47 protein-coding genes, 1 pseudogene and 1 riboswitch are annotated in these 49,182 nt (G+C 30.6%); of the genes and pseudogenes, 33 read left to right on the top strand and 15 right to left on the bottom strand.

What is annotated here, in order from left to right; all coding sequences use genetic code 11:
• The 3 genes and pseudogenes from LJD32_RS07885 to LJD32_RS07875 form a co-directional block, all read left to right on the top strand.
• Positions 1-179 (top strand): annotated as a pseudogene (locus LJD32_RS07885) (PTS sugar transporter subunit IIC); the annotation flags it as partial.
• A gap of 148 nt (positions 180-327) precedes the next feature.
• On the top strand, positions 328-864 hold the full coding sequence (locus LJD32_RS07880; protein WP_227392106.1) for a hypothetical protein: 537 nt from the start codon (positions 328-330) through the stop codon (positions 862-864).
• Between the two features lie 145 nt (positions 865-1,009).
• The gene (locus LJD32_RS07875) at positions 1,010-3,088 is read left to right on the top strand and encodes a glutamine synthetase III (protein ID WP_227392105.1); all 2,079 of its coding nucleotides are present in this window, start codon (positions 1,010-1,012) and stop codon (positions 3,086-3,088) included.
• A 19-nt stretch (positions 3,089-3,107) separates the two neighbouring features.
• Here LJD32_RS07875 and LJD32_RS07870 read toward each other — a convergent pair whose 3' ends face one another.
• Complete coding sequence (locus tag LJD32_RS07870; RefSeq protein WP_119362584.1) at positions 3,108-3,527, bottom strand: VanZ family protein; 420 nt, start codon at positions 3,525-3,527, stop codon at positions 3,108-3,110.
• 150 nt (positions 3,528-3,677) lie between these two features.
• Positions 3,678-3,769, top strand: a riboswitch (glycine riboswitch).
• A gap of 49 nt (positions 3,770-3,818) precedes the next feature.
• Between LJD32_RS07870 and LJD32_RS07865 the strand changes: the two genes are divergently transcribed.
• The gene (locus tag LJD32_RS07865) at positions 3,819-5,186 is read left to right on the top strand and encodes an alanine/glycine:cation symporter family protein (RefSeq protein WP_227359807.1); all 1,368 of its coding nucleotides are present in this window, start codon (positions 3,819-3,821) and stop codon (positions 5,184-5,186) included.
• Between the two features lie 6 nt (positions 5,187-5,192).
• Here the strand turns inward: LJD32_RS07865 and LJD32_RS07860 are convergent, their stop codons facing one another.
• Positions 5,193-5,963 carry a LysR family transcriptional regulator gene (locus LJD32_RS07860; RefSeq protein ID WP_227392104.1) on the bottom strand — a complete coding sequence of 257 codons (771 nt, stop codon included), beginning with the start codon at positions 5,961-5,963 and terminating at the stop codon, positions 5,193-5,195.
• A 97-nt stretch (positions 5,964-6,060) separates the two neighbouring features.
• Between LJD32_RS07860 and LJD32_RS07855 the strand changes: the two genes are divergently transcribed.
• Positions 6,061-6,681 (top strand): YczE/YyaS/YitT family protein, encoded by a 621-nt coding sequence (locus LJD32_RS07855; protein ID WP_227392103.1) that lies wholly within the window; start codon positions 6,061-6,063, stop codon positions 6,679-6,681.
• 14 nt (positions 6,682-6,695) lie between these two features.
• On the opposite strand, the gene LJD32_RS07850 is transcribed toward LJD32_RS07855, so the two are convergent.
• From LJD32_RS07850 to LJD32_RS07840, 3 genes are all read right to left on the bottom strand, one after another.
• Positions 6,696-8,114 (bottom strand): glycoside hydrolase family 1 protein, encoded by a 1,419-nt coding sequence (locus LJD32_RS07850; RefSeq protein ID WP_032089607.1) that lies wholly within the window; start codon positions 8,112-8,114, stop codon positions 6,696-6,698.
• Positions 8,115-8,204: 90 nt separating this feature from the next.
• On the bottom strand, positions 8,205-10,055 hold the full coding sequence (locus LJD32_RS07845; protein WP_147580790.1) for an ABC-F family ATP-binding cassette domain-containing protein: 1,851 nt from the start codon (positions 10,053-10,055) through the stop codon (positions 8,205-8,207).
• A gap of 40 nt (positions 10,056-10,095) precedes the next feature.
• Positions 10,096-10,683 carry a TetR/AcrR family transcriptional regulator gene (locus LJD32_RS07840; RefSeq protein ID WP_147580789.1) on the bottom strand — a complete coding sequence of 196 codons (588 nt, stop codon included), beginning with the start codon at positions 10,681-10,683 and terminating at the stop codon, positions 10,096-10,098.
• Between the two features lie 157 nt (positions 10,684-10,840).
• On the opposite strand from LJD32_RS07840, the gene LJD32_RS07835 reads away from it, so the two are divergent.
• Both LJD32_RS07835 and LJD32_RS07830 read left to right on the top strand, forming a co-directional pair.
• Complete coding sequence (locus tag LJD32_RS07835; protein ID WP_227392102.1) at positions 10,841-12,757, top strand: NAD(P)/FAD-dependent oxidoreductase; 1,917 nt, start codon at positions 10,841-10,843, stop codon at positions 12,755-12,757.
• Between the two features lie 12 nt (positions 12,758-12,769).
• Positions 12,770-13,531 (top strand): SDR family NAD(P)-dependent oxidoreductase, encoded by a 762-nt coding sequence (locus tag LJD32_RS07830; protein ID WP_106988313.1) that lies wholly within the window; start codon positions 12,770-12,772, stop codon positions 13,529-13,531.
• A gap of 55 nt (positions 13,532-13,586) precedes the next feature.
• On the opposite strand, the gene LJD32_RS07825 is transcribed toward LJD32_RS07830, so the two are convergent.
• From LJD32_RS07825 to LJD32_RS07815, 3 genes are read right to left on the bottom strand one after another with little or no spacing between them, the layout of a single operon-like run.
• Entirely contained in the window at positions 13,587-14,396 is an 810-nt protein-coding gene (locus LJD32_RS07825) for an SDR family oxidoreductase (protein WP_106988314.1), read from the bottom strand.
• Between the two features lie 4 nt (positions 14,397-14,400).
• Positions 14,401-14,703: a hypothetical protein gene (locus LJD32_RS07820; protein WP_106988315.1), complete on the bottom strand. Its 303-nt coding sequence runs from the start codon at positions 14,701-14,703 to the stop codon at positions 14,401-14,403.
• The gene (locus LJD32_RS07815; protein ID WP_227392101.1) at positions 14,700-16,046 is read right to left on the bottom strand and encodes an MATE family efflux transporter; all 1,347 of its coding nucleotides are present in this window, start codon (positions 16,044-16,046) and stop codon (positions 14,700-14,702) included. The genes LJD32_RS07820 and LJD32_RS07815 overlap by 4 nt, the downstream gene beginning before the upstream one ends.
• 130 nt (positions 16,047-16,176) lie before the next feature.
• Here LJD32_RS07815 and LJD32_RS07810 point away from each other — a divergent pair, with 130 nt between their 5' ends.
• The 13 genes from LJD32_RS07810 (at position 16,177) to LJD32_RS07750 (ending at position 30,355) form a co-directional block, all read left to right on the top strand.
• Positions 16,177-16,815, top strand: a complete 639-nt coding sequence (locus LJD32_RS07810; protein ID WP_162297436.1) for a TetR/AcrR family transcriptional regulator — start codon at positions 16,177-16,179, stop codon at positions 16,813-16,815.
• A 213-nt stretch (positions 16,816-17,028) separates the two neighbouring features.
• Positions 17,029-18,624, top strand: coding sequence for an ABC transporter substrate-binding protein (locus LJD32_RS07805; protein ID WP_227392100.1), 1,596 nt, complete (start codon positions 17,029-17,031; stop codon positions 18,622-18,624).
• 84 nt (positions 18,625-18,708) lie between these two features.
• Positions 18,709-19,641: an ABC transporter permease gene (locus LJD32_RS07800; RefSeq protein WP_117815938.1), complete on the top strand. Its 933-nt coding sequence runs from the start codon at positions 18,709-18,711 to the stop codon at positions 19,639-19,641.
• 1 nt (position 19,642) lies between these two features.
• Positions 19,643-20,512 carry an ABC transporter permease gene (locus LJD32_RS07795; protein WP_048924954.1) on the top strand — a complete coding sequence of 290 codons (870 nt, stop codon included), beginning with the start codon at positions 19,643-19,645 and terminating at the stop codon, positions 20,510-20,512.
• A 14-nt stretch (positions 20,513-20,526) separates the two neighbouring features.
• A complete protein-coding gene (locus tag LJD32_RS07790; protein WP_032089614.1) occupies positions 20,527-21,540 on the top strand; it encodes an ABC transporter ATP-binding protein in 1,014 nt (337 codons plus the stop codon).
• Entirely contained in the window at positions 21,530-22,516 is a 987-nt protein-coding gene (locus LJD32_RS07785) for an ABC transporter ATP-binding protein (protein ID WP_022001687.1), read from the top strand. Before LJD32_RS07790 ends, LJD32_RS07785 begins: the two co-directional genes overlap by 11 nt.
• Positions 22,517-22,531: 15 nt before the next feature.
• Positions 22,532-23,572 carry a M42 family metallopeptidase gene (locus LJD32_RS07780; RefSeq protein WP_227392099.1) on the top strand — a complete coding sequence of 347 codons (1,041 nt, stop codon included), beginning with the start codon at positions 22,532-22,534 and terminating at the stop codon, positions 23,570-23,572.
• A gap of 167 nt (positions 23,573-23,739) precedes the next feature.
• The gene (locus LJD32_RS07775; protein WP_032089616.1) at positions 23,740-25,659 is read left to right on the top strand and encodes an aconitate hydratase; all 1,920 of its coding nucleotides are present in this window, start codon (positions 23,740-23,742) and stop codon (positions 25,657-25,659) included.
• A complete protein-coding gene (locus LJD32_RS07770) occupies positions 25,659-26,651 on the top strand; it encodes an isocitrate/isopropylmalate dehydrogenase family protein (RefSeq protein ID WP_032089617.1) in 993 nt (330 codons plus the stop codon). Before LJD32_RS07775 ends, LJD32_RS07770 begins: the two co-directional genes overlap by 1 nt.
• Position 26,652: 1 nt before the next feature.
• The gene (locus tag LJD32_RS07765; protein ID WP_032089618.1) at positions 26,653-27,339 is read left to right on the top strand and encodes a GntR family transcriptional regulator; all 687 of its coding nucleotides are present in this window, start codon (positions 26,653-26,655) and stop codon (positions 27,337-27,339) included.
• An 88-nt stretch (positions 27,340-27,427) separates the two neighbouring features.
• Complete coding sequence (locus tag LJD32_RS07760) at positions 27,428-28,207, top strand: hypothetical protein (RefSeq protein ID WP_227392098.1); 780 nt, start codon at positions 27,428-27,430, stop codon at positions 28,205-28,207.
• A 76-nt stretch (positions 28,208-28,283) separates the two neighbouring features.
• Positions 28,284-29,849 carry a ClC family H(+)/Cl(-) exchange transporter gene (locus LJD32_RS07755; RefSeq protein WP_227392097.1) on the top strand — a complete coding sequence of 522 codons (1,566 nt, stop codon included), beginning with the start codon at positions 28,284-28,286 and terminating at the stop codon, positions 29,847-29,849.
• Between the two features lie 8 nt (positions 29,850-29,857).
• Positions 29,858-30,355: a pyridoxamine 5'-phosphate oxidase family protein gene (locus tag LJD32_RS07750; protein WP_227392096.1), complete on the top strand. Its 498-nt coding sequence runs from the start codon at positions 29,858-29,860 to the stop codon at positions 30,353-30,355.
• 33 nt (positions 30,356-30,388) lie between these two features.
• Here LJD32_RS07750 and LJD32_RS07745 read toward each other — a convergent pair whose 3' ends face one another.
• From LJD32_RS07745 to LJD32_RS07730, 4 genes are all read right to left on the bottom strand, one after another.
• Entirely contained in the window at positions 30,389-31,156 is a 768-nt protein-coding gene (locus LJD32_RS07745; protein WP_227392095.1) for a histidinol-phosphatase, read from the bottom strand.
• A gap of 65 nt (positions 31,157-31,221) precedes the next feature.
• A complete protein-coding gene (locus LJD32_RS07740) occupies positions 31,222-31,899 on the bottom strand; it encodes a PspA/IM30 family protein (RefSeq protein WP_227392094.1) in 678 nt (225 codons plus the stop codon).
• 2 nt (positions 31,900-31,901) lie between these two features.
• Positions 31,902-32,882 (bottom strand): hypothetical protein, encoded by a 981-nt coding sequence (locus tag LJD32_RS07735; protein WP_227392093.1) that lies wholly within the window; start codon positions 32,880-32,882, stop codon positions 31,902-31,904.
• 421 nt (positions 32,883-33,303) lie between these two features.
• On the bottom strand, positions 33,304-33,669 hold the full coding sequence (locus LJD32_RS07730; RefSeq protein WP_032089624.1) for a metal-dependent transcriptional regulator: 366 nt from the start codon (positions 33,667-33,669) through the stop codon (positions 33,304-33,306).
• 227 nt (positions 33,670-33,896) lie between these two features.
• Between LJD32_RS07730 and LJD32_RS07725 the strand changes: the two genes are divergently transcribed.
• The 5 genes from LJD32_RS07725 (at position 33,897) to LJD32_RS07705 (ending at position 37,244) form a co-directional block, all read left to right on the top strand.
• Positions 33,897-34,106, top strand: a complete 210-nt coding sequence (locus LJD32_RS07725) for a FeoA family protein (RefSeq protein WP_048924941.1) — start codon at positions 33,897-33,899, stop codon at positions 34,104-34,106.
• Between the two features lie 16 nt (positions 34,107-34,122).
• Positions 34,123-34,341 carry a FeoA family protein gene (locus tag LJD32_RS07720; RefSeq protein ID WP_022000741.1) on the top strand — a complete coding sequence of 73 codons (219 nt, stop codon included), beginning with the start codon at positions 34,123-34,125 and terminating at the stop codon, positions 34,339-34,341.
• 18 nt (positions 34,342-34,359) lie between these two features.
• Positions 34,360-36,534, top strand: coding sequence for a ferrous iron transport protein B (gene feoB / locus LJD32_RS07715; protein WP_227392092.1), 2,175 nt, complete (start codon positions 34,360-34,362; stop codon positions 36,532-36,534).
• 49 nt (positions 36,535-36,583) lie between these two features.
• Complete coding sequence (locus tag LJD32_RS07710) at positions 36,584-36,772, top strand: FeoB-associated Cys-rich membrane protein (RefSeq protein ID WP_022002705.1); 189 nt, start codon at positions 36,584-36,586, stop codon at positions 36,770-36,772.
• A 118-nt stretch (positions 36,773-36,890) separates the two neighbouring features.
• Positions 36,891-37,244 carry a heavy-metal-associated domain-containing protein gene (locus LJD32_RS07705; protein WP_227392091.1) on the top strand — a complete coding sequence of 118 codons (354 nt, stop codon included), beginning with the start codon at positions 36,891-36,893 and terminating at the stop codon, positions 37,242-37,244.
• Between the two features lie 204 nt (positions 37,245-37,448).
• Here the strand turns inward: LJD32_RS07705 and LJD32_RS07700 are convergent, their stop codons facing one another.
• Positions 37,449-37,880, bottom strand: coding sequence for a DUF4240 domain-containing protein (locus LJD32_RS07700; protein WP_032089628.1), 432 nt, complete (start codon positions 37,878-37,880; stop codon positions 37,449-37,451).
• 41 nt (positions 37,881-37,921) lie between these two features.
• Positions 37,922-39,796 carry a transglycosylase domain-containing protein gene (locus tag LJD32_RS07695; protein WP_227392090.1) on the bottom strand — a complete coding sequence of 625 codons (1,875 nt, stop codon included), beginning with the start codon at positions 39,794-39,796 and terminating at the stop codon, positions 37,922-37,924.
• 54 nt (positions 39,797-39,850) lie between these two features.
• Here LJD32_RS07695 and LJD32_RS07690 point away from each other — a divergent pair, with 54 nt between their 5' ends.
• The 7 genes from LJD32_RS07690 (at position 39,851) to LJD32_RS15315 (ending at position 45,623) form a co-directional block, all read left to right on the top strand.
• The gene (locus tag LJD32_RS07690) at positions 39,851-40,249 is read left to right on the top strand and encodes a hypothetical protein (RefSeq protein WP_052010804.1); all 399 of its coding nucleotides are present in this window, start codon (positions 39,851-39,853) and stop codon (positions 40,247-40,249) included.
• Positions 40,236-41,744, top strand: a complete 1,509-nt coding sequence (gene cls, locus LJD32_RS07685; protein ID WP_147580774.1) for a cardiolipin synthase — start codon at positions 40,236-40,238, stop codon at positions 41,742-41,744. Before LJD32_RS07690 ends, cls begins: the two co-directional genes overlap by 14 nt.
• 75 nt (positions 41,745-41,819) lie before the next feature.
• A complete protein-coding gene (argS, locus tag LJD32_RS07680) occupies positions 41,820-43,481 on the top strand; it encodes an arginine--tRNA ligase (protein WP_118632607.1) in 1,662 nt (553 codons plus the stop codon).
• Between the two features lie 12 nt (positions 43,482-43,493).
• Positions 43,494-43,826, top strand: a complete 333-nt coding sequence (gene rpoE, locus LJD32_RS07675) for a DNA-directed RNA polymerase subunit delta (protein WP_107030207.1) — start codon at positions 43,494-43,496, stop codon at positions 43,824-43,826.
• 77 nt (positions 43,827-43,903) lie between these two features.
• Positions 43,904-44,650, top strand: a complete 747-nt coding sequence (locus tag LJD32_RS07670; RefSeq protein ID WP_227392089.1) for a DeoR/GlpR family DNA-binding transcription regulator — start codon at positions 43,904-43,906, stop codon at positions 44,648-44,650.
• Between the two features lie 99 nt (positions 44,651-44,749).
• A complete protein-coding gene (locus LJD32_RS07665) occupies positions 44,750-45,412 on the top strand; it encodes a DUF5680 domain-containing protein (RefSeq protein WP_227392088.1) in 663 nt (220 codons plus the stop codon).
• Between the two features lie 76 nt (positions 45,413-45,488).
• Positions 45,489-45,623, top strand: a complete 135-nt coding sequence (locus tag LJD32_RS15315; protein WP_264472086.1) for a hypothetical protein — start codon at positions 45,489-45,491, stop codon at positions 45,621-45,623.
• Positions 45,624-45,659: 36 nt separating this feature from the next.
• Here LJD32_RS15315 and LJD32_RS07660 read toward each other — a convergent pair whose 3' ends face one another.
• Complete coding sequence (locus tag LJD32_RS07660; RefSeq protein WP_227392087.1) at positions 45,660-46,556, bottom strand: glycyl-radical enzyme activating protein; 897 nt, start codon at positions 46,554-46,556, stop codon at positions 45,660-45,662.
• A gap of 163 nt (positions 46,557-46,719) precedes the next feature.
• Between LJD32_RS07660 and LJD32_RS07655 the strand changes: the two genes are divergently transcribed.
• The gene (locus tag LJD32_RS07655; protein ID WP_227392086.1) at positions 46,720-49,131 is read left to right on the top strand and encodes a glycyl radical protein; all 2,412 of its coding nucleotides are present in this window, start codon (positions 46,720-46,722) and stop codon (positions 49,129-49,131) included.
• Positions 49,132-49,182 lie beyond the last annotated feature (51 nt).

The raw sequence follows: 49,182 nt of genomic DNA, 5'->3' as shown, positions 1-49,182 counted from the left end.
TTGCATGTTTAACAGTACCTTGGACAACTCCACCAATCGTATTTGGTTTCTTAGCATGTGGTGCTAACGTAATGGGTGCAGTAACTCAAGCAATCTTAATTGTTGTTTCAACAGTTATTTACACACCATTCTTAATCTCTTACGAAAAATATCAAAACAAACAAGCTGCAGAAGCTTAATATTGATAAATTAAATAAGATAATGAATAAGGGCGGGATTCCCCGTCCCTTATTTTTTAAAAAAATATTTAATGAATATGAGTTGACTTTATTAAAGAAAATTGATATTTATTAAATATTGAAAGTATAGAATTAAAGAGGGGTTTTTATGGAATCAAAAAAAGTCGAATCAAATGCGGAATTAACACCATTTGAAAAAGAATTTAAAGTTCAATTAAATTTACCTGCTGCATACTTTAGTGTATTTTATGTAATCTATGTGGTGTATATGATTGTTTCAGGTAATTTTAGTGATTTACCTGCAATTATTGTATTAGGGGTTGTTGCTATTGGATATTTATTTGGATATAGACCTTATAAATATATTGTAAAAAGAAGAACTTTAGAAATTCATAGAAGAATTGGAAAAACAAAAGAAATAAACTTGATGAACTGTGAAACAATTACTGATCCAATCGCTAAAATGACAAAGATCATTACAAATGCACATTCATATGAAATCTATATGGACGATGGAACTCGTCAAACTGTTGCTCCAAAAGATCAAATGGGATTTGTGGATGCTGTTGTTCATTCAAATAAGAGAATTCACTGTCAAGTTGAAGAATATAACCAAACTCATCGTAAATGGGAAAAGAAAAGAAGAAAAGAAGAAAAGAAAGCTAAAAGAACTGCTGCTCAATAGTATGCAGCTCTTTTTTTGTATAAAATAAATAAAAAATTATTAAAATGATAAAAACTTTGTAATAGCTGTTGACAACCCATATTTTCGTTTGTATAATGACATCATATAAATGATAATTTATATACTAAATAAGGGGGATACAAAGATGGAATTTAACAAGTTAGTTGAAGATTATGGATGCCTAGCTTTTACTGATGATGTTATGAAGGAAAGAATTCCTAAATCAACATATAAAGCATTCCATGAATCGCTTGATAAAGGCGAAGAATTATCAAAAGAATGTGCAACTGTTATTGCGAATGCAATGAAAATTTGGGCAGTTGAACATGGAGCTACACATTTTACTCACTGGTTTACACCAATGACAGGATTAACTGCTGAAAAGCATGATGCTTTCTTAGAACCAGATGGGTCAAAAGCTGTTCTAGAATTTAGTGGGAAAACATTAAGAAAAGGAGAACCTGATGCTTCATCATTTCCATCAGGTGGTTTAAGAGCTACTTTCGAAGCAAGAGGATATACAGCATGGGATTGTACATCACCTGCATTCGTTAAAGATGGAACATTATATATTCCAACGTTATTCTGTTCATATACTGGGGAAGCATTAGATAAGAAAACACCTTTACTTAGATCATGTGATGCTTTAAGTAAAGCAGCTTGTCGTTTGTTACCTTTAATCGGGGTTGAAGGGGTAACTAAAGTTTCTGCTTCAGTAGGGGCTGAACAAGAATATTTCTTAGTTGATGATAAATATTATCAAGAACGTATGGATTTAAAATTAACTGGTAGAACTTTATTTGGAGCTATGGCACCAAAAGGACAAGAATTAGAAGATCATTATTTCGGTTCTTTAAAACGTAAAGTTGCGGCTTTCATGAAAGATTTAGATGCTGAATTATGGAAATATGGAATTCCATCTAAAACAAAACATAATGAAGTTGCACCAGCACAACATGAAGTTGCTTGTGTTTATGCAAAAGTAAATATTACTACAGATAACAACCATTTATTAATGCAAATTGCTCAAGATATCGCTAAAAAACATGGTTTACGTTGTTTATTACATGAAAAACCATTTGCTGGAGTTAATGGTTCTGGTAAACATGATAACTGGTCAGTAATTACTAATACAGGAATCAACTTATTTAATCCAGGAAAAAATCCTGAAGAAAATAAACCATTCTTAGCTGCATTAGCTTGTACAATTAAAGCTGTTGATGAATATGCTGAAATCTTACGTATGTCAATTGCTTCTGCTGGAAACGATCATCGTTTAGGAGCAAACGAAGCACCACCAGCAATCATTTCTATGTTCTTAGGTGAAGAATTAGATAAAGTTGTAGAAGATATTTGTACTGGTAAAAAATCTGATCATGAAGAAATTGGACGTTTTGATACAGGTGTTTCTGTTGTTCCAACATTCTCTAAAGACAATACAGATCGTAACAGAACTTCACCATTTGCCTTTACAGGTAACAAATTTGAATTCCGTGCTGTAGGTTCTGCGCAATCTGTAGCTGGTCCAAATACAATCTTAAATGCAATGTTAGCTGAAGAAATGACTCAAATGGCTGAAGCTATTGAAGGTGGAAAATCATTTGAAGAAGTTGTTAAAGAATTTATTTCTGAACATAAGAGAATTATCTTCAATGGTGATGGATATTCAGCTGAATGGGAAGAAGAAGCAAAAAGACGTGGACTTCCTAACCACAAAAACACTGTTGATGCTTTAAAATGCTTAAAAGATGCAAAATATATTGATATGTTAGATCGTCAAGGTGTTTATACAAAAGTAGAAATCGCTTCACGTTATGAAATCTTATTAGATAACTATATTAAAACAATTCAAGTTGAAGCTTTAACTGCAGTTAAAATGGTTAAAACACAAATTTATCCAGCAGCTTGTGATTATTTAGCTAAAGTATCGTCAGAAGTTGTTGCTGCAAAAGAAGCAGGTATTCCAGCAGCATTCTTAACTGAAGATGCAACAAAACTTGCAACGTTATTACAAGAAACTAAAGATAAATTAACGACATTAGAAAATAATATCGCAAAAGCACAAGCAAGCGAAGAAGAAATCTTCGAAGTAGCTACTATGTGGAGAGATGATGTTTTCGGAATGATGCAATCATTAAGAGAAACAGTTGATACAATTGAAGAATTAGTTGATGATTCTTATTGGCCAATTCCAACTTATGTAGACTTATTATTTGGTATTTAGTATATATTAAAAATCGGTTCTATGAACCGATTTTTTTGTCCTTTCTTTTAAGTATAAAATAAATGATTAAAAGCATGATCAATGCCCCTGTTGAATCAATACACACATCTCTTATTTGTCCAGCTCTGCCAGAAATAAAGAGTTGGTGAAATTCATCACTACAGGCATATAAAGCAGTAAATATAAATGATTTTATCAATGGATTTTGTTTATGTATAAAAGTTTTATAAAGTAAGAATGCAAGAATGGCATATTCTGTCATATGTGCACATTTTCTTACAATGAAGGAAAGGGTATCTCTTGTAATTGGAAGTATGTGAATAATGATATCCACAATAAAATTACTTTGTTTAGAAGAATCATTTCCAGGAGTTTGTGACATCACAAAGATAAAAATCATCCAAAGTATCGTAAGTATTAAATATTTATTTTTTTTCATACGTGCATTATAACAAATAATAATTATAAAATAAATGTTTACAATTGTATACAAGTTGGTATAATGAGAACGTATATCGGATGATAATGGCGAAAGAGATTCTATAAGAACACCGAAGAATTAAAGATTTCAGGTAAAAGGATCGCTATTGGACGAACCATTGGAGAGATTCATTCAATTGAACACCGAAGGAGCAAACCCGTTAGGGTGAAACTCTCAGGTAAAAGGACAGTGGCTAAATAGTATTTTTTCATTATTAATTCCGACTAATTTATTAGGAGGAGTTTTTTTATGCAATTACTAACACAAATATTAAAACAAATTAATGATTATGTATGGGGATTACCACTTATTTGTCTATTATTAGGGACAGGTATTTACTTTACCTTCAAATTAAGATTGATCCAGCTTACAAAATTAAAATTAGCTTTTAAATGCATCTTTAAAAAACAAGAAGGAGATGGAGATGTCAGTAGCTTTCAAGCTTTATGTACTGCACTTTCTTCAACGATAGGGACAGGAAATATTGTCGGTGTCGCTACTGCAATTGCGGCAGGAGGACCCGGTGCTTTATTTTGGATGTGGATTTCAGCCTTTTTTGGGATGGCTACTAAATATGCCGAAGGGTTACTTGCAATTCGTTATCGTCAAAAAGATGAAAATGGTGAGATTGCAGGAGGACCGATGTATTATTTAGAAAAAGGTCTACATAGTCCTTTGCTTGCAAAAATTTTTGCTTTCTTTGGTGTATCTGTAGCGTTACTTGGAATTGGAACATTTACGCAAGTAAAATCAATTTCTGATGGACTTTCAATGTCACTTAATGTTCCACGTTACATAACAGCAATTCTTCTAACAATTGCAGTTGCTTTTATTACTATTGGAGGAATCAAAAGAATTGCTTCCGTGGCAGAAAAAGTTATTCCACTAATGTGTGTGTTATACATTGGAGGGGTCGTTTTAATACTTGTGTCACATATTACCGTATTACCAAGTGCCATTGCTTTAATTATTAAATCAGCTTTTACACCTCAAGCAGTTTTTGGTGGAGGAACTGGAATTACGATGGTTATTGCGATGCAAAAGGGAATTAGTCGAGGTATCTTCTCGAATGAAAGTGGACTTGGAAGTGCACCAATTGCGGCCGCTGCCGCTAAAACAGACTCTTGTGTTGAACAAGGACTTGTTTCCATGACAGGAACATTTATTGATACGATTGTGATTTGTACTATGACAGGTCTTGCTATCGTGTTGACACAATCTTATACAACAGGATTAGATGGTGCAGCGATGACAACACATGCATTTTCAGTGGGACTATTTATTCCATTAATTGGTAAATATATTGTCAATATTGGTCTTGTATTCTTTGCTTTTACAACAATTATTGGATGGAATTATTATGGGGAAAGATGTATGTATTATCTTAAAGGTTTGAAAGCAGTAAAGATTTATAAAATTGTTTATATTATATTTATTGCAATTGGACCATTTATGTCTTTAGAATTTATCTTTGTCTTAGCGGATATTGTCAATGGATGTATGGCAATTCCTAACTTAATTGGATTAATTGGTTTAAGAAAAGAAATTGTTGCAGAAACAGAAAAATATTTTGAATATGAACAACCTGTAGAATTGGTTACAAATATAGAAGGATAGCAAGAGCTATCCTTCTATAAGTTGAAGAATATTTTTTAAAATCTTATTGGTAGAATCTTCATGATAGTATAAAGATATTGGAGAGAGAATATCTAAATCTTGATATTGAAGATATTTAGAATATTGATTAGATTCGATAAAATCATGTAAAATGGCATATCCTTCTTTTAAACATACTTTTAAAAGTGTTTGTTCTATTTCGTACTGTTCCATAGATTCTTGACGTACATCATAAATAAGTTTTAAAGAATCAAGTGAACAAGCTTGATGATAATACTTTCTTAAATGAGATATTTGTAACAAAAGATGTGAATAATCTTTAACCTCTGGGTATTCAAAAGTAATAATGGCATCTAATTGTCTTTCTTTAAATAATGTTAAAAGTTCTTTTCTTGAATACGCTTTATAATGAAGATCAATGTGTGGGAAATGGTCTTTTATTTTTTGTAATAACTTTAAAAGAAGTTCGTCATCTAAAGATTTAACAAAACCAATAAAAATACTTCCTTGATTACCTTTTTGATATTCTTCGATAATTTGATAACTTAAAGCAACATTATCTAAGATTTTTCTGGCATAAGGCAAATAAAGATTGCCTTCGTTTGTTAGTTCTACAGACTTCTTACTTCTTATAAATAAAGGAATTCCTAAATCTTTTTCTAAACATTGGATTTGTTTAGTAATAGCTGTTTGACTAATATAGAAATTTTGTGCAGTTTTAGTGAAATTCAATGTTTGACTTAAATCAACAAAATATTCAAGTTGTTTAATATTCATATTATCACCTCATAACTTATAGTTATTATAATATGAAATAATAATATTGGAAAGTTATTAACAAATTCAATAAAATAGCTTTGAAAAGAGGGATGCTATGAAAAGATATGTTTATTATTTATTAGGAATGAATATTTCAGTATTGGGAATTACATGTAATACGTTATCGAATTTAGGGGTTGGTGCTTTTAGTACCCTTCCTTTTGCGATAAGTTCTTTAAGTGCTTTGACCTTTGGACAGGCAAATATTATTTTCTACTTGCTCTTTGTATTTCTTCAAATCATTATTGAAAGAAAAATAAGTGTAAAATTTGTTTTAGAAATACCATTTTCTTTTATCTTTGGTTTTCTGGTTGATTTCTATCAATATTTAATACCATCTATGGATATAAATATTTATACACAAATTATTGTTTTATTATTTGGAAATACTTGTTGTGCAATAGGCGTTTATTTCATGCTTAAAGGAGATTTAATCATGACACCAGTAGATGGTTTGGTATTAAGTATTTCAGAAGTATCCCATAAACCTTATTCTATCTGTAAGAATTGTTTTGATATTTCAATGATTTTATCAACTGTTGTTGTTTGTCTTGTTTGTCGCAGTCCAATTTATGGTATCGGGGTAGGAACTGTTTTTTCAGCGTTTTATATTGGACGTGTGATTCTTTTTTGTGAAAATTTCAAATTAAATACATATAAAAAAATCGAGTCTTGATGACTCGATTTTCATTAATCAGTTAAATCTTCACCGTTAGATGAGATAACTTTTTTATACCAATAGAATGAATCTTTTCTATAACGATCTAATGTTTTTAAATCAAATTCATCTCGATCTACATAAATAAATCCATAACGTTTAACCATACCTTCATGAGTAGAAATTAAATCAATTGCTGACCATGGGCAATATCCCATCATTTCTGCACCATCAGTAATCGCTAATTGAATTTGTTCAATATGTTTTCTTAGATATTCAATTCTGTATTGATCATGAACTTTTCCATCTTCAGTTAAAGTATCATAAGCACCTAAACCATTTTCAGTAACGACCATAGGTAAACGATATCTTGAATACATTTCACGAATTGTTGCTCTAAATCCCATAGGATCGATTTCCCAACCAAATTCAGTAGTTGGTAAGTTAGGGTTTTTATATCCTCTATAAACACCAGCTTCACCACGAGCAGTTTGTTGATCTGCACCTGGATCTAATTTTTCAGTTCCATCACTAGCTTCTACAGTAGCAGTATTATAATAGTTGAAACCGATGAAATCAGGATGACCGTTCTTTAATGCTTCTGCGTCCCCTTCACCAAATTCAGGACATGCATCATTTTCTTCTAAATAAGCCCATACTAAGTTGTTATAAACACCATAAACAGCCATATCTAAATATAACCAGTTTCTAATAGCATTGTAGTTTTGTGCGGCTAAAACATCTTCTGGTTTACAGCTTGCTGGGTAAACTAAAGAGATATTTGGAGCTGGTCCAATTTTAGCACCTGGTAACATTTCATGACATAAAGCCATCGCTTTTGCTTGTGCTACTAACATATGGTGGTTTTGTTGGTAAGTTTCTTTTAAAACATTTGTACATCCTTCAGGAATCATTAATGTTCCAATAACTGGTCCAACTAAAGTTAACATGTTTTGTTCATTGATTGTTAACCAATATTTAACACGATCACCAAAGTTTTCAAACATAACTTTTGCGAAGTTTAAGAACCAATCGATTGAGTCTCTGTTTCCCCATGATCCACGTTCATCTAATGCTGCAGGCATATCGAAATGGAACATAGTTACTAATGGTTCGATTCCATATTTTAAACATTCATCGATCACATTGTTATAGTATTCAATCCCTTTAGGGTTGATAGCTCCTGTTCCTTCAGGAATAATTCTTGACCAAGAAATTGAGAAACGATAAGTTTTGAATCCCATTTCTGCCATTAAAGCGATATCTTCTTTATATCTGTGATATTGATCTGCACAGACTTTTAAATCAGAAGTTCCTTCTGGCACAACTTTAACATCTTGACATGATGGACCTTTTCCATCTTCTAAACTTGCACCTTCTACTTGATAAGCACTTGTACTTGCCCCCCAAAGGAAATCTTTAGGAAATGGTTTTAAAGTTTTGTGTAACATATTTTAAATATCCTCCTTAAATTCAAGGCTATTATACATAAATAATATTAAAATATTGATTTTTTTTATATTATGAAAAAAATGGGACAGTTAGGCTTGTAACTGTTCCCATTTTTCCATGATTTCCATTAATTCCATTTCTTTTTCTTCAATAGAATCTGTAATTTCATTATATTTTTTATAATTATTCATAACTTCTTCACTTGTGAGTTCTTCTTTTAAAGAATTAATTTCTTTTTCTAAAGAATCAATCGTTCTTTCAAGTTTTTTAATTTCATTCTTAGTTTTTTTATCAATGATCTGTCTTTGTTTAGCTTCTGTAACAATCTTTTGAGTTGTTTCTACAACAGGTGTTTTTTGATTTAAATAATCATCATAATTACCATTATAAGAAAGACATTGATCTTTTTGTACTTCGATTACACGAGTCGCAATTTTATTAATAAAATAACGATCATGACTAATAAATAAAATTGTTCCTTCAAAACTTCTTAAAGCTTCTTCTAAAACTTCTTTGGAAGAAATATCTAAGTGGTTGGTTGGTTCATCTAGAATTAAGAAGTTAGCTTGTTTTAATAAAACTTCGGTTAAAACAACACGTCCTCTTTCTCCACCTGAAAGCATTGCAATATCTTTAAAGACATCATCGCCTCTAAAGTTAAACATAGCAAGAGTACTTCTAATTTCTTGATTGGTCATACGTGGATAACAATCACTGATTTCATCAAAAATCGTTTTATTATAATTTAAAGATTCATGTTCTTGATCGTAGTAGGCCATTTCTACGTGACTACCAAAACGAATTTTACCGTGTTCAATTGGCAATTGACCTACAAGAGCTTTAAATAAAGTGGTTTTACCAACACCATTTTCACCAACAATCGCAACGCGTTCTCCTTTTTTGATATCAAGATTACAGTGTTCAAAAACAATTTGATCATAACGCATCGATAAATCATTAACTTTTAAAACATCGTAACCTGATTCAATAGCTGGTGTAAATTGAACAGTGATGGCACTTGGTAAATTTTCTGGTCGGTCAATACGTTCAATCTTTGCAAGTTGTTTTTCTTTCGATTCTGCACGTTTAATACTTTTTTCACGATTGAATGATTTTAATGTATCAATACTTTCTTGTATTTTTTTTATTTCTTTTTGTTGATTGATATAGTGTTTTAAATCAATCGCACGTTGTGTTCTTTTTTGAATAGAATATTCTTCATAACGACAATTATAACTATGACTTTTTCCATTTTCTATTTCAATGATCTTATTAGAAACAACATCAATAAAATAACGGTCATGGCTAACCACAATCAAAGCATTTTTATATCCTTTTAAATAGTTTTCTAAAAAGGAAATTGCTTGACTATCTAAATGGTTGGTTGGTTCATCTAAAACCAAAAGTTTAGGTTCTTCTAATAAAAGCTTGGCAAGACAAAGTCTGGTTTTTTGACCTCCAGATAATTCATGGACATATTTTTGAAAGTCTTCTTCCACAAAACCCATTCCTTTTAAAACCCCGACAATACGACTTGGATAACTAAAACCATCTTTTTCATTAAATCTTTGAGTCAATGAATCATATTCATTCATGACTTGTTCACTATGATCATAAGACATCATACTTTCTAATTCACGCATACGATTTTCTATTTGAATAAGTGGATCAAAGACTTCTAAAGCACATTCATAAATGGTTTTATTCATATCTAAATCATGATGCTGTTTTAAATAGCCGATATTTAAATCACGGCTTTTAAATAAATCACCACTATCATAACTTTCTTCACCAATTAAGATATTTAAGATGGTTGTTTTACCCGCCCCATTGACACCGATAATCGCAATTTTATCATGGTCATCTACTTTAAAACTAATATCTGTTAATAAATCAATTCCTTGAAATGATTTCTTTATATTTGAACATTCTATAAGCATTTTTCATCACCTCGACTATTCTATCAATAAAATAAGTTGTTTACAAATATTCTTTGTATAAATCTTGATAAGTGGAATCTACTTCTAATAAAGCATTCATGCTTAGATAAAAAGCTTCATCAAAACAAGGCGAATCTTTTTTAATACACCATAAAGCTTCATGTCCTGTAAAGGCATGCGCTAAAGCTTGATATAAAATCTCTGGATTCGATAAATTATGAATTTCTTTTTGTTCTTGGGCTTTTTTTATAATGATGATACAAAGTTTTGTAAGATTATCACGCATATCAAAGCTATGACGATTTTCTTTTAAATTCGCAATAAACATTTGACTAAATAAATCATAACCATATTTTTTAGTATCTTTAATTAATGTAGAAAAGACAATAAGTAATTGTTGATAGTGACTATCACTATCAACTAGTCTATACGTGTCTTTTACAAGATGATCGATGGTTGAATCATAAAGATCTAAAATAAGCTCTTCTTTATTATTGACGTATTTATATAAAGTTGGTTTGGTGATATGTAATTCGTTACAAATATCTTGAATTGTGACATTGTTATATCCTTTATCTAAAAAAAGCTGAACAGCTGTTTGTGATATTTCTTCTTTTGTTATTTTCATAAAATTCTCCTTAGACATAATATACCATAGATTTAATGGAAAGAGGCTTGTTAAAAAATTCACTTTTATTTTATGAAAGCGTTGACATTTATTTTTACAGTTATATAATTTACTTGAGTTAAATAAACGTTTACTATGGTAGAGGAGGAAAAAGAAAATGGCTAAGAGTTTATTTGATAAGACATACATAGGTAAAATGAAATTAAAAAACAGAATTTTCATGTCACCTATGGGAACAACAGGAGAAGCTGATGGAGCTTATTGTAATGAAGGTATTGATTATTTTGAAGAAAGAGCAAAAGGTGGCGCTGGTTTAATTATTACAGGTGCTAACGTTGTTTCGACAAAATATGAACCAAGACCATGTACAGAACTTTCTGATTTCCATCATGTAGAAAGATTAAATATGTTAATTGAAAGATGTCATGCTTATGGAGCAAAAGTCTGTGTACAATTATCACCAGGTTTAGGACGTCAACAATTTACCGATCCTTTTACACCACCTTATAGTGCGGGTAGTGTAGGTGCATTCTGGTTCCCAAATTTAATTTGTAAACCTTTTTCAAAAGAAGATATTCATTATTTAGTAGAAAAAGTAGGGTACAGTGCTTCACTTGCTGTAAATGCTGGTGCAGACTGCGTTGAATTACATGCGTATGGAGGATATTTATTAGATCAATTCCATTCTGTTCAATGGAATAATAGAACAGATGAATATGGTGGAACACTTGAAAATCGTATGCGTTTTACATTGGAATGTATTGAAGCAATTAAAAAGAACGTTCCAGATACAATGCCTGTACTTGTTAAATTTACACCACATCAAAGAGTAGAAGGCTTTAGAACCATTGATGAAGGTATTGAAATGGCTAAAATCTTAGAAAAAGCAGGGGTTGATGCTTTACATGTTGATACAGGATGTTATGAAGAATGGTTCCAAGCGATTACAACTGTTTATAGTAAAGAAGGATATAAACTTGATGTACAAAAAGCAATTAAAGATATTGTAAGCGTTCCAGTATTAGGTGATGGGAACTTAAAAGATCCTGAAGTGGCTAAAAAAGCTGTTGAAGATGGTATTTTAGATTATGTAGGACTTGCTCATCAAATGTTAGCTGATCCATATTGGCCTAAAAAAGTCAAAGCACATCATGAAGAAGATATCGCTCCATGTGTTGGATGTAATGAATGTTTACTCGCTGGATTTAGTGGAAAACACTACTATTGTGCAGTAAACCCATTATGTTATGCAGAAAAAGCTTATGCTTTACCACTTCCAAATGGTCAAAAACGTAATGTATTAGTTATTGGTGGAGGTCCAGCTGGTATGATGGCTGCCATTACTGCAAAACGTCGTGGTTTTGATGTTGATTTATATGAAAAAGAGGATAAATTAGGTGGAACTTTATGGCCTGCAGGTGGTCCTGATTTTAAAGCGGATGTTTTAAAATTAATTAAATACTTAGAAACACAATGTCAAAAATTAGGAGTTAATATTCATTTAAATACAGCAATTACAAAAGATAATCTTGAAGGAGATTATGACAAAGTTATTTTAGCTGCTGGTTCAACTCCTGCTATGCCACCAATTACAGGTATTGATACAACAGTTCTTGCGAGTGATTATTTAACTCATCAAGCAACAGTTGGTAAAAAAGTTGTTGTTATTGGTGCTGGTCTTGCTGGAACAGAAGCTGCTTGTGATATTGCTGGAAAAGATGGAGATGTGACATTAGTAGAAATGTGTCCAGACATCTTATTTACAGCAAACCATTGTTTAAACAACGATCAACATTTAAGAAAAATGGTTAAAGATCGTGGTGTTAAAGTTGAAGCAAACGCTAAAGTAACAAATATTACACCAACAAGTGTTACATTTGAAAGAGATGGACAAACAATGACGCTTGAATGTGATACTGTTTTAAATGCTGTTGGATTTAGACCTAATAATCAATTAGAAGAATTATTAGATGAAAAATATGATGAAGTTGCTGTTATTGGAGATGCTGTTGCACCAAGAAAAATTTTAACTGCAATTCATGAGGGATATCATGCAATCCGTGTGATGGAATAGGAGATAATAAAGATGATTAGTTTTGATTTAACAGGAAAAGTAGCGGTTGTTACAGGAGCTTCAAGTGGACTTGGACAACAATTTGCAAGAGCATTGAGTGAACAAGGATGCGATGTCGCTATCCTTGCACGTAGAAAAGAAAGATTAGAAGAATTTTCTAAAGAATTGAAACAAAATGGACAAGATTGTTTACCTGTTTCATGTGATGTTACAGATGAAGAAAGTATTAAAAATGCGATTAAAGCTGTCGTAGATCATTTTGGAAAAATTGATATTCTTGTCAATAATGCAGGTGTTGTTGAATACTCAAGTGGTCTTCATGATCATACAACAGCACAATGGGATAAAGTTTTAGATACGGATTTAAAAGGTGTTTTCCTCATGGCAAGAGAAGTTTCAACTATTATGATGAAACAAAAATATGGAAGAATTATTAATATTTCATCGGTTGGTGGTATTCAAGCTGGACCTGCTCAAGTAAGTTATTTTGCGGCTAAAGGTGGGGTTGTCAATCTTACAAAAGCCATGGCTGGAGATTTAGCTCCTTATGGTATTCTTGTTAATGCGATTGCCCCAGGTGTCTATGATACAGAAATGACTCATGATGCTTTAGATGCACCGGGTTCTCTTGTTTTAAAAAACAGAGTAGCTCTTAAGAGATTTGGTCGAGAAGGTGAAATGAACGGAGCACTTATTTACTTTGCAAGTGACGCTTGTACTTATACAACAGGACAATTACTTGTTATTGATGGTGGAATGACAAGTATGCTTTAAGATAAAGTAAAGATAATAGAAAAAAGAGATTTCTGATTGTGAAATCTCTTTTTTACTACTTCATATAATTTTTACATGTTGTTTCATACCATTCATCATCGCTCATTGATTGACGGTGTTTAATAAATTCATCACAGGCAACAGTATAACGCCAATGATGTTTTCCATCTGTTGCAGCTTCATAAATGACTTTAGCAACATCTTCAGGTTTTGAACGGTTTGGTGAAACAGGTTGAGTCATTCTCTCTAAATAAGCTTTTGCTTCTTTTTCATAAACACTATTTTCAATACCTTCACTCATTTGATAAGAACGATTCCAAAAATCAGTTTGAATACCACCAGGTTCAATTATTTTACAATCAATATTGAATGGGGAAAGTTCATAGCTTAAAGCTTCCATAAGTCCTTCTACAGCATATTTGGCAGCATGATAAGTTGGTGTTAAAGGAAGTGTTAAAACACCACCGACAGATGAAACAGAGATAATAGTTCCTTGTTTATTTTCTCTTAATAAAGGAATAAATTTTCTTGTTACAAGAGTTAAACCAACAAGTAAGGTGTTGTAAGTATCAATGATTTGTTTTTCACTTGAAAGTTCAAGAGGGCCAAATAAACAATAACCAGCATTGTTTAATAAAACATCTATTTTATGATATTTGTCTTGAATACTTTGATAAGCAAGATCAATACTTTTAGAATCAGTAACATCTAAAGTGATAAGATCAACATTTTCTAAAAGATTAAGTTCCTTTTCTTTTTCGACATTTCTCATTGTCGCAATAACTTGCCATCCTTTTGAGGCAAAGTATTTAGTAGTAGCTTTACCAATACCAGATGATGCTCCCGTAATCACAATTGTTTTCATAAGCTTACTCTCCTTTATAATAATTATATTTTGATTTTTTTGTGTTTTCAGACATGTAAGGAAGATAATCGATTTTTCCGTTTTTTACAGGATAGATTTGGAAAAAGAGTTCCCATGTACTTTTATCTTCATACATTTTTATTTTAACTTGTCTGATTGTTTCTAATTTTGATAAATGCATATCGACTTCAAAATAAACATGGGGTGGTTTTATTTGAAGGTTTTTTAATTTCAATGCTTCTTGAATTTCTTTAAGACGGTTTCCGAGTCTTTTATATTGACCGGAAATGAGTACATATTGATTCATGATATTTCCTCTATCACTTTCTTTTTAATTTTTTTATACATCATATATCCAATTGGTAAGCAACATACTTCCGCTAAAATATAAGCAAACCAAATAAGATTAATTTGATTAAATGATTTAAAGAGTGTTAAAAAGATAAATAATAAAATAACTTGTCTTGATAATGTTAAAATCATTGCTTGTAATCCCTTAGAGAATCCCTGAAAAGTAGAAGATAAAGCAAGAGATACAATGCTTATTAAATAAGCAAATCCTAAAATACGCATGGCAGGAACACCCATTTGTAACATATGCTTTGAAGCATCAAACAAATAGAGGATCTTGCTAGGAAATAATTCTAACAGAATAAGTAAAATAATAAAAATACCATATTCATAAATCAACGACCATTTTAAACTATCAAAACTTCTTTTTAACTGATGTGATCCATAATTATAAGCTACTAAAGGAACAAGTCCATTATTTAAGCCCCAAATAGGAACAAGAATTAATGATTGAATCTTTACTAACACACCATTGACAGCAACGGCTGTTGAAGAAAAATCAATAAGGATGCTATTAACATAAATACCCATCATAGAAAGCATAGCTTGAGCAATTCCTGAAGGCACACCAACACTTAAGATATTTTTTACACATTTAAAATTAGGAATTAAAGAAAAATGAATGGGAATTTCTTTATTGTATTTTTTATTAATGATAATTCCCATAGTAGCCCCGACAAATTGTCCGATAATTGTCGCAATGGCTGCTCCTGCAATTCCCATTTGTGGTAAACCAAAGTAACCAAAAATAAAGATAGGATCTAAAATAATATTCACAATAGCTCCTGAAGATAAAGTAATTAAAAATAAATGTGTCTTTCCACTAGAAATAGTAAAACGATCAAAGACCCATTGTCCCATCACCCCTAAAGAAGCAAGCATACAAATTCTTAAATAAGAAATACCATAATTGGTAATTTCTAAATTATGATTTGATTGAGATAAAAAATAAGGTTTTAAAATAAATATAGAAAGTATTACTAGAATAAGCCAAAAAATAAAAGCAAGCCAAATAGCACTGGTTGCCGTTTGTTCAACTTCTTTTTGATCCTTTTTTCCTAAGGCTTTAGAAATAGCTGCATTTAAACCCACCGCATTTGCCATTCCTAAAGCTGACATTAATACTTGAATAGGATTAGCAAGTGAAAGGGCAGTTAAAGCTTTTTCAGAAATATGTGCAACAAAGATACTATCAACAAAGTTATATAGATTGCTGATTAGTAAAGAAATCATTAAAGGAATTCCTGTTGTTAGCACAAGTTTTTTAATAGGCGCTGATGCCATTTTGTTTTCTTCCATAAAGGTCCTCCTTTTTAATACAAATTAATCATAGCTCATAATTTACACTGTGTCAATTAATAAATAACACAATGTAAATTATATTGAAAATATAAAAAAATAAGCTATAATGATATCAAGGAGAAAGATAATGGATTTTCAAAGAGCAAGAACAAAAGAACAAGTAGAAACAAGAGTTGAAGAAATTGTACAAGCATGTAAAAGTATTTACGAAGAACAAGGCTATGATGCAGTGAATATTAAAACTGTTTCAGAAAAAATTTCTTGTACCAGACCAGCAATTTATAAATACTTTAAAACAAAAGAAGAAATTATGATGGAACTTTTAAAAAGAGAATATCTTTCATGGAAAGAAGAATTAGAAATGTTATTTTCTAAAAAAGAAAGATTATCGAAAGAAGAATATTGTTTATATCTTACAAAATCAATGTCACATCGTTTGTTATTGATGGATTTAATGTCGAATCATTTGGATTCTATTGAAAACGGGACGCGTTTAGAAAGGTTGATTGAATTTAAAAAGAATGTAGCCCTCTTTTTTGAAATGTTTAGACAGTATTTAGAATTGTTTTTCCCAAATACTTCTTTAGAAAAAAGAAAAATCTTTGAAAAAAGCTTTATTGTCTTTTTACATGGGCTTTACCCTTCAATTAAACATTCCCCTAAACAAATAGAAGCGATGCTTCAAGCGGGAATGAACTACCAAGAACCAGATTTTATGAAAATATGTCAAAATGGATTATTTTTATTGGCAAGTGATTTAAAATAAATTGTTTTATTGTCTATACACCTACAATAAAACAATTTTTTTCTACGGAAAAACATAAAAAAATATGATAATAAGGTATGAAATTAGATAATTGTTCTTAATTGTATACAAAAATGCAACATTCTGTTGAAATCAAGAAAGCCCTTTGATATAATACAAAGGTGCTTTAAGAAAGTTTAAGTAGGGAATTATTAAAACTAGGAGGAAAGGGAAATGAACTTATTAAAGAAATCTTTATCTGTTCTTGCTGTTGCTGCAATGGCTGTATCCTTAGCTGGATGTGGTGGTTCAAGTAGCTCAAGCAAAAGTACAGAAAGTGGCGAAAAAGTATTTCGCTTTGGTCAATCTAATCCAAAAGTTGGTTTAGATATGCAAACTAATACTAACTCAGGGGCTTCTTCTGTTGCTGACAACGTATTAGAAGGATTATATCGTTGGAATGATGACAATAAAGAAGAATGTGTTCTTGCTAAAGACATGCCAGAAGTATCTGATGATGGATTAACTTATACAATTACACTTAAAAAAGGTGTTAAATTCTCAGATGGTTCTGATTTAACTACTGAAGATGTTAAATATACATTCGAAAGAATGTTTACACCAGCAACAGGATGTACAAATACATATATGTACAACATGATTACTGGTGCTCAAGATATGTTAGATGGTAAAGCTACTGAATTAAGTGGTTTTGAAACTGTTGATGATTACACTTTTAAATTACATATTAATTACAAATTTGCGCCATTTGTTGCTAACTTAGGTATGGACTATGCTTCAATTTATCCTTCTGATGCATGTGCTGCTGCTGGTGAAAACTGGGGTAAAGGAACTAACTTAATTGGTACTGGTCCTTATGTAATTAAAGAAAATGATGAACAAACTAAAGTTGTAATGGTTCCAAATAAAAACTATCATGGTAAAAAAGTTAACTTAGATCGTTTAGAAATTGTTTATATTGATGATGTAAGTACAAAAATGATGGAATATGAACAAGGTAACATTGATATGTGTGACTTATCTACTTCATTATTAGATCAATATAAAGATAGTGATTTAAAAGATGAAATTACTCAAGTAACTCCATTAGGTACATATTTCTTATCAATTAAAAATAATGATCCAGTATTAAGTAATAAAGCAGTTAGAGAAGCAATCTCATTAGCTATTAACCGTAAAGAATTATGTAGTACTGTATTAAATGGTGCTGCTGAACCAGCTTCATCATTCTTAAATCCAGGTGTTCCAGGTCATGATGACAAATTAAAAACTTATGAACATAACGTTAAAAAAGCTAAACAAGTTTTAGCTGATGCAGGTATTTCAAACCCTACATTTACTTGCAAAGTTAGACAAAACGAAGAAAAAATCGCTACTGCATTACAAGCTTACTTAAAAGAAGCAGGAATTACTATGAATGTAGAAACAATTGATGCAGGTATTTGGTCTTCAGCTAGAGCTGCTGGTGAATTACAATCTACAGTTCTTGGTTGGTTCCCATTATATGCAGATGCTGATAACCAAATGTATACTTATTACTATTCAGAAAACGCTGTAGGAAAAGGTGTATTCTACAATAATCCTGAATTCGATTCATTAATGAAAGAAGCTCGAGAATCAAATGATTCTGATAAACGTGTTGAATTATACAAAAAAGCAGATTATATCTTATCTCGTGAAGATTATGGAACAATTCCATTATATTATGGTAAGTTACAATTTGTTGCTAAACCATATGTAAAAAATGCTAAATTAGGAAACTTAATTTATCATTTATATAACATTGATATTGATTTATCTAAAAAATAGTAAATGAAATTAAATAAGTGTTAATCATATATGGAATGCAGCAATGCATTCCATATATTTATTGTAGGAAAAAGGAGGAAAAATATGGCGAAGTATTTATTAAAACGTGTATTACAAGCTATTGGTGTCGTTTTTTGTATTTCGTTAATCACATTCTTTGTGTTAAACATTGTGCCTGGTAATCCAGTTGAAATCATGTTAGGTGAGTTCGCTGATCAAGCAACGATTGCACGTGTTACACATGAAATGGGATTAGACCAACCAATTTATATTCAATATTTCAGTTGGTTAGGAAATATGCTTCAAGGAAACTTTGGAACATCATATTTCCAAAATAAACCAGTAATTGATATTTTAACAAGTTCATTTTTAGTAACAGCTAAGCTTGCTGGTATTGCTTATATATTAGCTGTTGTTTTAGGGGTAGTAGTAGGTGTTGTGGCTGCCGTTAATCATGGTAAATGGGTTGATTCGGTTTTAATGACAATTTCTGTATTTGGTATTTCAGCTCCCGCATTCTGGATTGCTATCATCTTACAAATTGTTATCTGTTTGAAATTTAATTTATTACCTTTATCAGGTATTGATAGTTTTAAATCATTTATCTTACCAGGTATTGCCTTAGGTACAAGATATGCAGCAAGCATTGCTCGTATTACAAGAACAAGTATGTTAGATGTTTTATCACAAGATTACATTCGTACAGCTGAAGCTAAAGGTTTAAAAGGTTGGGTTGTTACAATTAAACACGCTTTACGTAATGCGTTAATTCCAATCATTACAATTGCAGGATCTGATTTAGGAAACATCTTAACAGGATCTGTCTTAGTAGAATCTGTATTTTCAATTCCTGGAATTGGAAAAATGTTAGTAGATAGTATTAATACGCGTGATTTGCCAATCGTCCAAGGTGGCGTTATGTATATTGCGGTTATTTGTGTCATTATGTATTTAGTAGTTGATTTACTTTATACAGTAGTCGATCCAAGAATTCGTTTAGGAAAGGAGTCATCATAAAATGTTTAAAAAGAAAAAAGATCAAACATATCAAAGTTATTGGTCAATCAGTTGGAACATTTTCAAGAAAAATAAAGTAGCAATGGTATGTTTATTCATCGTTATTCTTTTATGCTTAATTGCTTTATTTGCACCATTGATTGCTCCTTATGATCCAAACAAACAAGTTCTTACAGATCGTTTAATGAAACCTTGCGGACAACATTGGTTTGGTACAGATGATTTAGGAAGAGATATTTTCTCAAGAATTATTTATGGATGCCGTGTTTCTTTAAGTGTTGGTATCATTTCACAAATTATCGCGACAGTTATTGGTTATACAATGGGTGTTTGTGCCGGATATTATGGTGGAAAAGTAGATTCTGTTATTTCATTTTTAATTCAAGTATTTTCATCTTTTCCATTTTTATTATTTGCGATGGCAATCATGTTTGTTTTAGGACCAGGTTTAATTAACCTTTACTTAGCGCTCGGTCTTTTAGGTTGGGCTTCAACAGCCAGACTTATCCGTGGGGATGTTATGCGTCTTAAAAAGATGGAATACATCGATGCATGTAAAGTCAGCGGTGGAAATAGTTTTAGAATTATCATGAAACATTTATTACCTAACTGTTTATCAACATTAATCGTTACTGTAACATTAGGTATTCCAAATGCAATTATGTCAGAGGCATCATTAAGCTTCTTAGGTTTAGGTGTTAAAGCACCAATGGCAAGCTGGGGTTCAATGATTAGTTTTTCACAACCATATATTCGTAGTGCAACATACTATTCAGTAATTCCAGGTTTAGCTATTATTATTACAGTATTAGCGTTCAATATGTTAGGTGATGGATTAAGAGATGCGCTTGATCCAAAATTAAGATCGTAAAAAGGGGAAAAGATATGAGTGAAAATAAAGAATTATTAGAAGTCAAAGATCTTGGTATTACCTTCTTTACAGATCGTGGAGCGCTTCCTGCTGTACAAGAAGTAAGTTTTAGTATCAAACCAGGAGAAACTTTAGGAGTAGTTGGAGAATCTGGTTGTGGTAAAAGTATGACTGCTTTATCATTAATGCAATTAATTCCATCTCCTCCAGGTAAAATTACTGCTGGTGAAATTATGTATAAAGGAGAAGATTTATTAAAGAAATCTCCTAAAGAAATGAGAGATATTCGTGGTAAAGAAATCTCAATGATTTTCCAAGAGCCAATGACATCCTTAAATCCAGTTATTACTGTTGGAAAACAAATTATGGAAGCTGTTTTAACTCATGAAAAAATGAGTAAACAAGAAGCTAAAGAACGTGCTTTAGAAATGATTAAACTTGTAGGTATTCCAATGCCTGAAAAAGTATTTGCTTCTTGTCCTCATCAATTATCTGGTGGGATGAGACAAAGAATCATGATTGCGATGGCACTTTCTTGTAATCCATCATTATTGATTTGTGATGAACCGACAACAGCATTAGATGTGACTATTCAAGCACAAATCTTAAAATTAATTAATAAAATGAAAAAAGAATTAAATACAGCCGTATTATTAATTACACATGATATGGGTGTTATTTCAGAAATGGCAGATAACGTAATCGTTATGTATGCAGGTAAGATCGTAGAATATACAAATGTAGAAGATTTATTTAAAAATCCTTTACACCCTTATACTATTGGTCTAAGAAGATCAATCCCTGATATCGATAGCGATGATCAAGAAGAATTGGAAGTTATTCCTGGTTCTGTACCAATGCTTTATGAACTTCCAAAAGGATGTTTCTTCGCACCACGTTGTAAACATGCTAAAGAAATCTGTCATCAAGAATGTCCAGCAATGATGGAACATGGTGAAAATCATTTAGTTCGTTGTTGGAAATATCATGAAAGATGGAATAAGGAGGATGTAGAAAATGGAAAATAATCAAGACGTTTTATTAAAAGTAGAACATTTAAAGAAATATTATTCTATTAAATCATCTTCTTTAAGAGGTAAAAAAAGCGTTGTTAAAGCGGTAGATGATATTAGCTTTGATGTTAAAATAGGAGAAACTTTTGGGATTGTTGGTGAATCTGGATGTGGTAAATCAACAATGGGTAAAAGTGTAATCCGTCTAATTGAACCAACTGAAGGAAAGGTTATCTTAGATGGTCAAGATTTTACAAGCTTAAAAGGTAAAGAATTACAAGAAGCACGTGATAAAATCAAATTGATTTTCCAAGATCCTTATGCTTCTTTAAATCCACGTATGACAGTTAAAGATATTATTGCTGAACCAATTGATATCGCTAAATGTTATAAAACAAAAGAAGAACGTGATGCACGTGTTGTGGAAGTTATGAAACAAGTTGGTTTAAATTTAGATTACATGTATCGTTATCCTCATGAATTTTCAGGAGGACAAAGACAACGTATTGGGATTGCCCGTGCAATTGCTTTACAACCAAAATTGATTATTTGTGATGAACCTGTTTCAGCGTTAGATGTTTCAATTCAAGCAAAAATCATTAATTTATTAAATGAATTACAAGAAAAAATGGGTATTGCTTATATCTTCATTTCCCATGACTTAAGTGTTGTAAAACATATTGCTGATAGAGTAGGAGTTATGTATTTAGGTAATATGATGGAAATGGCAGATACTGAATCACTTTATGCCAAACCATTACATCCTTATACTCAAGCACTATTTTCAGCAATTCCAAGAATTGGAAAAGAAAGAATCGAAGATAAACAAATATTAGGTGGCGATGTGCCAAGTCCAGCCAACCCACCAAAAGGATGTCGTTTCTGTACAAGATGTCCGAAAGTAATGGATATTTGTAAAACAGATAGACCCGATTTTAAAGAAGTAGAACCAGGTCATTTCTGCGCATGTCATTTATATGATAAAAAGTAAAAGAGGTATTATAAAATGGAAATGAATATTGACAAAAAAGAATTAATTGAATTATGTGAAGAATTTATTAATGTACCAAGTCCAGTAAGTTATTATGAAGAAGTTGGAGCTTTATTAGAAAAAAAAGCAGCTGAATTTGGTTATGAAGTGACTTATGATCGTAAAAGAACAGCTTACATTACTTTAGAAGGTGAAGATAATTCTAAAACAGTATGTATGGGTGCTCACTTAGATACAATTGGTTTAGTTGTTCGTCATATTGATGATAACGGTCATTTAATTGTAAGACAATTAGGTGGTGTTAACTACCATAGTATGGAAGGTGAAGGTGTTACTCTTATTACAAGAGATGGACGTAAATATAGAGGTATGGTTATTTGTAAAGCTCACTCAGTTCATGTATTTGAAGATGCTAGAACAATGCCAAGAGATGAAGACCATATGGAAGTTATCTTACATGAAGATGTTCATTCTAAAGAAGAAGTTATGGCTTTAGGTATTGATCATGGTGATGTGATCTCTGTAGATCCTCATTTTGAATATACACCATCAGGATATGTTGTTTCGCGTTATATTGATGATAAAGCTGCTGTTGCTGCTTTAATTGAAGTAATGGCTTACTTCAAAAGAAATAACTTAAAACCAAAATATCGTACATTATTAGCTTTCCCAATTTATGAAGAAATCGGACATGGTGGAGCTTATGTACCAGAAGAAGTAGAAGAATATGTTGCTTTAGATATTGGATTAATTGGGCCTGATTATCATGCTGATGAAAAAACAGTAAGTATCTGTGCTAAAGATAACTATTCTCCATATGATAGAGAACTTACTACAAGAATTATCAACCAAGCTAAAAAAACAAACTTAAATTATTGTGTTGATGTTTTCTTCCATTATGGAACAGACGCTAATGCTGCAATTCGTGCAGGTAATAATGTTTATGCTGCAGCATTTGGTATGGCTGTGATCAATTCACATGGTAAAGAACGTTGTCATATTGATTCAATCGTAGATACAACAAAACTTGCGATTGCATATGCCTTAGATTTATAAAAAAAGCGGAGCTTTTGCTCCCTTTTTAAATGATTGATAACTGTATACAATATACAATTTTAATGGAATATACGTAAAAAAATCCCTTTATTTGCTTAGAATGTATTTACAATAATACACATGAAATGTATAATTGTATACAATCGTAATAAGGGGGACGTAGAATAATGAATTTAGCGTATAAAATCTTAAGTGCTAAACTTAAAAGTGGTGAGTTAGTCGCTGGTCAACAAATAGGGATTCAAATTGATCAAACATTAACTCAAGATTCAACAGGGACAATGGCTTATTTACAATTAGAGGCAATGGGAATTGAACATGTAGCGGTTGAAAAGGCAGTTGCATATATTGATCATAATATGTTACAAACAGGATTTGAAAACATGGATGATCATGAGTTTATTCGTAGTGTAGCAAAAAAACACGGAATTACTTTTTCTAAACCAGGAAATGGTGTTTGCCATCAATTGCAATTAGAAAACTTTGCAAAACCAGGAAAAACATTAGTAGGTTCTGATTCACATACACCAACATGTGGTGCGATGGGAATGATTGCTATTGGGGCAGGAGGATTAGATGTCGCTGTAGCAATGGCAACAGGTACATATTATTTACAATGTCCAAGTGTTGTTAAAGTAAATTTAGTGGGTAAAAAAGCAAAATGGGCTTCGGCTAAAGATGTTATTTTATATATTTTACAACAATTATCTGTCAAAGGTGGAGTCAATAAGATTATTGAATACACTGGAGAAGGTTTAAAAGAATTATCATTAACAGATCGTGCAACTATTTGTAATATGGGTGCTGAATTAGGGGCAACGACTTCTGTCTTTCCAACAGATGAAATTACTAAAGAATATTTAATTCAACAAGGAAGAGAAGAAGATTATGTTGAATTAAAAGCAGATGAAGATGCTACATATGATGAAGAAATCACCGTTGATTTATCAAAATTAGTACCATTAACTGCTAAACCACATAGTCCAGATGCTGTTGTACCAGTAAGTGAATTAAGAGGAATGAAAATCAATCAAGTAGTGATTGGTTCATGTACAAACTCATCACTTCCAGATATGTTAAAAGCAGCTAAAATCTTAAAAGGAAGAAGAGTAGCAACTCATGTATCACTTGTTATTGCTCCAGGTTCTTCTAGTATTCTAGCAATGCTTTCTAAATGTGGAGCTTTAGCGGATATGATTGCCTCTGGGGCAAGAATTCTTGAATGTGGTTGTGGACCATGCATCGGTATGGGGCAAGCACCACTTTCTAAAGGTGTTTCACTTAGAACTATCAACCGTAACTTTAAAGGACGTTCAGGAACAAATGATGCTAGTGTTTATTTAGTATCACCTGAAGTTGCTGCTTTAAGTGCAATCAAAGGATATTTAACGGATGAATTTGAAGATGATATGTATTTAGACGATATTGAAAATACACCATTTGTGAAGAATAAGAATTTCTTTATTGATGAATATGATCCTCAAAATGAAGTTTATATGGGACCAAATATTAAACCAGTTCCTCGAGGAGATAAATTACCAGATACATTTAAAGGTAAAGTATGTTTAAAAGTAGGAGATAATATTTCTACAGATCATATTGTGCCATCTGATTCTAAATTACTCCCATATAGAAGTAATGTGCCACATCTTGCTAAATTCTCTTTCTGTAAAGTAGATGATCAATTCTATAATAGATGTATTGAAAATGGAGGAGGATTTATTGTTGGTGGAGATAACTATGGTCAAGGTTCTTCACGTGAACATGCAGCCCTTGTTCCTAATTATTTAAAGATCAAAGCAATTTTTGCTATTTCATTTGCAAGAATTCATCGTTCGAACTTAATTAATAATGGTATTTTACCACTTGTTATTAATCAAAAAGATTACGATTTCTTTAATGATCAAGATGAATATGAATTAATTAATTTATTAGATAGTGTTGAAAGCAATAAAGATATTACTGTTATCAATAAAACAAATAATCAAACAATTACCGCAAAATTAAAATTATCACCAAGAGAAAAAACAATGATTCAATATGGTGGTCTATTAAATGCAATTAAAGAATTAGGAGGTGACTTTTAATGAAAGCAGTATTAATTCCAGGTGATGGAATTGGAAAAGAAATTTCACAAAGTGTTGTTGACATTACAAAAGCTATGAATTTAGATATTGAATGGGTAGAATATCAAGCAGGTGCAGAATATGCTGCTAAAACAAAAGAAGTCTTTGAACCAGGACTTGTAGATGCTATTAAAGAATATAAATGGGCATTAAAAGGTCCAACAGCAACACCTATTGGAACTGGTTTTAGAAGTGTCAATGTTGCTTTAAGACAAAAATTTGCGACTTATGCTAATGTTAGACCAATTCGTTCTTTTAAAGGAATTGATTCTAAATATGAAAATATTGATTTAGTTATGATTCGTGAAAATACCGAAGATCTTTATAAAGGTATTGAATATATGGTGGGTGATGATGTTGCTCATGGTATTAAATTAATTACTAGAGAAGCAAGTGAAAAAATTTGTCGTTATGCTTTTGAATATGCAAAAGCAAATGGTAGAAAAAAAGTCACAGCCATTCATAAAGCGAATATTATGAAATTTACAGATGGATTATTCTTAGAATGTTTTAGAAATGTAGGTAAAGATTATCCAGAAATAGAAAAACAAGAAGTAATCATTGATAATATGTGTATGCAGCTTGTTTTAAGACCAGAAACATTTGATGTATTGGTTGCTCCTAATTTATATGGAGATATTGTTTCTGATTTATGTGCAGGTTTAGTAGGTGGATTAGGATTTGCTCCTAGTGGAAATATTGGAGATGAATACCGTATTTATGAAGCTGTTCATGGTAGTGCTCCTGATATTGCAGGACAAGGCATTGCCAATCCAAGTGCTCTTCTTTTAGCGTTTGCTTTAATGTTAGAAGCCTTAGGACAAAATGATCAAGCAAATAGACTACGTGATGCACTTTCAAAAGTCGTAGAAGAGGGAAAAATTGTAACGTGTGATATTGGTGGACATGCTTCTACAAAGGAATTCACGCAAGCAATTATAGATAGGTTATAGTATGAAAAAAAATATTTTAGAAAATGCAGGACATGGTTCCTTAGGACATCGTATCTTTTGTATTTTAAGAGATAAGATTTTAAATGAAGAATATGAAAAAGGACAAAAATTAAATGAAGTTGTTCTTTCTAAAGAACTAAATATTTCTAGAACACCTATTAGAGAAGCTTTAAAACAATTAGAGTTAGAAGGATTAGTTAAAAGTATTCCTAATAAAGGAGTTTATGTATTAGGTTTTTCATCAAGAGATATTGATGATATGTTAGAAATTCGTGTTGTTTTAGAAAGTTTATCTGTACAACTTGCTATTGATCGTGTTACTCAAGAAGAATTAGATAGAATTAAAGAAATCTATGATTTATTAGAATTCTATGCTGAAAAAAATGATCAAGAAAGATTTACAGAAGTAAACATTGATTTCCATGAAGCTATTTATAGAGCAACTCATTCACAATATTTTGAACAATTATTGTCAGATATTAACTATTATATTCATGTTACTTCCAGACATTCAATTAAACAACCAAATCGTTTAATTGAAGCAGCACAAGAACATAAAGAAATTTATGAAGCGATTGTAAAGAAAGATAAAGCACTTGCAAAAGCAAATGTAGAAAAACATATTAGAAAAACACAATCATTGGTAAGAAATTACTATGATGAAAAAGACGAAGCAACAGAAGAATAGTGCGAGAGAGGGAAACCTCTCTTTTTTATAAATTGTAATTCTTAAAAAATGTGTTATTTTAAGAAACTGAAAAAAAGGAGATGATGTTTTGAATACGTTTAAAGAAAGAAGTAATTATCTAAAAGCAATCGCATTGATGTCAATCTTTACTTTTATTTTTCTAGGAATGGAGTATTTATTTGTTGACATGATTTCTCTTTTAGTTTCTGAAAATAGAGTTGTTTTATCACAAAATTATGTATTAGGAATGAGTTATCTAGGATTTATTTTATATTCCTTATATAATCGTTATTTTAAAGGATTATCTCGTAAAATATGTATCGTAATCAGTACCACTATTATTGGACTGATTACCATTTTTTATTTACATCCAATCTATCCTCTTACACTTATAACGGGACTTGTCTTATTTCTTTTTTTAGGAGGGTTAGGTGGTATTACTTCTTCATCATATTGGAATAAACGCTATGGTAGCCAAAAAGGAAGCTGGGGAAATCTTATTGATTCCTTTAAAGAAAATACAAAATATGTCTATAGTATATATCTTAAATTAAATGATAAAGGATATAATGAAAATTACTATTTTGATAAAAATACAAAGCTAATCATTAATGGGAAAACAATTGATCTTCCTCTTGAGTCAATAAATGTTGATGAATTAGAAGGAGGTACTATTTGGTATTCTAATGTTTTAGAAATGACCCCAGAATTACAAAACATTAAAATAGAAACATCACAAGAAACGAAAAAAAATACAAATACAAAAGTGAAAACAGGCGATCATACCAAGTATATGGTCTATATGGGATTAATAGGGTTAAGCTTATTAGGTGCTTATTGTATTATTATGAAAAACTATATTCATTAACCATACAGAAATCATGGTACAGTTTCTTTTTTTTTTGACAAAGTGTTATAATAAAAATCGAATTGGGAGGAGAGTTATGGAAAGAAAAGAATTTTCAATTGTTCGTTTTTTAAGTTCAAAAAGTCGATTTGATAATATTGTATTATTAGAAGGCTTTATTGTTGGTATATTAGCAGGGGTTGTGGCAGTTATTTATAGATTGATGTTATCTTATGGTGAAAAGATTGCCTATTTTGTTGTCGATTATATTAAAAATAATACATTTCATTTATGTATTTGGATCATTTGTATTTTAATGATTGGTTTTATTATTTCTAAATTATTAAAATATGAATCTTATATTTCAGGAAGTGGAATTCCACAGGTAGAAGCTGAAATGATTGATCAAATAGACGAAAAATGGTATAAGGTCATCCTTGCTAAAATGATAGCAGGAACACTTTCAATAGTTGGCGGTTTATCTCTTGGTAGAGAAGGGCCAAGTATTCAACTAGGAGCTATGATTGGAAAAGGACTAGCTTCTGTATTTAAAAGAATGAAATTAGAAGAAAAGTATCTTTTGACATGTGGGGCAGCAGCAGGGCTTTCGGCTGCATTTAATGCACCATTAGCTGGTGTCTTGTTTGCCTTAGAAGAAATTCATAAAAACTTTTCACCACTTGCCTTAGTAACTGTTATGGTTGCTTCACTTACAGGAGATTTTATTAGTAAAAATATTTTTGGGATGACACCATCTCTTTATTTTCCACTTGTTGAAAGTTTGCCTTTAGGTCAATATGGATTTTTAATCATCTTAGGAATTATTGCAGGTTTATTAGGTGTGCTTTATAATAAAACAACAATGTTTACATTAAAACTTTATGATAAAATCACTTTTTTAAAGAATAATCAAAAGATTTATATTCCTTTAATTATTTCTATTGGCTTTATGATTTTCTATCCAGATGTTTTATGTGGAGGACATCATATTATTGATTTACTTCATGAAGGAAATTATGTTTTAAGTTCTGTTTTATTGCTCTTGGCTATGAAATTTATTTTTTCATTGATTTCTTTTGGATCAGGAGCTCCTGGAGGTATTTTCTTTCCACTATTAGTTCTTGGAAGTTTAATAGGTTGTGGATATGCTCTTGTTGTTACAACTTATTGTGGTGTACCAGCTATGTATTTTAATAACTTTATAGTTGTAGCGATGGCAGGACTTTTTGCAAGTATTGTTCGTGCACCGATTACAGGCATTGTTTTAATTGCTGAAATGTGTGGTAGTTTATCACAATTTTTACCAATTGCTGTATGTAGTTTTGTCGGCTATATTGTAGCAAATATGCTAAGATGTGAACCTATTTATCATAGTTTATTAAACCGTATGATCAAAAATGGCAATCATGAAATTTCACTTGAAGAAAAAGAAATTCTTCATTATTCAATTGAACTTGGTTCATGTTGTTTAGATCAACCAATTAAAGATTTAGGCTTACCGAAAGAATGTGTCATTATTTCAATTAATCGAGGAATTGAAGAAATTGTTCCTCGTGGGGATACCGTTTTACATTTAGGAGATCATCTGACAATCTTAGTGAATAAAGAAAATAGAGAAGTAACAAAAGATATTTTACATAAATTCTTTACATTAGAAATATAGGTGATGATATGTTTAGAAAAATAAGAAGAAAAAAACAAGAGCTAACTGAAAAACAATGTTTAGATATTTTAAGACGTGCCAAAACAGCCACGCTTGCTTTATCAGGGGATGATGGTTATCCTTATTCAGTACCGATGAATTTTGTTTATGAAGATGGAAAAATCTATTTTCATGGTGCTAAGGAAGGACATAAAATAGATGCTATTAAGAATAATCCGAAAGTATCAATGAGTATTATTGATCAAGAAGATGTCATTGAAGAAGAATTAACAACCTATTTTAGAAGTGTCATTCTTTTTGGGGAAGCAAGAATCTTACAAGAAGATGATGAAATCTATCATGCAATTAAAACATTAGGTTTGAAATATAATGAAGATGAAGTTACTGTTGAAAAAGAAATACAAAGAGAATGGAAAGCTCTTTGTTGCATAGAAATTACTATTGAACATATTTCAAGAAAACAAGCAATTGAACTTGTTAATAAAAACTATCAAGATTTGTTTTAGATTCTTGATAGTTTTTTTGTAAGGACATTGTCCTTATTTTTTTAATGTCTTAATAGTATCAATCAGTTCAACATCTAAAGAAGAAAGATAATTGAAGGCTTGTTGATAGATATCGTCTTTTAAAAGGGCATCAGGGCTATGGGCATCAAAACCAATGATGGCTTTATTTTGATATTTACTTGCAATTTTCCAAAAAGATTCATTAGGATAATGTCTACCAGACATAAACCCTAAAAGATTAAATTCTAAAGGCATATCTTTTTCTTTAGCATAAGCACATAAACGTGACATTTCTTCTTGATAAAGTTTTGAATCTTTATCATAGTAAACAAGATCAGGATGAGCTATATAACTATAAAGACCTGTATCGATTGCTTTAATACAATGATCTACATAAGCTTTTAAATAGTATTCATTGACAGGACTTCCAAAGTATTGATGAAGTTCATCTGTTTGATAGTAATGATTTCCTAAAATAATGTAATCAATTTGTTTATCTTTTAACATCTTTTCAAGCCAAGGCATATATCTTTCAAAATATTCACATTCTAATCCAATTAAAATAGAAATTTGATCTTTATATTTTTCTTTAAGATAACGAATGCTTTCAATATAATCATCTAATTGACTTTCAGGCATACGCATTGTTGCTTTAAAAGAAGAATCATAATGCCAAGGTGTATGATCAGAAAATCCTAATTCTTTGATACCAGCTTTAATAGCTGCTTTTACATATTCTTCATCTTTTCCACTAGCGTGATAGCATCTCGTGGTATGGGTATGATAATTATTTTTATTCATGGTTTCACCTCGAAAATATTATAATACAAAAAAAGGAATATACAAATGTATATTCCAAGCAATTATTATAATCCAAGTTTTGCTTTCATAGCAGCTAATTCATCTTCAACAGAAGCGTCACTACCGTTTGATGTATACTTATCAGCAAGAGTAGAAGCAGCACTTGTATGAGCGTTTAATTCTGCTTCAGCAGTTGCAGCATCTAACATTTTTTCAGCTTTCTTTTCATAGCGTTCAAATGATTCCATAGAAGATTTTGTTTTATCTCCACCAGAAACAATTTTATTAATATGTTCTTGAGCTTTAGCAGAAGCAACTGTTGCTTTAATAGCATCTCTTCTTGCTTCTAATGTTTCGATATCGTTTACTAATTTATCATGCATTTGACGCATTTTATCAGCATTGGCATGAGTAAGTTCTTGTGTTTTTTTGTATGAAACAAGATTGCTTTCATATTGTTGTTTTTTAGCAATCAATGTTCTTGCATCATCTTCATTACCTGCTTTTAATGCATTTTGTGCAGCAGTTGTATATTTAGTGATCTCTTCTTCACATTCTTTAACTTGTCGATCAGCACTTTTAGCATCAGCAATAATATTTGCTGTTTCTTTTTTGACTTCAGCAAGATCTTCTCTTAAATCTCTTAATGTTTGATCAATCATTTTTGCTGGATCTTCACATTTGTCTAATAAAGCATTAATGTTACTTTTCATGATGTCTGTAAATCTTGTTAAAATTCCCATAATTATTCTTTCCCTTCTTCATTTAAGTATTTATCTCTTAAATCATCAGATTTATCAAGAGGTGTTTTTAAAATTTCAATTGTTTCTTTTGCTTTTTCTTTATCACGTTTGAATTTCATACGTAAAATATAAATAATTCCACCGATAACAATGACAATACCTACAATAATACAAATAATTTTAATGATATCTTTAGAGGTTGTTGATTTTTTCATAATTGTTTTAGCTGTTGAATCGAATGTTTTTGTAAAAACATCTACAGTCGATAATGAACTGTCTGTCCAATAACGATCTATGTAATTCCAAAAAATATCAATAGCTTCACTATCCATTACCGATGTGACTTGTTTACCATTGACATAAGCCATATAGCCTATTTCATCAGAATTCTGTTCCTCAAAGTAAACAAATAAGAAGGTATCTTCATTATCGATGTTTTCTGAATACCATGTTTGAGCATATTCATCTTTTTGATTATCACTTGTTAGGCTTTCATCATAACTTTTTAAATAAATATAAGGTTGAATTCCTGTTTTATTGTAGAAGTTTTTAAGATTTTTAGAAAGCTTTGATTGATTTTCGATATAGCCTAGTTCATCCTTAATACAGTTATTATCATAAGCAACTGGATTTTCTATTTTTTCTCGATTAATAGTCGAAGTAACATCACTATGATCATTACTTATCATAAAAAAGCTAAAAATAATGATTGCAAAAATAATAATACAGGCAATTAATGTTCCTAAGCCACTCGATGAGTGTGTATAAGTATTTCTACGATAACCATAATAACCTCTTCTCGGTGGTCTTGGTGGTGGGGGTTCATGGTGATAACCACCTCCAAAAGATGGTCCTCTATTAAATGAAGAACCTCCTGTTGGTCTCCTTGATGAACTTCCAACATGGTGTCCACCACCTACACGACCACTTGAATGTCCTCCAGATGAACGATGACCTCCTCCGCTAGTTCCAGGTCTTGGCATACTTTCACCTCTCTTTCTTTATTGAGTTTTATTATAAATATTATACATGAATCTTTTTAGAAAAGATATATTATAAAGATTTTAGTTCAATAAATGATAAAAAGAATAAATATAAAAAAGTATGTAATATTTATTGACATATAGGTTAGCCAATGCTAACATATAGTTGTAGTTAGCGAGGGATAACCCACAGAAAGGTTGAAGAGCTATGAAAAAGAAATTCAAGCGCAGCTTGATGGCTCTTGCTTTACAAATTAGTGTCGTCGTTGCTGCAATACTATTCGTTTAATTGTCTTATGATTATTTAACTTAAATTAGCCAAATTCCTTTTTCCTATCATAAGATTATTAAGGGAAGCAAAAGTTTGGTAAGATCACTTACCTTTTTTTGTTTATAAAATAAAAACTCTTCCTAGGAAGAGTTATTTTTGTTTCATGTGTTCTTTGATTTTATTCATTGTTTCATCAGAGATTACATGTTCAATTCGACATGCATCATTAACAGCGGTATCGTGGCAAACACCAATGCTTTCAAAAAATGAAGATAATGTGTCATGACGATCATAAATTGTGTTTGCTACTTCGGCACCTTTATCAGTTAATTCGATATAACCTTTACTATCTACGATAATATATTCATCTTTTTTTAATAAACCAATAGCACGAGAAACACTCGGTTTGGAATAATTAAGTTCTCTTGCAATATCAATAGAACGAACATCTTTATTCTTTTTCGATAAGACGAGAATCGTTTCTAAATACATTTCTCCTGATTCTTGTAAATTCATGCGCATCACCTCTTACTGTATTATATCATATTTTAATCGAGATAAGCAATGAATAAGCACGTTGTAAATTGTTGAAAGAGGGTTGACATCTATTTCAAAATGAAGTATATTCTATTTGAAGTTAGAGAAGTCTAACTATATTTTATGTCTTATAGTTAGCAAATACTAATCAAATTAGCATAACCTAATGTGGTTAGCGAGGACAAATTCTTGAGGAGGTAAGTAAGATGCCGTTAACAATGTTAAACATAGGAGAAACCGGTAAAATCAAAAGAATTGGTGGGAACGAAGAAACGAGAAGATTTTTAAATAATCTTGGTTTTGTTGTTGGCACTGAAGTTTCTGTTGTTTCGGCAATCGGGGGAAATGTGATTGTTAATATCAAGGATTCTCGCGTTGCTATTAATGAAGATATGGCAAAACGTATCATGGTGTAGAAAAGGGGGAAGTGTTGTGAAACTTAATGAAGTAGAAGTTGGTAGCACTGTCACTGTTAAGAAAATCGAAGGTGATGGAGCTTACAAAAGACGTATTATGGATATGGGTATCACTAAAGGGGTAGAATTATATATTAGAAAAGTTGCTCCTCTTGGAGATCCTGTTGAAATTACTGTAAGAGGTTATGAATTATCAGTTAGAAAAAACGATGCACAATGTGTTGAAGTTGAATAACGGAGGGGAAAGTTAAAAATGAATATTAAATTTGCGCTTGCAGGTAACCCTAACTGTGGTAAAACAACAATGTTTAACGCATTAACAGGTGCTAATCAATATGTTGGTAACTGGCCAGGTGTTACTGTAGAAAAGAAGGAAGGAAAAGTAAAAGGAAACAAAGAAGATAATATTACTGTTGTTGACTTACCAGGTATTTATTCTTTATCTCCTTATACATTAGAAGAAGTTGTCAGCCGTGATTTTCTTTTAAATGAAGATCCAGATGTCATCATTGACTTAGTTGACGCTACTAATATTGAAAGAAACTTATATTTAACAACTCAATTAATTGAAACTGGGGTTCCAGTAGTTATTGCTTTAAATATGGCAGACCTAATTGAAAAAAGAGGTTTAAAAATTGACACTAAACGTTTATCAATGGTATTAGGATGTCCTATTATTGAAACTTCTGCTTTAAAAGGAACAGGTTTAAAAGAATTAATTGCTGAAGCTGTTAAAGTTGCTAAACAAGGTGAACATCAATTACCAGGAGCTATTTTCAGTGAAAAACTTGAAAAAGCAATTGATACTGTTGTTCCTGCTTTATCTGAAACAATTGCTGCTAACAAAAAAAGATGGTATGCTGTTAAAGTTTTAGAAAATGATGAAAAAGTAATGAATCATATTGTTTTAGATGCTCAAGCTAAAACTACTATTGATGCATTAAGAAAAGATTTAGAAACTGAATTAGATGACGATATGGAAAGTATTGTTACTGATGGTCGTTATACTTATATTCAAAAAATAATTTCAACAACTGTTGAAAAACCAAAAGAAAAATTAACAATTTCTGACAAAATTGATAAAATTGTAACAAACAGATTCTTAGGAATTCCTATTTTCTTATTAATCATGTATATTGTTTACTATATTTCAGTTACAACTGTTGGGACATTCGTTACTGACTGGACAAATGATGTCTTTGTTGTAGCTATTCAAGATGCTGTATCTGGATTCTTAAGTTCAGTTGGAGCAAGTGGTTTATTATCTGCTGTTATCGTTGATGGTATCATCGGTGGTGTTGGTGCAGTTATCGGATTTGCACCTCAAATGGCAATCTTATTCTTATTCTTATCAATCTTAGAAGATTGTGGTTACATGGTTCGTATTGCATTCGTCATGGACAGAGTATTTAGATATTTCGGTTTATCTGGAAAAAGCTTTATTCCGTTATTAATTGGTTCTGGTTGTGGTGTTCCTGCTATTATGGCATCTAAAACAATCGAACAAGATAATGATAGACGTTTAACTATTATGACTGCTACATTTATTCCTTGTGGTGCAAAATTACCTGTTATCGCTTTATTAGGTGGAGTTATGGCTGGTAAAGTTGCTGGTTGGGAAGCTGGAGGAATGATTGCTCCTGCAATGTATTTCTTAGGTATTGTTGCTGTATTAGTTTCTGCTATTATCTTAAAGAAAACAAAACCATTCTCTGGTAAACCTGCTCCATTCGTAATGGAATTACCAGAATATCATATTCCTAGTGTTAAAACTGTATTATTACACGTATGGGAAAGATTAAAAGCATTCTTAATTAAAGCTGGTACAATCTTAGTTGTTGCTTGTATCGTTATTTGGTTCTTATCTACATTCGGATTTGAAGGTGGATCATTTGGTATGGTAGAAGATACTGCTAATAGTTTAATCGCTGTTATTGGTAATGTTATTGCTCCAATCTTTGCTCCACTTGGATTTGGTAACTGGCAATCAGTTGCTTCATCATTAACTGGATTCTCAGCTAAAGAAGCAATCGTTTCTACAATGGGTGTATTAGCTAATGTTGCTGGAGATACTGAAGATGCTGTTAACGTTGCTGCTGGTGTAGCTCAATGGTTCCCAACTGCAATGGCTGCATTATCATTCTTAATCTTTAACTTATTAGATTCACCATGTTTAGCTGCTATTTCAACAATGGCTAACGAATTGAATGATAGAAGATGGTTCTGGTTTGCAATTATCTTCCAAAACGTATTTGCTTACGCTGTTTCATTAATGGTATATCAAATTGGTTCATTAGTATTATATGGAACATTTGGATTCTGGACAGTTGTTGCATTCGTTGTTCTTGCATTCATGTTATACATGTTATTTAGACCTGATCCATATAAAGATCAAAAAGTTTATTCTACAAGATCAGTTGAAGCATAATAAAATCCGGAATTACTCCGGATTTTTATAAATTAAAGGAGGTATTATTATGGCTAATGTGATTATTGTTTTATTAATTGTTGCCTATTGTGCATGGGTCATCTATACACATTTCTTTAGAAAGAAAGATGGACATAAGTGTAGTGGTATTTGTGCAGGGTGTAGTCAATGTTCATCTCCTTTAGATGATTATTATAGAGATCAAAAGAAAATGAAAGAGAGACATAATCATGGGTAATGTAAGTGGTTCGACTTTCTATATGTTTTTAGGAGTACTTGTTATTTATTTAATAGGTGTTTCTATTTACACACTTGTTCAAAAAATTAAGAAGAAAAGAAAATAACAGGAGGTAATTATGGCTAATGTTATTATCGTTCTTATATTAGTGGTGGTTGTTGGTATTGCTTTAAAATCAACAAGAAAACACATGAAGGGTGAAAGTTCTTGTTGTGGCGGTGGTGGAGAAATCTATCAAGCTTTAGAAGATAAAAAATTAGACAATCCAATTATTAAAGAAAAAGTATTTAAAATTAAAGGTATGACTTGTCAACATTGTGTGGCTAATGTAACACGTGCAATTAATGCTATTGAAGGCGTAAGTTCACAAGTGAACTTAAAAAAAGAAGAAGCACATGTTGTCTATGATCGAGATGTTGATGATCAAGTGATTATATCTGCTGTCAAACAAGTAGGATATGATGTTATTTAGGGAAGAAGAAATTCTTCTCTTTTTTTATAAAACGATTGATATTCATGTCTATACATGGTACATTTAATATGTATAGACAAGATATAATTGTTGCGATTAAAAGTTAAAGAAATACACATCTCATACACCAAGCACTCCAAATTCTTTAATAATGTCTATATATAATGAAGTATCTAAAAAGAGGATTTCAAAAATCCTCTTTTTTTACCAATATTTGGTATTGCTTTTTGTTTGAATATTATATTTAGGTGTATGTGGATATTTTTCAATAGATTTGTTGTTTTTGATAGACCAAGCTTTTGCTGGAAGCGTTAAAAGCTGTGGACATTTTAATTCACCATCTAGTGGTTTAATGAGGGAAATGATATCATGATAATATTTATTACCATTTGTAAGAACATAAGCTCTTTGATTTAAGAAATCTTCCTCATTAAATTGTTCTTGATTGATGCTATGTTCATAGATTTCTTTACGATCTAATTCATATAGAAATTCAGACATTAAATCATGAAAATCAAAAATATATTGATCTTTATGATTTACTAAAAAATTAATAATTGGTTCAAAAACTTCATCTGTATTTTCACTATCCCAATAACCTTTTTTTAATATTCCCCAAAAAGAATTTTTAAACATTTTCATCACCATATCCATTCTATAGGATAATGAACAAGATATCAAGGACTCCCTTTTCTAAACCAATAAACAATCCCTGTTTCATCAATATTTCCATAGATAGGATTAATAGCGATAGCATTTAATTTAGATGTTAATTTATACCAACTTTCTTTTTTGATTTCTTTATTTAAAAAATTAATCGCCACTTCTTTAGCAAGTACTTTTTCCTGACTGTTTTCTATTTTTCGATTATCATCATAGCCTACCCAACCATTAATGAGGATATTAGGATTATAAGCAACAATCAAATTATCATAATCTGTACTTCCTGTTTTACAGGCAACTTTATATTTGGTTTGATAATTTTCCATTGTTGCATTTAAATAAGTTGAAAATTGTTTATTAAAGGTTCCTGTTAATAATTGATTGAGGATTAAACAGCTTTCTTTGTTCAAATTTTGAATTCTTTGATTTTTATGTTGATAAATAGTTTTTCCTTGATGATCAACGATTTTTTCAATGGTATAAAGATGTTGATATTTACCACCAGAAGCAATATTACAGTAGATATTTGAAAGATTATAAATGTTTGTATTAACTGTTCCAAGTGCTAAAGAGGCGTTGTTTTTAGCGTTGATTCCATAGGATTTAAGAAAATCTCTAAGATTTTCTGTACCTAAAAATAAATGTGTTTTTACAGCATAAATATTATCGCTGACAGCAATAGCTTGAGCAAGTGTGATTTCTTGATAAGCATATTTTTGATGAAAATTAGCAGGAGAGTAAGTTGTATTGTTACTTAATTTAAAGGTCGTTGGTTCGCATAGAAAACGTGTAGAGGGGTTAAATCCGTTTTCTAAGGCTAAATAATAGAGAAAAGGTTTCACTGTACTTCCTATTTGTCTAGAAGCATGTATTGCACGATTATATTGAGAATTAGCGTAATCTTTACCACCAATCAAGGCTTGTAATTGATTGGTTTTAGGATTTGCAACCGTAAAAGCGCATTGTAGATCACCTTGTATTTTCTTTTCTTTAATAAGATCATTTAAAGTATTTTGATATTCACTGTTAAAAGAAGTATAAATATTTAATCCTTTATTTAAATATTGATTATTATAAAAACCTAATTCCTCTAATTCTTCTAAAACAGTATCCTTATAATAATAAGTAGACATATTTTCATTAAGTGAATGTTCACTTGCTAAATTAAGAGTTTGTTTTTGAGTGGCCTCTAAAATACTTTGAGTAATCATTTGATTATCATACATAGCTTTTAAAACAAGACTTTGTCTTTGTTTAGCTCTTTCTTTGTTTAAAATTGGTGAATAATATTGGGGACCATTGACAACCCCTGCTAACATGCTTGCTTCATTTAAAGTCAATTCTTTTGCTTTTTTACCATAGAAATACTGGGATGCATTTTCAATGCCATAAATTCCATGTCCAAAATAGACATTATTGATATAACCTTCTAAAATTTCCTTTTTTGATAAATGCGTTTCTAATTGTAAAGTAAAAAAAGCTTCTTTTACTTTACGAGACCAAGTCTTTTCATTTGTTAAATAAAGAAGACGAGCGTATTGTTGGGTTATTGTGCTAGCACCTTGAGAAGTTTTCCTTTTTAGGACATTTGTTTTTATTGCCCGGGAAATTCCGACATAATCAAACCCATGATGACTATAAAAACGTTTATCTTCAATAGCAACAATTGCTTTTAAAAAATAAGGACTAACATCATCAATTGAAACATATTGCCCACTATAATTATTGACACTTTGATAAAAAATCTTATTTTGATCATCATAAAGCTTTATGTAACGATCTTTATTAAGTTCAGGTTTTCCTACACAAAAGGCAATAACATACATCAATAAAAGAAATGTGAAGAAAAATATAAAACAATAAAGAATTCTTTTTATAAACTGTCTCATTTTATCACCGATTTTATTCTTGCCATTTTATGTTATAATATGCACGGTGATAGAATGAAAAAGAATATTAAAGTAAATTATAAGAGTATATTTAAATATGATGATCATCATGAAACAGTTCAATTTAAAAGTGATGGAATCTATGAAAAAGGATTTGATAAAGAGAAATTTACTTTCTATAACAATGATCAAAAGATAGAAATTATTTTAAAAGGTAAAGAAATGACATTAGCTAATGGACCTTCTTTATTAAATCTTTCTTATCATAGAAAGATAGGAAATCATTATCATACAGATTATGGGATGATAGAACTCTTTACAGAACTTATTACAATGGAACATGATCGTTATTTAAAAGTGAAGTATATTTTAAGTGATGAGCATCAACAATTAAGTGAAGTTTACGTGATGATGAAATATGATTTTTATGGAGAAGAAAATGAAGCAATCTAAAAAGTTATTAACGAATAAAATATTATTTTCAGGTTTATTGATTTTAATTCAATTAATTATTGTTTTTGTTGCCTTTTTGACGATTCATAGATCATCTAGATTTTTTGTCTATTTGTTCAAGCTTATTAGCGTTCTTGCTGCTTTATATATTATAAATAAGGATGATGCAAGTGCTTATAAGATTACCTGGCTTGTTTTGATAGCTGCTGTACCTTTTGTAGGTGGTGTTCTTTATGTATTTTTAGGAGATAAAAAACCAAGTCAAAGGTTACAATTTGCTTTTTTAAAACAAATAAAGAATCAACGTATTATTGAAAATGATATTATAGAAGAAGTAGCTGATCCTTATATTAAAGGACAAATGAATTATTTAAATCAACAAAGGTATCCTACTTATTATGGACAAGATCTTAAATATTTTTCATTAGGTGATGATGCTTTTGAACCTTTATTGGAATCTTTAAGAAATGCGAAAAAATTCATTTTTATGCAATTTTTTATTGTTGATGAAGGAAAAATGTTGAAAAGTGTTTTAGATATTCTTAAAGAGAAAGTTAAAGAAGGCGTAGAAGTGAGATTTATGTATGATGATGTAGGATCACTTACGATGTTGCCTCGTCATTATGATCGTCAACTTGAAAAAATGGGCATAAAGAGTGTGGCATTTAATCCTTTTATACCTGTTTTATCTTTAGCGATGAATAACCGTGATCATAAAAAGATCGTGGTGATTGATGGTGAAATAGGCTTTAGTGGTGGATTTAATTTAGCAGATGAATATATTAATCAAAGAGTTAAATATGGGCATTGGAAGGATTCTGGGTTAATGATTCATGGTCCTGCTGTTAATTCGCTTACGAAGATGTTTTTAGAATCATGGAATGTAGCAAGAAATACAGAAGAAGATTATGAAAAGTATTATGTGCGCTCTCAGCAAAAATTTGAGGTAGATGGCTATGTAACTCCTTATGGAGATTCTCCTTTAGATGATGAAAATGTAGGTGAAAATGTTTATTTAAACATGATCAATCAAGCGTATGATTATTTATATATTACAACACCTTATTTGATCTTAGATGATAACTTACAAACAGCATTGATCAATGCTGCTAAAAGAGGAGTCGACGTACGCATCATTACACCAGGAATACCAGATAAAAAAATTGTTTTTAGAGTTACACGTTCATATTATCAAACATTGATCAAACATGGTATTCGTATTTATGAATATACTCCTGGATTTATTCACGCTAAAAACTTTTTAGTGGATGATAAATGTGCAACAGTAGGGACAATTAATTTAGATTATCGTAGTTTATATCTTCATTTTGAAAATGGAATTTATTTATATAACAATAAAATATTAAAAGATATTAAGGAAGATTTTTTAGCGACAGTAGAAAAGTCTCATGAAATTACCTTGGATGAAGTTGTAACTGGTAAATTTATGGGTTGGTTTGAAGCAATTTTACGTGTAATTGCTCCATTACTTTAGGTAAAAAACATTGACTTTATGCACTCTTAATGGTAACGTATAAACGATTAAATATCTTTTTTAAGGAGGTAAAAAATGGCTGTAAATAAAATTGAAATTGCATTAAAAGAAGCACTAAAAAAAGCAATGGTTAAATGCAATTTTGTAGAAGATTATGAAATAGATCAAATCACAATAGAAATACCAAAAGAAAAAAGTCATGGTGATTATTCAACAAATATCGCTATGCAACTTACAAGATTACTTAGAAAGAATCCAAGAATGATTGCAGAACAATTAATCGAAGCAATTGATAAAGAGGAAGCAAATATCGATTCTATTGAAATTGCTGGTCCAGGATTCATCAATATGTTTATGAAAAAAGATGCTTTAACTTCTATTATTAAAGAAGTATTAGCAGAAAAAGATGATTATGGAAAAAGTGATGCAGGAAAAGGGATTAAATATAATGTTGAATTCGTTTCTGCCAATCCAACAGGAGATTTACATTTAGGACATGCTAAAGGGGCAGCAGTAGGAGATAGTATTTGTCGTATTATGTCAGCTGCAGGATATGATGTTACAAGAGAATATTATATTAATGATGCAGGAAATCAAATTTATAATTTAGCTTTATCTTTATATGCAAGATATAGAGAAGCTTTTGGTTTAGATTTTGAATTACCTGAAGATGGATATCATGGTCAAGATATTAAAGATATCGCTGTTAAAATCAAAGAAGAAGTTGGCGATAAATATTTAAATGCAGATCATGATGAAATGATTGCTTTCTTTAGAAAAGAAGGAACTAAATTTGAATTACAAAAAATTAAAGATATTTTAGCGGAATTTAGAGTTCATCATGATGTTTGGTTCTCTGAAACTTCTTTATATGAAGAAAATAAAGTAGTTCCTACAATTGAAAAATTAAAAGAAAAAGGATTTACTTATGAACAAGATGGGGCTTTATGGTTTAAATCAACTGAATTTGGAGATGATAAAGACCGTGTCTTAATTAAATCTGATGGAAGTTATACTTATTTAACTCCTGATATTGCTTATCATTTAAATAAATTAGATAGAGGTTATGAATATTTAGTAGATTTATTAGGAGCAGATCATCATGGTTATATCAATCGTATGAAAGCTGCTATTCAAGCTTTAGGTTATAATAGTGATCAATTAAATATTGATATTCTACAAATGGTAAGAATGATGGAAAATGGTGAAGTTGTTAAAATGTCTAAACGTACAGGAAATGCAATCACTATTAAAGATTTAATTGATGATATTGGTGTTGATGCAACTCGTTATTTCTTTGCCGCTAAAGCAGCCAATACACCTTATGATTTTGATTTAACATTAGCTAAATCTAAATCAAATGATAACCCTGTTTATTATGCACAATATGCTCATGCAAGAATGTGTTCAATTTTAAGACAAGCTAAAGAAAATGATATTACAATTGCAGATCATTTTGAATTACTTGTAAATGATAAAGAAATGGCTTTATTAAAACATATTAATGAATTTAGAAATGAAATTGCGGATAGTGCAAAATCAAGAAGTCCACATAAAATCGCAAATTATATTCAAAGACTTGCACAATTATTCCATAGTTTCTATAATGATTGTTATGTAATAGATAAAGAAAATATTGAATTATCAATGCAACGTTTAGCTTTAGTAGAAGCAACACGTATTACATTAAAAAATGCATTAAACTTAATTGGTGTTGAAGCACCTGAAAAAATGTAAGGAGAGATAAAGATGGATAAAAATAGATCAATGGTTGATGTTGCTTATGAATTAATGTCTAAAAAGAAAAAAGCAGTTAATTTCTATAAATTATGGCAAGAAGTAAGTGAAGTAAAAGGTTTTGATGAAGAAGAAAAAGATGAAAAAGAATCTTTATTCTATACAAACATTACTTTAGATGGACGTTTCATTACAATTGGTGAAAATAACTGGGATTTACGTTCTCGTCATAAATTTGATGAAGTACACATCGATATGAATGACATCTATACTGACGAAGATGAAGAATCTGAAGAAGTAGAAGACGATGTAGATAGTACAATCGAAGATGATTATAATAACTAAGAGGCAAGGCCTCTTTTTTAATAAAATCCTTGCTTTCAAATAAAAGTAGATATTCTTATTAATGAAAGGATTATTTTATGAATAAACGACAAACAAAGATTTTAGAATTACTCACACAAAATAAAAAAGTAGAAGTTACAAAACTTTCTGAATTACTAGGAGTTTCACAAGTTACAATTCGTAAAGATTTAGATGCTCTTTCAGAAAGTGGTATGTTAATTAGAGAACATGGGTATGCTACTCTTAATAAAAGTGATGATATGAATATTCGTCTTGCTTATCATTATGAACAAAAACAAAAAGTAGCTAAAAAAGCAGTAGAATCGATTCAACATGGTGAAACAATTATGATTGAATCAGGTTCATGTTGTGCTCTAGTAGCCTTAGAAATTGCAAAGACAAAAAAAGATGTCACACTGATTACCAATTCTGCATTTATTGCAGATTATATTCGTAAACATACAGCTATTAAAATTATTTTATTAGGTGGAGAATATCAACATGAATCTCAAGTGATGGTAGGACCAATGATGAGAAAATGTGCAGAAGCATTTTTTGTGGATAAACTCTTTATTGGAACAGATGGTTTTAGTATTGATACAGGATTTACAGGAAATGACTATATGCGTTGTGAAGCTGTTAAAGATATGGCAAGACAAGCAAGTCATGTTATTATTGTTACTGAATCAGATAAGTTTCATCAAAAAGGAGTTTCTAATTTAATTGATTTACATCAAGTATCATGTATTTATACAGATCAAGGAATTCCTCAAGAAGTTGAAGAATATTTTAAAGAAAAACATATACAAGTTGAGAAAGTTTGATCCTAAGGTTTCCTTAGGATTTTTTGTAGCAAAAATGTAAAGGAAAGTTGCTGGTGATAAGAAGTAAGAATGTTATAATTTTTCTAGGAGGTGACAATAATGCTTAATGAAAAGATAGTGTATTATAGAAAGAAAAACATGCTTACACAAGAAGAACTAGCATATCAATTAAATGTTTCAAGACAAACAGTTACAAAATGGGAAACAGGAACTATTTATCCTAATATTGAGTATTTAATAAAACTTTCAAATCTTTTTGGTGTTTCAATAGATTATTTAGTTAAAGAGGATGATTGTTTAACATTAGAAACTCATAAAATTGAAATAAGTGAACTTTCATGCTTTCTTGTAAAAGCCAAAAAGGCAACGTATGCAAATAAAACAAATAAAGTCAATTCTTCAAGAAAAGAGTCTCATGATTATTCATATCAAGAGAATAATTATACTTATTTAGATTCTTTCTTTGGTGCGGAAAATTTTAGTGGACAAGAAATTGTTTATAAAGATGAAAAACCATGTTGGTCTATGAATTACTATGGAAGGGTTATAGAGGAAAACTTTAATGGTGATTTTTTAAAAGAAGCTTTATTACAAGTTGATGAAGAATTGCCTTTTAGAGGTCCTTTATTTTATCAAAAAGGGGAGTATCTTTACTTGTTGCGTATTCAAGGAAAAATTGATTTTTTTCAGGGTGTTGAAGAAATATATTATCAAACATATAAAGTTTATGAAGGATTTATACAAGGCGGAATTGTGAAATAAATAATGACAAATATTTTAAATAAATTTTAATATACTCTTAATGAAGAATGATTATTTCTAAAACAGGAGAGAGTATATGAAAAATTTAGAAAGAAAAGATATTTTAAATGTGAAAAAGAATAATAAAAAACAAAGTGTTTTTGATAATTCTGAAGTAGTATTAAATATTTTGTATAATACGTATATAAAGAGTCAACTTCATAAAAAATAAAAAGCTATCTGTAAGTAAATAGATAGCTTTTTATATCTAAAAGAAACAATCAATGCCTTTATCTAAAAAGATTTGTTGATAATCTTTTAAATCTTCTTCATGATAAGCTTGATAAGTTTTTAAAGAATATTCTTTATTTAATAAGTCATATTTTTTTTCACCAAATTGATGAAAAGGAAGAAGTTGTACCTTTTGAATGTTTGATACTTTTAATAATTCACTTATTCCTTCAGCATCTTCTAAAGAATCATTAAAATCAGGAATAACAGGAATGCGTGGTAAAACATTAAGTTGATGTTGAATAGCCCATTGAAGATTTTCAACAATTAAATCATTATAAACACCTGTTCCTTCAAAATGTTGAAGTCGATTATAATGTTTTACATCAAAAAGTAAAAGATCAAATAAAGGTGCTAATTTTTGAAATGTTTCTTTTTGAATATATCCCGTTGTTTCAATAGCAACATGTAAATTCTTTTCTTTAAGAGATAAAACAAGCTCTTCTAGAAATTCAGGTTGTGCCATACCTTCACCCCCAGAGATAGTTACACCACCATTAGATTCTTCATAAAAATCAATATCTTGCATGCAGACATCCACAATTTCTTGGATTTCTTTAAAGTATCCTTCGTGACTTAATGCTTTAGTTGGACAATGATTGACACATTGTAGACAGCCAATACATTTATCATGATTAAAGATCATATGGTTTTCTTTTTCAATAATTGCTTGTTTTGGGCAGTTAAGTAAACATTTCTTACAATGAACACATTTTTCAAAGTCATAAAGTATTTGTAGCTTATGTAATTGGGATTCAGGATTTGAACACCATTTACATTTTAAAGGACAGCCTTTAAAGAAAACGGTCGTACGAATACCTGGACCATCATGGATACTAAATTTTTGTATATTAAATATTAATCCTTTTTCCATAGTTTTTCTCCTCGCTAATATCCTAACATATCTTTTTATAAGTTTCAAATGAAACTAAAATTGTTTATTTATGAAAATAATATTGACTTATTTTTTGCTTATTATATAATTTAATTGCAAAAGAAAGATTTGAAACTTACGAATGAAAGCTGAGGGAAGAAAAATGAAAAATAGTGAACACTTTGGTGAACTTACATCAAGAATGAATCATTTTAGAGAAGAAGTCTTAGATAAAAAACCATATATCTGTGCAAAAAGAGCACTCCTTGCGACAGAGGCATATAAAGAACATTTAAATGAACCGCCAATTATGAAAAGAGCGTATATGTTAAAAAACATCTTAGAAAAGATGCCTATTTATATTGAAGAAGATACTTTGATTGTAGGAAATCAAGCTTCATCAAATAGAGATGCACCCATCTTTCCAGAATATACAATGGAATTTGTGATGAATGAACTTGATCTATTTGAAAAAAGAGATGGAGATATTTTCTATATTACTGAAGAAACAAAAGATGAATTAAGATCTATTGCACCATTTTGGGAAAATAATAATTTAAGAAGTAAAGGAGGCGCTTTGCTTCCAGATGAAGTGAGTGTTTATATGGAAACAGGTTTCTTTGGAATGGAAGGGAAGCTTAATTCTGGAGATGCGCATTTAGCGGTAGATTATCAACAAGTTTTACAAAAAGGTTTAAAAGGATATGAAGAAAGAGTTAAAGGTTTAAAAGAAAAACTTGATTTATGTATGCCTGAAAATATTGATAAATATCAATTTTATAAAGCTGTTTTAATTGTCATTGATGCAGTTAAAACATATGCAAGACGTTACAGTGATCTTGCTTTAGAACTTGCAGAAAGTACTGATGGGAAACGAAAAGAAGAATTAGAAGAAATTGCACGTATTTGTAAGAAAGTTCCTTATGAAAAAGCAGAAACTTTCTATGAAGCGATTCAATCAACATGGTTTATTCAATTAATTCTACAAATTGAATCGAATGGGCATTCTTTATCTTATGGACGTTTTGATCAATACATTTATCCTTACTATAAACATGATAAAGATCTTCATAATATAACAGAAGAACAAGCTGTTGAATTATTAGATAACTTATGGATCAAAACTCTAACAATCAATAAGGTGCGTTCACAAGCCCATACTTTTTCAAGTGCCGGAAGCCCAATGTATCAAAATGTAACCATTGGTGGACAAACACCTGATAAAAAAGATGCAACGAATGAACTTTCATATTTAGTATTAAAATCAGTTGCCCAAACACGTTTACCACAACCAAACTTAACAGTGCGATATCATAAAAATATGCCAAAAGCTTTTTTGGATGAAGCTATTGAAGTTATGAAACTTGGTACAGGAATGCCTGCATTCAATAATGACGAAATCATTATTCCATCATTTATTGAAAAGGGTGTCAAAGAAGAAGATGCATATAACTATTCAGCGATTGGTTGTGTTGAAACAGCAGTTCCTGGTAAATGGGGTTATCGTTGTACAGGGATGTCTTATATGAACTTCCCACGTATTTTATTAATGGCAATGAATGATGGGGTAGATATGACTTCTGGAAAACGATTCTTTGAAGGTAGTGGTTACTTTAAAGATATGACATCTTATGATGAACTCTTTAAAGCGATTGAAAAAGGAATGCGTCATTTGACACGTATGTCAGTGATTGTTGAAAATGCGATTGATTTAGCACTTGAAAGAGATGTTCCTGATGTTTTATGTTCAGCCTTGACAGAAGATTGTATTGGTCGTGGAAAAACAATCAAAGAAGGTGGCGCTGTTTATGATTTTATTTCAGGGTTACAAGTAGGAATTGCGAATATGGCAGATAGTCTTGCAGCTATTAAAAAACTTGTCTTTGAAGAAAGAAAAATCACACCTGAAGAATTATGGAATGCTATTTTAGATGATTATACAAGTGAAGAAAGTCAAAGAATTCAAGAAATGTTAATTAATGATGCCCCTAAGTATGGTAATGATATTGATGAAGTCGATCAATTAGTAGTTGATGTTTATAATATTTATATTGATGAAATGAAAAAATATCCAAATACTCGTTATGGAAGAGGTCCAATCGGTGGGATTCGTTATGCTGGTACTTCAAGTATTTCTGCCAACGTTGGACAAGGTTATGGCACAATGGCTACTCCAGATGGAAGAAAAGCACATACACCTCTTGCTGAGGGATGTTCACCAGCTCATGCGATGGATAAAAAAGGACCAACTGCTGTGTTTAAATCTGTTTCTAAATTACCAACACATGAAATTACTGGTGGTGTTTTATTAAATCAAAAGGTAACACCTCAGTTATTATCGAAAGAAGAAAATAAAGAAAAGATTGAAATGTTGATTAAAACCTTCTTCAATCGATTAAAAGGTTATCATGTTCAATACAATGTTGTTTCTAAAGAAACATTATTAGATGCCCAAGCACATCCTGAAAAGCATAAAGATTTAATTGTTCGTGTTGCTGGCTATTCCGCATTCTTTAATGTGTTATCAAAAGCAACACAAGATGATATTATTGGAAGAACTGAACAAACATTATAGGAGAAAAGAAAATGGAATTTATAATTGATACAGTAAACTTAGAAGATATAA

Source organism: Faecalibacillus sp. TM498 (assembly GCF_020589955.1).
GTDB lineage: Bacteria > Bacillota_I > Bacilli_A > Erysipelotrichales > Coprobacillaceae > Faecalibacillus > Faecalibacillus intestinalis.
Note: the sequence above shows the minus strand (reverse complement) of the source record. Positions and strands in the feature narration are given on the sequence as shown.

Coding starts and splice junctions, on each gene's coding strand:
- LJD32_RS07880 (WP_227392106.1), top strand. CDS start 328: ATGGAATCAAAAAAAGTCGAATCAAATGCGGAATTAACACCATTTGAA.
- LJD32_RS07875 (WP_227392105.1), top strand. CDS start 1,010: ATGGAATTTAACAAGTTAGTTGAAGATTATGGATGCCTAGCTTTTACT.
- LJD32_RS07870 (WP_119362584.1), bottom strand. CDS start 3,527: ATGAAAAAAAATAAATATTTAATACTTACGATACTTTGGATGATTTTT.
- LJD32_RS07865 (WP_227359807.1), top strand. CDS start 3,819: ATGCAATTACTAACACAAATATTAAAACAAATTAATGATTATGTATGG.
- LJD32_RS07860 (WP_227392104.1), bottom strand. CDS start 5,963: ATGAATATTAAACAACTTGAATATTTTGTTGATTTAAGTCAAACATTG.
- LJD32_RS07855 (WP_227392103.1), top strand. CDS start 6,061: ATGAAAAGATATGTTTATTATTTATTAGGAATGAATATTTCAGTATTG.
- LJD32_RS07850 (WP_032089607.1), bottom strand. CDS start 8,114: ATGTTACACAAAACTTTAAAACCATTTCCTAAAGATTTCCTTTGGGGG.
- LJD32_RS07845 (WP_147580790.1), bottom strand. CDS start 10,055: ATGCTTATAGAATGTTCAAATATAAAGAAATCATTTCAAGGAATTGAT.
- LJD32_RS07840 (WP_147580789.1), bottom strand. CDS start 10,683: ATGAAAATAACAAAAGAAGAAATATCACAAACAGCTGTTCAGCTTTTT.
- LJD32_RS07835 (WP_227392102.1), top strand. CDS start 10,841: ATGGCTAAGAGTTTATTTGATAAGACATACATAGGTAAAATGAAATTA.
- LJD32_RS07830 (WP_106988313.1), top strand. CDS start 12,770: ATGATTAGTTTTGATTTAACAGGAAAAGTAGCGGTTGTTACAGGAGCT.
- LJD32_RS07825 (WP_106988314.1), bottom strand. CDS start 14,396: ATGAAAACAATTGTGATTACGGGAGCATCATCTGGTATTGGTAAAGCT.
- LJD32_RS07820 (WP_106988315.1), bottom strand. CDS start 14,703: ATGAATCAATATGTACTCATTTCCGGTCAATATAAAAGACTCGGAAAC.
- LJD32_RS07815 (WP_227392101.1), bottom strand. CDS start 16,046: ATGGAAGAAAACAAAATGGCATCAGCGCCTATTAAAAAACTTGTGCTA.
- LJD32_RS07810 (WP_162297436.1), top strand. CDS start 16,177: ATGGATTTTCAAAGAGCAAGAACAAAAGAACAAGTAGAAACAAGAGTT.
- LJD32_RS07805 (WP_227392100.1), top strand. CDS start 17,029: ATGAACTTATTAAAGAAATCTTTATCTGTTCTTGCTGTTGCTGCAATG.
- LJD32_RS07800 (WP_117815938.1), top strand. CDS start 18,709: ATGGCGAAGTATTTATTAAAACGTGTATTACAAGCTATTGGTGTCGTT.
- LJD32_RS07795 (WP_048924954.1), top strand. CDS start 19,643: ATGTTTAAAAAGAAAAAAGATCAAACATATCAAAGTTATTGGTCAATC.
- LJD32_RS07790 (WP_032089614.1), top strand. CDS start 20,527: ATGAGTGAAAATAAAGAATTATTAGAAGTCAAAGATCTTGGTATTACC.
- LJD32_RS07785 (WP_022001687.1), top strand. CDS start 21,530: ATGGAAAATAATCAAGACGTTTTATTAAAAGTAGAACATTTAAAGAAA.
- LJD32_RS07780 (WP_227392099.1), top strand. CDS start 22,532: ATGGAAATGAATATTGACAAAAAAGAATTAATTGAATTATGTGAAGAA.
- LJD32_RS07775 (WP_032089616.1), top strand. CDS start 23,740: ATGAATTTAGCGTATAAAATCTTAAGTGCTAAACTTAAAAGTGGTGAG.
- LJD32_RS07770 (WP_032089617.1), top strand. CDS start 25,659: ATGAAAGCAGTATTAATTCCAGGTGATGGAATTGGAAAAGAAATTTCA.
- LJD32_RS07765 (WP_032089618.1), top strand. CDS start 26,653: ATGAAAAAAAATATTTTAGAAAATGCAGGACATGGTTCCTTAGGACAT.
- LJD32_RS07755 (WP_227392097.1), top strand. CDS start 28,284: ATGGAAAGAAAAGAATTTTCAATTGTTCGTTTTTTAAGTTCAAAAAGT.
- LJD32_RS07750 (WP_227392096.1), top strand. CDS start 29,858: ATGTTTAGAAAAATAAGAAGAAAAAAACAAGAGCTAACTGAAAAACAA.
- LJD32_RS07745 (WP_227392095.1), bottom strand. CDS start 31,156: ATGAATAAAAATAATTATCATACCCATACCACGAGATGCTATCACGCT.
- LJD32_RS07740 (WP_227392094.1), bottom strand. CDS start 31,899: ATGGGAATTTTAACAAGATTTACAGACATCATGAAAAGTAACATTAAT.
- LJD32_RS07735 (WP_227392093.1), bottom strand. CDS start 32,882: ATGCCAAGACCTGGAACTAGCGGAGGAGGTCATCGTTCATCTGGAGGA.
- LJD32_RS07730 (WP_032089624.1), bottom strand. CDS start 33,669: ATGAATTTACAAGAATCAGGAGAAATGTATTTAGAAACGATTCTCGTC.
- LJD32_RS07725 (WP_048924941.1), top strand. CDS start 33,897: ATGCCGTTAACAATGTTAAACATAGGAGAAACCGGTAAAATCAAAAGA.
- feoB (WP_227392092.1), top strand. CDS start 34,360: ATGAATATTAAATTTGCGCTTGCAGGTAACCCTAACTGTGGTAAAACA.
- LJD32_RS07710 (WP_022002705.1), top strand. CDS start 36,584: ATGGCTAATGTGATTATTGTTTTATTAATTGTTGCCTATTGTGCATGG.
- LJD32_RS07705 (WP_227392091.1), top strand. CDS start 36,891: ATGGCTAATGTTATTATCGTTCTTATATTAGTGGTGGTTGTTGGTATT.
- LJD32_RS07700 (WP_032089628.1), bottom strand. CDS start 37,880: ATGTTTAAAAATTCTTTTTGGGGAATATTAAAAAAAGGTTATTGGGAT.
- LJD32_RS07695 (WP_227392090.1), bottom strand. CDS start 39,796: ATGAGACAGTTTATAAAAAGAATTCTTTATTGTTTTATATTTTTCTTC.
- LJD32_RS07690 (WP_052010804.1), top strand. CDS start 39,851: ATGAAAAAGAATATTAAAGTAAATTATAAGAGTATATTTAAATATGAT.
- cls (WP_147580774.1), top strand. CDS start 40,236: ATGAAGCAATCTAAAAAGTTATTAACGAATAAAATATTATTTTCAGGT.
- argS (WP_118632607.1), top strand. CDS start 41,820: ATGGCTGTAAATAAAATTGAAATTGCATTAAAAGAAGCACTAAAAAAA.
- rpoE (WP_107030207.1), top strand. CDS start 43,494: ATGGATAAAAATAGATCAATGGTTGATGTTGCTTATGAATTAATGTCT.
- LJD32_RS07670 (WP_227392089.1), top strand. CDS start 43,904: ATGAATAAACGACAAACAAAGATTTTAGAATTACTCACACAAAATAAA.
- LJD32_RS07665 (WP_227392088.1), top strand. CDS start 44,750: ATGCTTAATGAAAAGATAGTGTATTATAGAAAGAAAAACATGCTTACA.
- LJD32_RS15315 (WP_264472086.1), top strand. CDS start 45,489: ATGAAAAATTTAGAAAGAAAAGATATTTTAAATGTGAAAAAGAATAAT.
- LJD32_RS07660 (WP_227392087.1), bottom strand. CDS start 46,556: ATGGAAAAAGGATTAATATTTAATATACAAAAATTTAGTATCCATGAT.
- LJD32_RS07655 (WP_227392086.1), top strand. CDS start 46,720: ATGAAAAATAGTGAACACTTTGGTGAACTTACATCAAGAATGAATCAT.